The organism is Achromobacter sp. F4_2707 (assembly GCF_047501535.1).
GTDB lineage: Bacteria > Pseudomonadota > Gammaproteobacteria > Burkholderiales > Burkholderiaceae_B > Yanghanlia.
On sequence record NZ_JAZDRJ010000002.1, the window covers coordinates 56,024 to 112,272 of the forward strand.

Consider the following 56,249-nt stretch of genomic DNA (forward strand, 5'->3'; position numbering starts at 1 on the left):
TGTCGTGAGCCAGGCCCAGCCGTTGCAAGTTTTCACCCACACGCGCCAAGCGCTTGGGGTCGGAATCCAGGGCCGTTAACTGCAGATCGGCGCGTTCCAGCAGGTGCGCCGTTTTGCCGCCCGGCGCCGCGCAGGCATCCAACACCCGCATGCCGTCCGCCACCGGCAGCAACTGCCCCGCCTGCTGGGCAGAAAGGTCTTGTACCGACCACCAGCCTTGCTCAAAGCCGGGCAACGCCTGCACGGGCCGGGGCTCGGCCAACACAATGGCGTTCGGCCGGGGAGAACCGGCCTGAATCCCAGCGGCTCGAAAGGCGTCCAGAACGTGATCGACTGTGGCGCGACGCGCATTGACCCGCAGCGCCATCGGCCCGGGGCGGTTGGCTGCGGCCAGCAACGCTTCCCACTGAAGCGGGTAAGCCTGTTGCAAGCGCCCCACCCACCAGCGCGGATGATTGTATTGCGCTACCGGATCTTCCATGGCCTGCGCTAAAATAGTAGGCCTTTCGCGCAGGTAGCGACGCAACACACCATTAACCAGCCCCTTGAAAGGCTGCAGTTTCTTGTGGCGCCCGGTAGCCCGCACCGCTTGGTCTACAACCGTATGCGGCGCATAAATGGGCACTTCGCGGCCCAGGAGCGGCACGGCCTTGGGGTCGGCAGCTTCGGCAGCGGTATCCAGCAGGGCCAGCGCCACTTTAAGCAGGGCGTCCAGCAAAGCGTTGGGCGGCTTGCGCGGCACCAGGATTTCCCGCAAGGCGGTGGCGGTGCCCAGCCGGCGCATCACATGAAACGAAACGGCCTGCACTGAAGCCCGCAAGGGCGCGTCGGTGGCGGCCAAAGTGTCAGACAGCGAACGCCCCGCCAGCACCGCCTGCACATTCTGTGCAGTGGCCAGCAAAGTGTCTGAAAGCGAAATCCGGCCTGGCCGGGAAGGCGTATCCTGCACGTGCACGTAACCCACAAAGGGAAAATCGTATCATCTTTCACAACGAGCGCATTGCTCAACGAGGTCATCCATGAATTCCCCCAAAGTCGGCTTCGTCAGCCTGGGCTGTCCGAAAGCGCTAGTCGATTCCGAACGCATCCTTACTCAGTTGCGTACAGACGGCTATGCCATCACGCCCGAATACAACAATGCCGATGTGGTGGTCGTGAACACGTGCGGCTTCATTGACAGCGCCAAAGCTGAATCCCTGGAAGCCATTGGTGAGGCAATTGCAGAGAACGGCAAGGTTATTGTTACTGGCTGCATGGGCGTGGAAGAAGGCTTGATCCGCGAAGTCCACCCTGCTGTGCTAGCCGTGACCGGCCCCCAGCAATACGAACAAGTGGTGCGCGCCGTACACGAAGCCGCGCCGCCAAACCGCGAGCACGACCCTTACATTGACCTCGTTCCCCCGCAAGGTGTAAAGCTCACCCCGCGCCATTATGCCTACCTGAAGATTTCAGAAGGCTGTAACCACCGTTGCAGCTTCTGTATTATTCCCTCGATGCGTGGCGACCTTGTCAGCCGCCCCATCGGCGATGTCATGAGCGAAGCCGAACGCTTGGTGAACGCGGGCGTTAAGGAATTGCTCGTGATCTCGCAAGACACCAGCGCTTACGGTATTGATGTGAAGTTTCGCAGCGGCTTCTGGAATGGCCGCCCCATCAAAACCCGCTTCACCCAGCTGGCCGAAGCCCTGACCGATCTCGGCGCCTGGGTACGTCTGCACTATGTATATCCATATCCCCATGTCGATGAGGTGATTCCGCTCATGGCTGAAGGCAAGCTGCTGCCTTACCTGGACATTCCCTTCCAGCATGCCAGCCCACGCATTCTGCGCGCCATGAAGCGCCCCGCGTTTGAAGACCGCACGCTGGCTCGCATCCATAAATGGCGCGAAGCCTGTCCGGATCTCACCCTGCGCTCCACCTTCATCGTCGGCTTCCCCGGAGAAACCGAGGAAGATTTCCAATATCTGCTGGACTGGATGTCGGAAGCCCAGCTCGACCGGGTTGGCTGCTTCCAGTATTCACCGGTGGAAGGCGCCCGCGCTAACGAGCTGCCGGACCAAGTGCCTGACGAAGTAAAACAGGAGCGCTGGGAACGCTTTATGGAACACCAGCAGGCGATTTCCACCGCCCGCCTGGCGCAGAAAGTAGGCCGAGAGATCGACGTTCTGATCGACGAAATTGATGAAGACGGCCCCATTGGCCGCTCCAGCGCCGATGCGCCGGAGATCGACGGCAACGTCTTTGTTAACACGGAGCGGAATCTGCAACCCGGCGACATGATTCGCGTTCGGGTAACAGATTCCGACGAGTACGACCTGTACGCAGACGACCTGAACGCCTAAAACACCCAGCGCAAATCGGCCCAGGCGGCGTGATCGCGATAGCCGCCGCCATACAGCCCGGCATAACGCAAAGCCAGCCGGGCGTTGCGCTGGGGCGCCCACCCGCCCTCCAGGCCCAATGCGAACGCATTGCGAACCAGAGGCTGGCCGGCCGACCTGAAAACCACCGGCCGGTAGCCTGACGCTTCCCCAGCAGAAAAATGCTGCCGGCTGTTAACCCGGCCGCTGCCCCACAGTTGACGCCAGCCACCATCGGCTTCCAGCCAGACAGGCTGACCCGCCGCGAAGCCGTCGCGGCGCGCGCGCACGCCCAGAGTCGTTGCATGCATGGAAGTGGTAGACGCTGCAACCGCATGCGCACTCAGCCCTCCGGTTTCCCCATGCTGCGGCACATCCAGCCGCGCCCACTCATGCCGCAGGTAAGGCCCCATGCGCCAGTGGTCGGTCAGCCCGCCGGCGGGCTGCACGCCTGGGCGTACGCGTTGAACCGTCGAGTCAAGACGGCTGCGCAGCCACTGACGCCATTCGTTTGCGCTACGCAAATGAGGCAGAAACTCCACGACAGCCTGCCAACTGCGGCCCAAATAGGCGGAGCGCAACAGCTCCTGCAAAGGCCCTGCCGACACACGCCGGCGGCTATCAATGCGGTGCCAGGTGCGCAATAGGGCCGCCGTCACACGCATGCCATCCCAGTTGCCATACGCGGTCAAGCCACTGGACAAGCTGTCCACCTGAGCCGAAGCCCAGCGCCCGCGCTGCACGAGGTCGGAACGTTGAGCGCCCACAGTCAGCCCCAAACGCCAATGCTGGCTGGCGGGGGCATCCAGGCCCAGAATCAGCCCATGACTGCTATGGCGGTCCGCCATTACACGCTGGATGGGCTGCCGCCGGCCAAAGGCGGAATACGGCTGAGCCCAGGCCCGCACTCCCGTCCCCGCGTGCGCCCGCGCCACCGTGTTTAGCGCTTGGGCACTCGCCTGCGCCTGCACGGAGCCCGTTTCAGGGCGGGTATCCAATGCGCTGCGCCCACTGGCTAGTACCGCCTGCCTGAGATAGCGGCCTTCTTCCATCACAAAGCTGCGTACCGAAGCATGCCAGCCGCCTGAAGATTGCCGCAGTAACGCACGGACCTGTTCAACACTCATGCCCCGTATGGCATCTTCCAAAGGCGTGGCGGGGCGGGAACCGCCGGGCGGCGCAATGGCGTCACCCACCTCTTTGTCCTCCGGCGTTTCGGCCACATCGCCCGGCCCCGTGCCGTTATGGCTTAACAACAGATAAACATTGTGGTCGTCATATTCCAGCGAGGGCTGTAGAAAAGCCAGATTGGTATCTACCCCGGCAAATGTTGTGTGATTCAGACCGCCATCCGCCGCCAGAATGCGATAACGGTTTTCCTGTGCCCAGGAACCCGTTCCCGCCTCGGCCCAGACCCGACCTGCCAGCGCCGCCACCCCGCTGATATTCAGCAGATCGGCCCTACCATCGGGATAGGCATTCACGTGATAGGTGCTGCCCGGCTCAAACACAGCGCCCTCCCAAACCGATAAAACACCCGGTTGGTCGCGCCCGCCGGGCGCCAGCATCCCGCCGGTGCGTATATAAGCAGACGCCAGTTCGCCGTAGCCTTCCAGCCGTGCGCCAGCCCCCACCTCCACATGGGCTGCGGCCATGTCGTCCACGGCCAGCGCGCCCGCTTCCACAAATAAAGGAAAATGCCCTTGCGCCACGCTACCCAGACGCAGGGTTCCGTGGCCTGTTTTGCGCACCGGCATTAAGGCGTTGACGTTGTGCACCAGCGTTGCAACGCCCTCATCCACCCGCCATTGCGCCTCGCCCTCCAAGCCAGGCAAAGGCGTATCCCCCGGCCGGGTCTTTGACACTTGCAAGATATTCCACAACTGGGTTCCCGGCTCCAGGTGCAGCACCGTGCCGCCATGTTGTTCCAAGCTATACGAGGCGTGGCCGACAGCGGCGTCGCCACTGAGCTGCAACACCCCTTCGCGCAACACCGTATTGCTGGTGTAGCTGTTGTCGCCCGACAAATGCAAGGTACCCAGGCCACGCTTTTCCAGCGGCGCGCCCAGCGGCGCGCCCGTTGAACTCACCTTGCCACGGATTTCAAAGTGAACGCCTGAGCCCACAACCACCTGCGCCCGTCGCTCCAGCTGGAAATCACGATCGGTAGAGAAACTGCTTTGCACGCTCAGGGTCTGGCCTGAAAAAACAAAAGGAGTTGAGTTGGAGAACTCCCGCGCCTCCTCGGCAGAGGTAATCACCGTATCGGGCGGCAGCGCCGCTTGCGCCGCCCCCGCCAACGATGCCGCGCCAAAAACACAACCATCCAACCACAAACTCCATGCAGCAAGCTTCTTCATGCTGTCTCCATAAGATTGAGTTGTCAGGATTTTCCACGGTGGGCAAGATTGCCCGCCGGGCAGGAGTATGCAGGAAAGATACGTAGTTGTACGTAGCGAATGGGCTGCAAAGCCCTGTCAGTTTTGACAAGGACAAAAGCAGCATTGGCCACACACCGAAGCGCAAGCCGTGGCCGACACGGCCGGCACCACAAGGCTGGCGCCACATGCCCGGCACGGCATGACCGACGCTCTTTGTGCGCATGCGGCGCTTCACCCCCCAACGGCATCACGGAGAGTTTCTACACGAAGATGGAAAGAATCTCGCGTAGAGCGTATGAATTGGAGAACTTTGAAATGACCGGCTCAGGGCCTGAGCCCAGTGCGGTTGGAGCGGTGTGATTAACCGTATCTAGCGGCTGCACGCCCCCGCTTATGGGGTCGCGCCTAGAGCCTGTGCGGCACAAACGCGCGAATGGCGTTAGAGAAATGTGGTGCCCATGGCGCGGATCGAACGCGCGACCTCTCCCTTACCAAGGGAGTGCTCTACCACTGAGCCACATGGGCAAGGCGCAAGATTATGGCCTGCTGCAAGAGAACCGTCAAGCCAACGCCGGCGCCGCCCAGTGGCGAACTGTATTATTTATCGGACTTAAGGCCGCAGCTGTTCACGCCCAGCAGCGAGTAAGCCGGGCACCTTTGGAACAAACCGGTCAGCAACGGAACCACGCCTATCCAGCCCCACCAACCTACGGTGCCGGTCGCCGCCAGGGCAATGAGCACTACACCCACCAGAATGCGAAGTAGCCTGTCAATGGTTCCGATATTGCGATTCATGTCGACTCCTTAAGCCGTGTTTTCAAGGGCAATAAATAGACTTCAACATGGCGATAATTTTCTCGACATCCGGATTAGCAATACGGTAGTACAGTGTCTGGGATTCGCGCCGGTAGGTCACTAACCCTTCTTCCCGCATGCGGCCCAGGTGCTGAGAAAGCGCCGATTGGCTTAATGGGAGATGTTGCAGGATGGAACCCACGGACATTTCCCCTACCTGTATCAACAGGCATAAAACCAATAAACGGTGTTCGTTGCCCAGCGCCTTCAACATGGAAGCCGCCTGCCCGGCGCCTTCTTGAAGGAAAATGCGGTCTTTCTCGCTGAACGCTAATTCCGCCATGAATTTATCCCTAATATTTTAGTACAATCTAATATAAAGAGGCAACTGAAGGAGTCGTAATGAATCACTCACCAACGATACAGGCTTATTTCGACGAACCCACTCATACCGTTACTTACCTTGTGGTTGATCCTTCAACAAACGCCGCTGCCATTATCGACCCGGTTCTTGACTACGATGCCGCTACGGGTGCCATCGCGAACCAATCGGCCCGCCGCATTCTAGCCGCAGCACGGGATCAGGGGTTGACGCTGCAATGGATTCTGGAAACCCATGCCCACGCCGATCACTTAAGCGCCGCACCCTTTTTTCAGCAAGAAACGGGCGCGCAGCTTGTTATAGGCAGGCACATCGCCGATGTCCAGCACATTTTCAGCAAAACCTTCAATTTGAACGATATTTCCTGCACAGGACAAGAGTTCGATAAATTGGTGGATGATGGCGACACGTTTTTGCTTGGCAACTTAGAAGTCGCGGTGATGCACACCCCCGGCCATACTCCGGCCTGCGTCAGCTACCAGATCGGCAACGCCGTATTTGTGGGCGACACCTTGTTCATGCCCGACTACGGCACCGCCCGCGCCGATTTCCCGGGCGGTGATGCGCGGCAACTCTATCGTTCCATCCGGCGCCTGCTAAGCCTGCCGGGCCACACGCGCCTGTTTCTGTGCCACGACTATAAAGCGCCGGGGCGCGACCACTTCGCCTGGGAAACCACCGTGGCCGAACAGCGTGCTCATAATATTCATGTGCACGACGGTATCTCTGAAGAAGAGTTTGTCGCCATGCGCGAAGCCCGTGACGCCTCGCTCGCCGCTCCGCGCCTGTTGCTGCCTTCCATACAGGTGAATATCCGCGCCGGGCGGCTGCCCGCCCCTGAGAGCAACGGCGTGTCATACCTGAAAATTCCTCTGCGCCATGAAATTGGGGAACGCGGCTAAGCATTAAAAGGGTTTACCGGCCCAGCACGGCTCCGTACAACACCACGTCGCGCGCACTGCAACGCCAAGCAGGCTAAAACATCTTTTATATTATTATTCACTAATTTAGTATTATCAAATACAATAGCCAATATGGGCAGCAAAGAATCAACTTTTCTTAGTGCAGCAACTGTCAGCGCCGCTTCCCCCTCCGGTACTGTCCTGCTGTACGCTGCCCTACCCTCCATTTGCGCCGCAAAGCGGCACAGCTTGGCCGCAACATACGCGAGTCTCCCTCTTGAAAGCCATATATCTAACTTAACAACTAATTTATTAGTTATTTCTAATACAATAAGCGTGTAACACCCTTATAACCATCCTCGATGGATACAAAAAAGGACACCAAGGTGGATACACTCTCTTCCCGAAAAGCAGTGGTAACTGACACCGACCGCCGTCGCTTCCTTAGCCTGGTTGCGGCAGGCGCGGCCAGCACCGCCCTGCCCACGCAGGCGCTCGCCAAGGACAAACTCAAAACATCGGCCCGCATCGTGATTGCGGGGGCGGGGGCCGCGGGGCTGGCCGCCGCGTCACGGTTGTCCGCTTCGCTTGACGGCGCCCGCATTACCCTGATCGACGCGCGCATGCCGCATTACTACCAGCCCGGATTCACGCTTGTGGGTGCGGGCATCAAGCCCGCGAATTACGTCGTTTCCAACACATTGGATTACGTACCTTCCAATGTGGACTGGCTGCAGGAGACCGTCACCGAAATCGACCCTGAGGCCAACAAGGTCGTCACGGATCGGGGCAAGTCCATCCCCTACGACTACTTGGTGGTGGCCACCGGGCTGTCACTGCATTACGACGAGATCGAAGGCATGGAACCCGGCCTGATAGGCAAAAACGGCATTGCCAGCATTTACAACGGGCCGGATGCCGCCCGCTCCAGCTGGCAGGCGCTGTCAGAATTCATTGATCGCGGCGGTCGCGGCGTTTTCACGCGCCCCGGCACCGAGATGAAATGCGCCGGCGCCCCGCTGAAGTACACCTTTCTGGCGGAAGACCACGCCATGCGGCGCGGGCAGCGCGGCACCGACGGCCGGGGCGGAAATATTGAAATTGAATATTTCTCCAATAACAAGAGCCTGTTCAGCGTTCCCATCGTTGCAGAAAAAGTACGCATGCTGTTCCGCGAGCGCAATATTCCGGTGACCTACGAACGCGTACTCACTGCCATCGACCCGGGCCGCCGCATCGCCACCTTCCGCACTCCGGAAGGCAGCGAAGAACAGCCTTACGACTTCATCCACGTCATCCCACCCATGCGGGCACCCGCCGCCGTGCGCAATAGCCCTCTGCCCTGGCAAACCGGCAACTGGGCAGCGGAAGGCTGGATGGAGGTCGACCGCTCCACCCTGCGCCATGTCCGCTACCCCAATGTGTTTGGCGTGGGCGACATCGCTGGCGTGCCCAAGGGTAAAACGGCGGCCAGCGTAAAGTGGCAAGTGCCCGTGGCAATCGACCACCTGCTGGCGGATATCAACGGTACGCAGAGTAGCGAACGCTATGACGGCTATACGTCGTGCCCGTTAATCACCGCCCTGGGCCGGGCCATGTTGATTGAGTTCGATTACGAAAATAATCTAGTACAGTCCTTCCCCGGTTTCATTGCGCCGCTGGAAGAACTTTGGGTCAGTTGGGTCATGAAAACCATGGCGCTCAAGCCCACCTACATCAGCATGTTGCGCGGCCGCGCCTGACGGCAAAAAAAGGAGTCCACATGAAAGAACTTGACCCTCTCATTCTGCTCGCCGTCTTCCAGGAAATGCTCGGCCCCCTGCTCTGGGTGCTGCTGGCAGTCATCATCCTGGGCACGCTGGCTTTCTTGGCCCTGCTGATACGCGAGCGCAAAATGCTGGCTCGCCGACTCGTATGGTCGCAGGCGGTCGGCCTGATTGGCGGCGCTCTGTCGCTGGTTATCATGGCCAAAGTCTCGGCCTCCGGCTATACGGATGCGGCCGGCCCCGCCGACTGGATACTCATTGCTGCGGTTTTCGTCGCAGGCGCCATAGGCACGACCGTCATTGTTTATGCCCTGCTAGGCTGGATCGGTTCCGCTGTACGCCAATCCGCCGCCTGACTCCCGCCTCGCCCTGAAACGCCCCGGTCACCATGACCGGGGCTGCAACGACCGCTTCAACATCAGAGCCGTTGCACTGCATTCCAGGCTCACCTCGCCGGGCCTCACCCTTAGGGGCCCAGCCGCCAGGTTGGCGCATATCCCCCTTGCACCTTTATCATGGAAGGCACAGGCTCAACTTGCCTCGCTGTTATTGCAGTGCAACAATTACATTGTTTAATAAAGAGCAATTACGATACAGTCAGTTTCAATCGTATGCTCACGCGGGCCAGAAAGCCTGTGCTCGCATTGCAGGAGAAAGTCATGCAAAAGCCCGACGACACCAAGCGCCCTACTACTGATCTCGACATGCAGGCGCAAGCCATGCTGGCCCGCCTTTCGGGTTCTTTGTCGCCACAATCTGTAGCGCTGGCCTGGATGGATTGGGCCTCTCACCTGGCCACCTCGCCCGGCAAGCTCACCGAACTCACCCAGCTTGCCATGGAGCAGGCCAATACGTTGAGCAACTACACGCGAGAAAGCCTGGTTGCTGCCAACCAGCAGTTGCTGACATCTGAAACCCCTTCCCCCGTTCCGCCCATACAAGACCGCCGCTTCAAAGACCCGCTCTGGCAAACGTTCCCGTACAACGTCATGCAACAGGCGTTCTTGATGAACCAGCGCTGGTGGGATACCGCCACCCGCGATGTGCGCGGCGTGGATCCGCACCATGCGGATGTCGTGAACTTCATTTCCCGCCAGCTCACCGACACCCTGTCACCCGCCAACCAGCTGCTCACCAACCCCATCACCACCAAGCTCACCATCGAAGAACGCGGTGCCAACCTGATACGCGGCTTGCAGAACTTCATGGAAGATGTTCGCTTGCAGCGCGGTGGCCAGCCGCAGCCCGGCACCGAGAACTTCCAGGTAGGCCGCGATGTCGCCGTCACCCCAGGCAAGGTCGTACTGCGCACGCCGGTCATGGAGCTGATCCAGTACACGCCGCAAACCGAAAAGGTCCACCCGGAACCCATTCTGATGGTGCCCGCCTGGATCATGAAGTACTACATTCTCGATTTGTCGCCACACAATTCCCTGGTGCGCTATCTGGTTGAAAACGGCTACACGGTCTTTTGCATCTCATGGAAAAACCCAGGGCCGCAAGAACGTGACCTGGGCATGGACGATTACCTGGAACAGGGCTTCACCGCGGCACTGGACGCCGTCCAGACCATTGTGCCGTCACGACCCGTGCACGCCACAGGCTATTGCCTGGGCGGCACGCTGCTGGCTATCGCCGCTGCGGCCTTGGCGCGCGACGACCAAGCCGACCGCCTGGCCTCTCTCACCTTGCTGGCCGCCCAGACCGACTTCACCGAGCCCGGCGAAATCAGCCTGTTCATTGACGAAAGCCAGGTCAGCATGCTGGAAGCCGAAATGGCCCAAACCGGTTATCTGCGTGCCGATCAGATGGCGGGCGCCTTCCAGATGCTGCGCTCCTATGATTTGCTGTGGTCGAGAATGGTGCAGGATTACCTGATTGGCGAGCGCCGCGACATGATCGACCTCATGGCCTGGAACGCCGACGCCACACGCATGCCAGCGCGTATGCACGCGCAATATCTGCGGCGCCTCTTCCTCAATAACGAACTGGCCTCCAGCCGCTACGTGGTGCACGGCAGCCCCGTCACCCTGCTCAACCTCACCACACCCACCTTCTGCGTCGGCACCATTACCGACCACGTCGCCCCTTGGCGCTCCGTCTACAAAATACACAGCCTGAGCCCCGCTGAAATCACTTTTGTACTGACCAGCGGCGGTCACAACGCAGGCATCGTGAACCCGGTAGAAAACTCCCGTCGCCGCTACCAGGTGGCCACGCGCCCCGCCAACGGCAGTGTGCCGCTGGCCGAAGAATGGCAGGCCGGCGCCGAACTGCATGATGGTTCCTGGTGGCCGGAATGGCTGTCGTGGCTGAACGCGCGTTCCGGCACACCAATCAAGCCCCCCGCCATGGGCGCTGCACGCAAGGGCTACAAACCGCTGGAAGCAGCCCCCGGGCTCTACGTACACGAGCGCTGAAACGCGTTCATATCCCAACCCTTAACCCACTACATGTAACAAGGTAGAAACTCCATGACTCAACGTTGCGCACTGATTACCGGCGGCACGACAGGCCTGGGCGAAGCAACCGCCCGCAAACTGCATGACGCAGGCCATACGGTACTGGTCACTCACATGGTCGGCACAGGCGGCGCCGACGAATGGCAGCAAGCCCAGGCGGCCCAAGGCTACAACTTCAAGGTCTACGAAGTTGATGTGTCGGATTACGACTCCTGCCAAGAAATGGCCCGCCAGATCGAAGCCGACGGCCATCAAGTCGATATTCTGGTGAATAACGCCGGCATCACTCGCGACGGCACTTTCCGCAAAATGGGCAAGGACAAATGGGATGCCGTGCTGCGCACCAATCTCGATTCCATGTACAACGTGAGCAAGCCTTTTGTTGACGGCATGACCACCCGCGGCTGGGGCCGTATTGTGAATATTTCATCGGTCAACGGCACCAAAGGGCAGTTCGGCCAGACCAACTATTCCGCCGCCAAAGCGGGCATTCAAGGGTTCACCAAAGCCCTGGCTCTGGAAGTTGCCCGTAAAGGCGTCACCGTCAACTCGGTATCGCCGGGCTACGCCGCCACCTCCATGGTTGCCGCTGTCGATGCGGAAATCCTCGAAACGCAGATCGTTTCGCAAATCCCCATGGGCCGCCTGGGCAAGCCCGAGGAAGTCGCCGCCACCATTGCCTTCCTGTGCTGCGAAGATGCCGGCTACATTACCGGCGCCAACATTGCCGTCAACGGCGGCATGCATATGTGCTAAAGCGGCAAGCCCGGCGCCCCTGTTCCTGCCCTGGGTTCTGCACTATGCTTTCCTGATAGGCAGTAAACACACGGGAGTGCAGCATGCAGTCAACAAAAACCTACGACTTTGCCGTGATCGGGGCGGGCATGGCGGGGGCGTCAGCCGCCTATCGCCTGGGCCTTTCAGGCGCCTCGGTCATCGTTCTTGAACAGGAATCTCAGCCGGGCTACCACTCTACCGGGCGCTCAGCGGCCATGTTCATGGAAACCTATGGCACGCCGCACACCCGGGCTCTTACCCGGGCCAGCCGCGACTTCTTCCTCAACCCGCCGCCCGGTTTTACCGAACACGCCATTCTTACACCCCGCAGCGTGCTGTATATCGCTCAGGCCGGGCAGGAAAAACTGCTGGAAGACGCCTATCAGGCCTACCTGAATGAAGGGCTGGAAGTGCAACGGCTCAGCCCCGCCCAAGCCATTGAACGGGTGCCCTGCTTGACGCCTGACACGCTCGTTGGCGCCATACTCGACACCATTGCCAGCGATATGGATGTGCACGGCCTGCACCAGGGCTTTCTGCGCGGCATGCGCGAGCACGGCGTTCAGCTCCTGCCGGACACCCGCCTGGAAGGCGCTCAATACAATCAGGGCGTGTGGACCCTCCATACTTCCACCCAACAAACACTGCACGCACGCACCGTGGTTAACGCGGCGGGCGCCTGGGCCGACATCATTGCTGAACGTTGTGGCGCCGCCCCGCTAGGCATACAGCCCAAGCGCCGCTCCGCCTTTTTATTCGCACCGCCCGAAAACACAGACATCAGCCACTGGCCCACCGTTCTAGCCGTAGACGAAAGCTTTTACTTCAAACCCGACGCAGGCATGTTGCTGGGCTCGCCCGCCAACGCCGACCCGGTGCAGCCTCACGACGTTGCCCCTGAAGAGCTCGACATCGCCACCGGGATTTATCGCATCGAATCGGCCACCTCCTTGCGCATCTGGCGGCCCAGCCATGTCTGGGCCGGGCTGCGCTCCTTCGCTCCCGACGATGAGTTCGTCATTGGCTGGGACGCCCACACACCCCAGTTCTTCTGGCTAGCCGGCCAAGGCGGTTACGGCATACAAACCGCAGCGGGTGCATCCGAACTCGCCGCCACCTTGCTACAACGGCAGCCCCTGCCCGACACCCTGACCCGCCACGGCGTCTCTGCCGCCGCGGTGGACCCCGCCCGGTTCGATATTGCGAGATAATGACCCTCCCAAGGCGCCGGCCCTGATGTCTGATCCGGCACCGCCCTATTAACAAGGCCCCCCAAGATGAGCAGTTTCAAGGAAGTTTCCCGGATTGCAGGCGCATTCGTCGGCGTCGTTGTCGGTGCTGGTTTTGCATCCGGCCAGGAAGTCATGCAGTTTTTCACCAGCTTCGGCGTAGCCGGGCTGCTTGGCGCTCTTATCAGCAGCGCCCTATTCATCTTCTTGGGTATGGCCTTGGCCTCCTTGGGGCAGCATCAGGGAGCGACCTCCCACAAAACGGTGGTGCACGCGATCTGCGGGCGTGTGCTGGGCACGTTCGTCGACGCCATGATCACCTTTTTCATGTTTGCCATCACGGTGGTCATGCTGGCCGGTGCGGGCGCACTGCTTGAACAACTGGCAGGGGTGTCTCATGTGTGGGGCAGTGCCGCCGTCACAGTGCTCGCCGTTGCCATCGTCTGCCTGGACATCAGAAAAGTCATCGGCTTCATTGGTTCGATCACGCCGCTGCTTATTCTCTTGGTGATTATTGTTGCCACCGCCGCCGTCATCGGGCGCGATGCGGACCTCGAAACGCTTGAAGCCGCCGCAGCCGCCCAACCGCGCGGTGCGGCCAACTGGCTGATGGCGGCGCTGCTTTACGTGTCCTACAACATTGTGGCGGGCGCGCCGTTTCTCGTCATCATGGGCGGCCAGGCCATGAACAGAAAAACCGCCCTGTGGGGCGGGGTGGTCGGCGGCGTGTTGCTCGGTGCCCTGATGCTGCTGATTGCAGGCGGCATGCTGGCTCAGGTCGAAAAGCTCAGCGGCGTGCCCATGCCCATGCTGCTGATGGCCACGCAACTTTCACCCTTCTTGGGGGTCGTCATGGGGGTGGCGATTTTCGGCATGATTCTCAACACCGCCGTGGGCGTGCTGTATTCATTCTCGGCCCGCATTCTCGAACCCGGCACGGCCCGCTTTCGTTCAGGCACCATCATCGCCGGCTTTCTGGCCTTCCTGGGCAGCATGGCCGGCTTCACCCAATTGGTCGGCACGGTGTACCCGTTCTTCGGCTACCTGGGCTTTATATTGATGGTTTGCACCGTGTTGGGGTGGTTTAGAAGCCTGCGCCGCTAGTGCGGTGAGGCGCTCAGCGCTGGTTTAACGCACCGATATCTTAATTAGCGAGCCAAGTCCAGAGCGCCCATCATTTATCCACCAACAAAACTGTCTTCAGATCAAGGCAATCAGCCTACGTGTTTTCCCCAATAAAAATAATTTTCATAAATGGTGGAAAATGTATTGATATTTTCATAGCCTAAGAAACGAGAAGAACAATATGTCTTCTGCACCGTATCTGGATGCTGATGTCATCAAACGGATAGCGAACATCACCCCGAGCCTCCCAGGCGCACAGCGGAGGCTGGCTCTATATGTATTGGATAACGCTTTCGAAGTTGCATCGAGCTCAATAGAAAGCCTGGCAGAGGCTACAGGTGTTTCCATTGCCACCGCCAACCGGTTCGCAGTCGCACTAGGTTATTCAGGCTACGCTGAGTTTCGTCAGGCTCTCTTCCAGATTTTCAAACCCTCCCTGGAACCCATTGAGAAGCTTCGTCAAAAACTCGACAGGGGCTCGAACCCGGCTGAAGTGGTTCACGAATCAGTCAGCAGCGCAGCCCACGCATTAGAGCAAACCAGCAACCAGATTACGCCGTTGGATGTCGAGCGCGCCATCAGCATCCTGGCCTCCGCCCGCAACGTGTTCTGCTTGGGTCTGGGAACTAGCGGGTATCTAGCCGACATTGCCGCCTTTCGATTCGCGCCGTATTGCCAACATATTCATGCACTAGCCAGTCATGGCGGAGCCGAAATGGCGTTGTATCACCTGCAGAAAATCGACACACAAGATGTTCTTCTGACTATCTCATTCCCCAGATATTCGGCAGATATTTTGCGCATCATGCGCTTCGCGAAAGAGCGCGGCGCAACGAACCTATCAATAACCGATAGACCCAGCTCCCCGTTGATGTCGTTGGCCGACCACACACTGTTCGTCCCTGCGGAACACCAAATCCTGTCGGGCTCTCTAGTGCCTGCACTCGCACTCATCGAAGGAATGACGGCCGCCATGGCCCACCGCAACCCTGAAACGCTAGAAATGGCAGAAGAGCTGACCCGACAACTAGTGCCCTATTTTTATGTGGACAAAGAGACGGCGAGCCGAGATTCGATTGGTCGAACGCCTGTAACGTCCACCCGAAAGTCCAAAAAAAAGGAATAGAAACGGTATGAGTGTGATCCCAGTGTTAGCGATCCATGGCGGAGCCGGAGCGGTCAATCGCGATCGAAGCACGCCCGAGAAAGAGCGTGAGTACGAACAAGCGCTGCAAGACGTTCTGTTAACTGGTCAGAAGGCACTCACCCAAGGTGCCAGCGCCCTGGATGTGGTTGAGCAGGCGGTACGAGACTTGGAAGACTGCCCCTTGTTCAATGCAGGAAAAGGGTCCGTCTACACGAGCGAAGGCACGCACGAGTTGGATGCTTCCATCATGGATGGCAGCACGCTCAAAGCTGGCGCGGTAGCTCAGTTGCGTCATGTACGTAACCCCATCCGTGCGGCCCGCGCCGTCATGGACGCAGGTCAATACGTATTTCTCGCCGGCGCCAGTGCAGACGAGTTCGCGCGTGCATGCGGCTTGGACATGGTAGACCAAGAGTATTTCGGCACGCCCGAGCGCCTTGCTCAACTCCATGAGGTTCAACGGGTAGGCGGCATGCATTTGGTTCTGGACCACGATGCGGCTGACATGATGAGAGACGACCCCATTGTGTCCAGCAACAAGTTCGGTACGGTCGGAGCCGTTGCATGCGATGTCCACGGCAATCTAGCCGCCGCCAACTCCACTGGTGGCATGACCAATAAACGCCCGGGCCGGGTGGGTGACAGCGCTGTAATCGGAGCCGGTTGCTATGCCGACAACGCGACAGCTGCCGTGGCCACCACCGGCACAGGTGAAACCTTTATCCGAGGTGCTGTTGCGTATGACGTCTGCGCCTTAATGCGTTACAGGGGTTTAAGTCTAGAAGACGCCGCGCGGCTTGTCATTATGGACAAACAGCCCACCCTTGGCGGCCTGGGAGGGCTGGTGGCGGTAGATGCCCAAGGCAATGTGACGATGCCCTTCAATACGGCAGGCATGTACCGCGGCAGTATTCATGCAGACGGGCGGCTGCACGTCGCTATTTACCGTTAAAGGAGTTCAGATGAGGATCCGGGATTGCCACTGGCAGCAAATAGAAGAATATCTCAAACAGGATGACAGAGTCGTTCTACCGATCGGAAGTACTGAGCAGCACGCCTATCTGAGTCTATGCGTGGACGCCATCCTGGCGGAGGAGGTTGCAGTGGAGGCTGCCGAACCCCTAGGCGTCCCCGTCTACCCGGCAGTGCCTTTTGGTCTGGCGCCCTATTTTATGGAGTACCCAGGCACGATCTCACTCCGGACCAGAACCTATCTAGACCTGATGACAGACCTGCTCGATAGCCTAGCGACTCACGGATTTCGGCGCATCATGATCGTCAATGGACATGGTGGCAACCAGCCAGCCGCTGCGCTGGCTCAGGAATGGGCCAGCCAGCGCACGGGGTTTCGCATTCAATTTCATAACTGGTGGAACGCTCCGGCCACATGGGCCAAGGTTAAGGAGATAGACCCTGTCGCCTCCCACGCGTCGTGGATGGAAAACTTCCCAATAACGCGCCTGGCCCATGCCCCCACGCCAGAGGGCGCCAAGCCCATGGTGGATCTAAATCGTTTGCGTCAATGGCACCCTCGGGAGCTACGCGAGAAGCTGGGTGATGGGAATTATGGGGGCGCGTACCAAAAGTCTGATACGCAGATGCAGCAACTGTGGGATGTAGCCGTGAATGAAACACGTGAACTCTTAGTAAAAGGCTGGGCATGAAGACTCCCAACAAGCCTTCCCCTTCAATATTAATTTGGGGCGCGGGCGCCATAGGAGGCTGCCTGGGCGCGGCCTTTGTCGCAGAGGGATACGATGTCACGTTTGTGGATCAGGCGCACGATCACGTCCAGGCCATGCAGAAAGAAGGCCTGCGCATTGAAGGCCCCATCGTCACCCGCCGCGTAGCGGTGCGCGCTTTTTCACCGGACGAGCTTTCGGGTCAGTACGACTTGGTTTTTCTTGCGGTCAAAGCTCACCATACCGAGGAGGCATGCCTACAGATTCGTCCGTTTCTTAAGGACGACGGCGCTGTGGTTTCAGCTCAGAATGGTTTGAATGAACTCGTGATTTCGAAACTCTTGGGCCATGAACGCACTATCGGATGCTTTGTCAATTTCGGCGCTGATTATCTTTCCCCCGGCCTCATCCACTATGGAGGTCGTGCAGCGGTCGTAACGGGCGAGCTCGATGGTCGCACAACCGAACGCATTCACCTCGTTCACAACTTGCTGCTGAAATTCGATGACAAAGCAATTCTGACAAACAACATCTGGGGTTATCTGTGGTCCAAGCAGATCTACGGAGCCATGCTTTACGCCACTGCGCTGACGGACGAAGCCATCTGGACATGCCTGGAGAATCCTGAATACCGAGATGTTTTCATTGCCTTGGCACGAGAAATTGCTGAGATCGCCAACCACGAAGGGGTCCGACTGGAAGCGTTCGATGGTTTTGATCCAGACGCATACGCACAATGCGCGGACATCACAGCCGCACACGCCAGCCTCGATGCGCTCGTGGCCCACAATAAACGGTCTGCGAAGACCCATAGCGGCATATGGCGTGATTTAGCAATACGTCACCGTAAGACCGAAGTCGATGCACAATTGGGTGTCATCGTAAAGATCGCTAAACAACATCACATCTCTGCACCTCTCACCTCCAAACTGATCTCATTGATCCATGAGTGCGAAGGCGGCATGCAACGCGATTGGAACAATCTAGCGACATTGCGTAGCGCGATACAGGAAGGCTAACGATGAAAATCAGTTTTGATCAGCGCAACGTCATGGTCACCGGAGCAGCCCAAGGCATTGGCCGTGAAATCGCCACACAAATGGCGAGCGCGGGAGCAACACTCTGGCTGTGCGACATTGATGAAGAAAGGCTTGAAGCCACGCGCCAGCGTTGCTTAGCAGAAGCACCTAATTCCAGCGTCACAACAGCGGTAGTTGACGTGACGAGCCGCGAGGCCGTGGGAGAATTCACCGCGGGTGCAGGTGATATCGACGTTCTTATCCATGTGGCTGGGGGCGTCTGCGGTCAACGAGGTCGCCCCCTGGAAGAAATTTCAGAGAAAGACTGGCGCCAAATTTTTGCAGTTAACAGCGACAGCATGTTTTGGTGTATCCAGGCTGTGACACCGGGCATGAAGCGCATCGGACGCGGACGCATTGTCACGATTAGCAGCATGGCTGGCCTAGGAGTCAGCCTAACCGGTATCCAAGCCTATGCTGCGAGTAAAGCAGCACAAATTTCTCTGACCCGTCAATTAGCGCACGAACTGGGACCGCACGGTATCACCGTCAATAGCGTCGCTCCCGGTTTTGTCCGTTCCAACCCCTCTACAGAAAAGCAATGGGAGGCCTATGGAAAGCCAGGGCAAGATGCTCTCGTGCAAGGCATTGCCTTACGTCGGACGGGGTTGGCAAGCGACATTGCGCCAGCCGTGTTGTTTCTGGCCTCCGATTTCAGTGCCTGGACGACAGGACAAACACTGGTCATCGATGGGGGGAAATAATGAAGCGCGCTTCCATTCCAAGCGGAAGACAAGGTGAGCCGTCATGCTAAGTTTTTTCTTGGTCAGGGCATGGCAAGCCGTGCTGGTCATGCTCCTCATGTCATTGCTAGTGTTCGTTGGTGTCTACGCGATCGGCAACCCTATCGACATACTCATTAACCCTCAGGCTGACCAAGCTTTACGCCAAGCCACCATTGAGCGTTATGGGTTAGACAAGCCATTATGGGAACAATATCTTTACTTTCTTGGTAACGCCGTTCAGGGCGATTTTGGGCTTTCCTTCATCTATAACGTTCCTGCCTTGGGCCTTATCCTGAGCTACCTACCAGCCACTCTGGAGTTGGCCATCGTCGCCATGCTGATGACCATCATCGTTGGTGTGCCGCTAGGGCTGTACGCAGGCTATCGGCCCGATTCAACGTTCACCAAACTCATCATGAGCGGCAGTGTCCTGGCTTTTTCCGTTCCAGGGTTTTGGATGGGTCTAATGCTCATCCTGGTGTTCTCCGTTGAACTAGGCTGGTTCTCCTCCGGCGGCCGCGGCGAAACAGTCACCATTTTGGGCACGCAATGGTCGGTCTTCACGCTGGATGGCTGGTATCACATCCTACTACCCGCATTGAATCTTGCGCTGTTTCGCCTTGCGTTAATCGTCCGTCTCACCCGAGCGGGGGTGCGCGAAGCGATCCTCTCGGACTACGTCAAATTCGCACGCGCCAAGGGAGTACCGCCGCTGCGCATCCTGACGCACCACGTGATGCGCAACATACTCATCCCGCTCACGACAGTACTCGGCATGGAGTTCGGTGCCATGGTGGCGTTCTCCGTAGTGACAGAAACCATTTTCTCATGGCCTGGCGCGGGAAAACTGGTCATAGACTCTATCCGGACGCTCGATCAACCCGTCGTGGTCTCCTACCTCCTCCTTGTCGCAGCCATGTTCGTAGTCATTAACTTCGTTGTCGATGTGATGTATTCCTTCCTTGATCCACGCATCCGTCTGGGGAGCCGCCGATGAACGTAACCACACATCGGGCGCCAGCCGCGAGGGACAGTTACTTGCGCCAGATATGGCAAAGCTATCGAAAGAACTGGGTCGCCTGTGTAGCGCTCGCCGTTCTCCTAACGGCAGTCTTTATGTCTGTTTTCGCCGCCTGGGTCACGCCGCAGAACCCGTTTGATCAGTCGATTCTCGACCTGATGGATTCTCGCCTCGAACCCGGCGAGGTCGGCTCTGGCGGGTATGTCCATATACTTGGCACGGACGCTGACGGCCGTGACCTCTACAGTGCCATCGTTTATGGCATGCGCCTGAGTCTTTTTATTGGCCTCACCAGCGGGCTGCTTGCCCTAGTCGTAGGCTCACTAATCGGCTTACTGGCTGGCTACTTCGGTGGGCGCACAGAAGCCACGTTGATGCGCGTCGTCGACCTGCAGCTCTCATTTCCACCTCTGATGCTCGCCTTGATACTGGTTGCAGTGCTTGGTCAAGGTCAATTTCAGGTTATTGCCGCGCTAGTGGCCGCTCAGTACGCGTATTTTGCCCGCACCGTTCATGGAGTCACGCTCGCTGAGCGGCAAAAAGAGTATATCGAAGCCGCTGCTGCCGTTCCGCTGCCTACGCGGAAGATCATGTTCGGCCATCTCTTGCCTAACGTGACGCCGCCTTTGATTGTGGTGGCCACTGTGCAGATCGCAAGCTCCATCGTCCTAGAGGCTACGCTCTCTTTCCTAGGCGTTGGCCTGCCAGTGACTGAGCCCTCTTTAGGGGGCTTGATCTACAACGGCTTTGAATACATGCAGAGTGGACGTTATTGGATGAGCATCTACCCCGGCATCACTCTTGTGATACTGATGCTAGCCATCAATCTTGTCGGCGACCAACTGCGCGATGTACTAAATCCGAGGTTGAACAAATGAATCCAATCCATCACCAACATGAGTCACAAGTCCTGCGAGTTGAGGGCCTACGAACACATTTCGATAGTGAGCACGGATGCATCAAAGCGGTAAATGGTGTGGACTTCACGCTACATCGTGGCGAGATTCTGGGTCTGGTGGGTGAGTCCGGCTCTGGTAAGAGCGTGACGGGCTTCTCAATTATGGGTCTGATCGACCCACCCGGGCGGATCGCAGAAGGCAGCATCCAGTTGTCTGGCGACGAACTAGTTGGGATGAAAGAGCCGGAACTGCGCAAATTACGCGGGGTGCGCATGGCCATGATCTTCCAAGATCCGATGATGACCTTGAATCCTGTGATGCGTGTCGCCGATCAAATGATTGAAGCTATCACAGTACATGAAAAAGTATCTCGCAAGGAAGCGCTGACCCGGGCGCGTGCGGCATTGGTCAAGGCTGGTATTCCAGCTCCAGACGAGAGGCTGCGTGCGTACCCCCATGAATTATCGGGAGGCATGCGACAACGCGTTGCCATCGCGACCGCAATCCTTCATCGACCTGACGTGATCATCGCCGATGAGCCCACCACCGCCCTAGACGTCACCATCCAAGGTCAGATATTGGCGGAAGTCCAGCGTCTTGCTCGCGAAGAAGGGGTAGCAATGATTTGGATTACACACGACCTGTCGGTGGTAGCAGGCCTGGCTGACAGGATTTGTGTCATGTATGCCGGGAAAATTGTTGAAACTGGCACAACCGACCAAGTGCTAGATCACCCGGCACACCCCTACACCGTTGGGCTGATCCGTTCCTTGCCGGGGCAAGGAGAGCGCGGTGAACCACTCGCCCAGATCCCCGGCATGACTCCGTCGCTTTTGAACCTAGACGATGGCTGTGCGTTCCGTGGCCGCTGCTTCAAGGCAACGCCAGAATGCGCGGACACGCCGCCGCTTTATCGGTGGCCAAACGGGCAGCAGGTGCTCTGTTTGCATCCAGAACGGCAGCCTGCTGAAACCATGGAGGTCGCATGAACCTTGTTTCCCTGGACTCCCTAACGAAGGTTTTCACTCTACCAATGGGAATGGAAGCGCGCCTGGCGCGTTTGATGGGCGCTAAAGTTCAGGCTCCCCAGGTACATGCCGTCAATGGCATCAGCCTAGATATTGCGCGAGGAGAAGTACTGGGTCTCGTCGGCGAATCTGGTTGTGGCAAGTCCACTCTGGCTCGCCTCACGGCAGGCATCCATGCCCCAACATCTGGCACCGTCAGGTACCGGGGAAAACCCGTTGCAGTGCAACGAGGTAATCGGGAAGTCAAGCAGATCACCGAAGTACAAATGATTTTCCAGGACCCCTATGCGTCACTGAACCCTCGCCACAGGATATCAAGAATCATCGGACAGGGGCCTTTGTTCCACGGCTTAGTTTCACGCGAAAACTTGGACGATTATGTGTGCGAAATGATGGAAAGTGCGGGTCTTGACCCGTCATATCGATTTCGTTACCCCCATCAGTTCTCTGGCGGACAACGACAGCGCATCGGTATCGCACGCGCCTTGGCAATGAAACCAGAATTCATTGTGTGTGACGAAGCCGTCGCTGCATTGGATGTATCCATACAGGCGCAGGTGCTCAACCTCTTTATGGAATTGCGGGAACGCTTGCAACTGACTTACCTGTTTGTTAGCCACGACCTAAGTGTCGTGAAGCACCTTAGCGACAGGGTCGCCATCATGTATCTGGGCAAGATCGTGGAAGTTGCCCCTGTCGACGCGATTTATTTAGAAGCCAATCATCCTTACACCCGGGCATTACTCGGCAATATGCTGACGCTGCAATCTCGGCGCAAGACCTTCGTTCCAATTAAAGGCGAAATCCCTTCGCCGCTTCAGCCGCCAAGCGGATGCAAGTTCCATCCGCGATGCCCCCATGCCATGACACGTTGTGCTGAGGAAGAGCCAACGTTGAAGGAGATCGCCCCCAGGCACTTCTCCGCTTGCCACTTGAACGGCTGACCCTGCACAGGCAGCTTATCTTTCCAAAGGAGTACGACAATGATACCCATCAAAACCAAAGCATTAATAGGCGCCGTCACCATGGCTTTATCCATGTTGTCAGGGGCGGCACAAGCCGAGGAACTCAGGATCGGCGTTCGGGCAGGCCCTGAAGCCATGGACCCGCATTACATGGCACTGGGCAACCAGATTGCGGCGGTAAAAAATATTTATGAAGCCTTGGTGGCCTTTGATGAAAATCTTCAGATCAAGCCTGGTCTGGCCGAAAGCTGGAAACCGGTTGACGATAACACCTGGGAGTTCCAGCTTCGTCAAGGCGTCAAGTTTCATGATGGCTCACCCTTGACCGCAGAAGACGTCAAGTTCTCCCTTGAGCGTGTACCAGGTGCTGCTGGCCCGGATGGCGGCTTAATCATCAACACCCGTAATATCAGCGAAGTCGAAGTCACTGGCCCGCACACCATCCACATCACAACCAGCGTGCCAAACCCTGCGTTACCACAGGATCTCGCTCGGGTGGGCATTGTTCCAAAATCCATCGGCAACGCATCGGTCGAAGACTTCAACAACGGTAAAGCAGCCATAGGCACCGGCCCCTTCAAACTGGTTTCTTTTACCGCCCGCGAAGGTTTCGAACTTCAGCGTAACGCCGACTACTGGGGCGGAGAAGTACCTTGGGAAAAAGTCAATTTCATTGAAATTTCCAATGATGCAGCCCGAGTCGCCGCACTGCAGTCTAATCGGGTAGACGTTGTCAACTACGTGCCCTTCGGAGATGTCGAGCGCCTGCGTAACAGCAAGGATACTCAAGAAATCCAAGGGGAATCCATCTACGTTTTCTTGCTGTACCCTGATCATCGCCCCCAAAGCGACTTGGTCACCGATAAAAATGGCAATCCGCTGCCTAGCAACCCCCTGGCAGACCGTCGCGTGCGCGAGGCCCTTTCCTTGGCCATCAATCGCAAAGCGATCGTAGAGCGTGCCCTCGAAGGGTTTGCCAAGCCTGCCAATCAGTTGATCGATGACAAGTTCTTCGGTGCCATCCCCAACCCCAAGGAACTGGCCTACGACCCGGACCGCGCACGAGAACTTCTGGCCGAAGCGGGTTACCCAGATGGCTTCAAGCTGCCCTTGCATTGCACCAATGATCGTTTACCAGGCGACGGCGCCACATGCCGCGCGCTGGGCCAAATGTTCTCCCGCATCGGCATTGACACCAGCGTAAACGCCATATCACGGACAGTATTCGTTCCTGCCCGCACTCGCGGTGACTACGTACTCACCATGGCAGGATGGGGATCAGTCAGTGGCGAAGCGGGATACACCATGTCTTCGATTGCCCACACGAACGATAGTAGTAAAGGGTTGGGAGCCTTTAACGTATCCCATGTCTCTAACCCGAAAAGCGACGAACTGATCGCCAAGGCAATGCGCACCCTGGATGACGCAGAGCGCCGCAAATTGTTCGAGGAATCCATGGCTACAGTTCTGGAGGACTTTGCAATCATCCCTGTCCTTCAACTCTCATCAGTCTGGGGCGTTAAAGCTGACAAGGTCACATTCACGCCTCGCGTCGACGAAGAAACGTTGCCTTATTTCATGCAACCTGTGAAATAAGCCAAATTGATCGCCTTGCTGCCCCCTAAGTGGCAAGGCGATTCTCGGAATTCCTTTCTTGTAGCGGCTAAACACCCGCCAGCGCTTCCCGCCGCTTGATTGTGCGCACAATGGCGTTCAACGCCACCCCATACATGGGCACAAAGAACAGCAGGCTCACCCCCAGTTTGATGACGTAATCCACCAGGGCGATTTCCCCCCAGTTAGCGGCCATGAAGGGGTTGCTGCTGCGCCAGAACGCAATGCTGAAAAAGGCCAAGGTGTCCAGCGCCTGCCCGAATATCGATGCAACCGCAGGCGCAATCCACCACTGCGCATAATTGCGACGCATGCGGTCAAACACCTGCACATCCAATAATTGCCCCAATACATACGCAGCAAAACTGGCAAAAGCGATGCGAAACACAAAGGTATTGAATTCGCTCAGGGCGCCCAAGCCGTTGAAACTGCCTTCCTGGAACAGCACCGACACCACATAGGATGCCAGCAACGCGGGAATCATCGCACGAGTAATCACGCGCCGCGCCTCGGCCTTGCCGATCAAGCGCACGGTAAGGTCAGTCGCCAGAAAAATGAAGGGAAAACTAAACGCGCCCCAGGTGCTGTGAAAGCCAAACAGATCGATGGGAATCTGCACCAGGTAGTTGCTGGCAATGATGATGAAGATATGGAACGCAACCAGCAGCGCAAGATAAAACGGCACCCGCGACTGCGGGACAGAAACAGGAGTCATGACAACCTTTTTGATGGATGGGGTTAGGGAACCCATGGAAACCAGCGGGACATTATACGGTGGGAATGGGGTCTGTCCCGGTTTAAGGTTGTTGTAAGGAATGGGCACGAAAAAAAGGCCCAAACCGAAGCTTGAGCCTTTTTTGAAATTCTGGAGCGGGAAACCGGTCTCGAACCGGCGACCTCAACCTTGGCAAGGTTGCGCTCTACCAACTGAGCTATTCCCGCTTTGCTTGAACCGCCTAGTGCGTATCCAAGTCCATAACTATAACACAAAATTTTTATTGTGCAAGCAGATTGGTTGAAAACATAAGGGGTCTGTCCCGGTTTCAGGTACTTGTAAGCTTACAGCTCGCTGAAACCGGGACAGACCCCAATTTTCGCTGCTTTGCGAGGGCGGCCGGCTCTGAGTGGCTTGGCTCGGCGGCGGTGGGTGGCTTCGATGGCTTTCCTGAATTTCGCGCTGCCAACGACATAATTGCCGCCTGTTGCTTGCCGAATTTCACGCACGATGTCGGCATTCAATTCATCGCGGAAGAGGTCGCAATAAGCGCCCGTGCCTTGCATTCGGCGCGAGTGTGAACGCAAACGCATCAGAACCTCATGCGGCTCAACAAGCGTGCATTCCTTCATCTGCGCATTGGCGCGATAGCTCGACCAGAGATAATCGGCCGGATGCTTCACCATGCCCGCCCGCACCGGATTCAGTTCGATATAACGCATGCAAGCCAGCAGGTAATCTTCAGCATCGACCACGCAAGAACGGAATCGGCCTTCCCACAACGTACCCGTACGCTTGTAGACCCGGTTGAAATACTGTGAGTACCGCTGGCTCAACGCCTTCATCATTGCTGACGGCGCTGTCTTGGTATCCGCACTCACCAGTAGATGCACGTGGTTGGTCATCAACGCATAGGCATGAATGCGGCAGCCCGTTTGCTCCGCATATTCGCCCAACCACTTGAGATAACAGCGGTAGTCCATCAACGTGTGGAAACAAGCTTGCCGATTATTCCCCCGCTGCGTGATGTGCAGCGGCACATTCGGCAATACCAAACGCGTACCCCGAGGCATGTCCACCCTCCTTGAACGGCAGACAATCCAGCGTAGCAAATAATGCAGTTTTCGCTACCCCGGGTGGGACACTTCCCTCACACCTGACAAACACCTTAAACCGGGACAGACCCCTTTTCAGCATCCGCAAAGTGCAACACGGTGTGTGGGTAGGGGATTTCGATGCCGGCGGCGTCGAAGCGTTGTTTCACGAGGCGGTTGAAGGCGCGTTGGATCATCCACTGGTTGCCCGGGGTGGTTTTGATCAGCACGCGCACGCTGAAGCCGCGTTCGTTCAAGGCGGTGACGCCGGGGATGTCGATGTCGGACAGCACTTCCTTGGCCAGCGCGGAGTCTTGCATAAGGTCGTCGAAGGCCAAGCGCAGCTGGGCCATGGCCTGATCCACGTCTTCGCGGTGCGCGATGTTGTACTCGGCGTAGTGGTAGCCGAAGTCGCGGGTGTGGTTGCTGACGGTATCAATGGCGGAAAAGGGAATCAGGTGGTAGCCACCGTCCAGCGTGCGAATCACGACCGAACGCACAGTGATTTTTTCCACCGTGCCAAAACGCCCCGCCACTTCCACGGTGTCGTTCTGGTTCAGGCCGTTTTCAAGCTGGATGAAGACGCCGGTAATGACGTCCTGCACCAGTTTCTGGGCCCCAAAACCAATGGCCAGGCCCACGACACCAGCCCCTGCGATCAGCGGCCCGATGTCAATGCCGATCTGCGACAGCACCACCAGCACCGTCATAGTCACGATGACGATTGCCGCGGCATTACGGAACAGCATCAGCAGGGTTTTCTCGCGCTCGCTGGCCCGGCGCACATCGCTGGCGCCCACGCGATGTTCAATCATGCTGGCCAGCACTGTCCAGACCAGCGCTGCGGTCGCCAACACAATGCTCACCCGCACGACCAGGGCCACCGTGGCGCTGCCCTGCTCAGAGCCCAACCATCCGGCCATGTCGAAGACCCGCCAGGCATCCAGCACCAGTAGGGAAACCACGATGACCAGAATCAGGCGGATGCCTCGCAGAGCAGGCGTCTTGTAACTGTTGACTCGCCGCTCCAGAAAAGGGAAATTGCGATTCCAGTGTTCCGGCAGATTGATATGCCGCCACTCCAGGCGCAACAACGCCGCGGTCAGCAACAGGCCCGCCACAATCACGAGGACCGATTGCGCCGTCGCCGACATCATGAAGGCCAGCGCCGCGGCCTGTTCAGCCTGGCTGGCCACCAGCAGCACGGTGAGATACGCAAACGCCAGCCAGTGCCAGGTACGCGCCAAAGCCCGCAGCAAAGTGCCAAACAGCGAAACGTCAGTGGCTTCCGCCCGCCGCAGCAAACCCGTCCGTACCGTTGCCTTCTGGCTCCACACTACGCGCAGCGCGGTAATGTAGACGCCCAGCATGATGACCAGCCCGATCAACCGTCCCACAGAAGGCGCCAGCACAGCCTGTCCCAGCGGCACCACCACCAGCAGGCAGTACCCCGTGAGAGCGATGAGCAGGGAAATCCAGCGATTCCAGTAAGTGGCCGTTTCCGGCTGCAAATTCAGCAAGCGCAGGTGATCGTAACGCGTGGCAAAGACCGCTCTCGACAGGGCCTTCACCACTTCGATCAGCACAAAGGCGGTCAGGAACTGGAAAGCGAACGTGCCGCTGGCACGAGAATGATCCGCCAGCGCCGCCGTCACGACATAACCAGCCAGCACCGCCAATAACGTGGCACCGACATCCACCACCAAAGCCAGCATGACACCCAGCAACTTGCGACTGAGTGTCAGGCGTAATCGACGATGGTGGGGAAAGTGCGGTGGTGGCGGGGAAACCGAAGGCGAGGCATCGCCCGACAGCCCCCCATCGGCCTGCCGCGCGCGCTCCGCCTCGTGAACAGGCTGGCGTTCGATCCAGCGATTCAAGCGGCCGAACAACTGGCCCGCAATGGCCCGCAACACAGCGTAGGCAAGCAAGGTGGCCGCAATCACCAGGGCCAGCACGCGCAAAGCCGGCATCCAGGAAGCCAGCTTGCCTTCTGTCACCCCGCTGCTGGAACCGATGCGCGAGAATGCGTGCACGGTCTGATCAATATCGCTGCCCAACTGGGCCGTCAAATCCTGCAGCGCGCCGCCCACTCGCTGCGACAGCACGGCAATCCCCGAAGCGGGCGGCTCAACCGGCGCTGCGTCGGCCGCCTGCGTCTCGGCCTGGGCTTGCGCCAGAACCCGCAACTGCTCGACAAGCCTGTCGCGCGCAGCCGGGTCTTCCAGGGTGTCGGCCAGGGCAGAATAAGAAACGCCATCCGTTGCCGCTGAGGCTTCAGGGCCTGATGGCGCCACTGCCTCGCCGCTGACCGACTGCGCCACAGAAGGCGACGCCAGCACCAGCGCAAGCAGCATGGAAAAGAGAATCATTACCAGAACCCGGGACAATGCGCCCCGGCTAAGGTGTTTGCAAGCCGGCAAGGTCATCACGCGGCGCTCTCCCTTGGTTTTGTTCAATGGAATCGAAAAAGCACGTTCCAACAGGAAACGTGCTTTCATCCAAATAGGGTAACACGGGGCGAACGCACAATATTTACAAGCTAAGCAAAGATATCTTCCAGGTTCTGGGCATCAAGAACCCGCAGCGTCCAGCGTTTCAGATCGGCGTCGCTGGCGTGCGTCAGACGGGCGCTGGCCCAGTCTGGTAGCGGGCCGAACTTATGGGTGATCTGGGTCGCCACGCTGGCAACCGCGCCTTCATGCCGCGCATAATCCAACATATCTTCAGCATCCACCAGACCTTGCTCGCGGCGTTCAACCAACAGGCGGAACTCTTCGTCGGAATACATGTGCTTCAGGTGTTCCAACGCCTCTTTGACGGGGGGATGGGAAATTGTGCTCATGGCAACCTCGTCTCGATTGTGCAGCAGACAAGTAATCCAGGCGCGTAGTGGCTCGTGAACAGTGCGCAGCCGCTCGGCCTTCCGTAGCTCGATTATATGCAGTTGCAGGGCTTCGCCCAACTGTATGTCCGGGCGCGCGTCGTCCCGCAATGTGAAGCGCCTGCCTGCAATTGCCCCGCCAGGTTGCGGGCCAGCCCATACACACTTCGTTCTGGCCAATGCCGGAAACGCCCTAACTGCATTTCAATTCCCACGCGGCGACCTTCGGTGTCTTCGGCCAGAATGTCGAGCACGATCTCTTTGCCCGTCAGGTCCGAAGGCAGAATGCTGGGGTTCAGAATGCGCCGCACCACAAGAGGAGGAAAATCGTGCCGTACTGCATTGATCAGATCACTCAGCAAAGCCAGCTGCTTGCTGAACAGCGTCTTGAAAACCACATCATTGCATAGCGACAGCTGACCAGGCCGCGGATCGCACTTGATCGCCCCAACGGGTCGCGCGGGTGGTGCTGGATGATTCTGGTTCATGAAGGTACCCCGATATAGTCATACCGAGCTACCTAATGTATAAAAACCGCCGTTCTACAAGAACCACCCCAACCAACAATCATCCATGAGGGAAAACACCCGCCAGCCGCTACAATCCCTCCATCCCAACCCCATTCCCAGCACGTCATGATTCTCGTCACAGGCGGCACCGGTTTTATCGGCAGCCACACTACCGTTACCCTGCAACAAGCCGGGCACGATGTATTGATTCTGGATAACCTCTGCAACAGCCGCCCCGAAGTGGTGGACGCCATTGCGGCTATCACCGGCACCCGGCCAGGCTTCGTGGAAGGCGATATTCGCGATGCGGCGCTGCTGGATCGCCTGTTTGCAGAGCACCCCATCCAGGCCGTCATGCACTTTGCGGGTTTAAAAGCCGTAGGGGAATCCACACAAATTCCGCTGGCCTATTACGACAACAACATCCACGGCAGCGTCACTCTGCTGCAAGCCATGCAGAAGGCAGGGGTGCGCACCTTCATTTTCTCGTCTTCCGCCACCGTCTACGGCGACCCGCAAAAACTGCCCCTGACGGAAGACCACCCGCGCTCGGCCACCAACCCTTATGGGCATACCAAACTGGTGGTTGAAGACATTCTGGAGAACCTCTACCACAGCGAATCGGGCTGGCGCATCGCGCGCCTGCGCTACTTCAACCCGGCGGGCGCGCATCCCAGCGGGCTGATTGGCGAATCGCCCCAAGGCGTTCCCAACAACCTGATGCCGTTCGTCGCGCAAGTCGCCACCGGGCAACGCCCGCGGCTGAATGTCTTCGGCAACGATTACGACACCCCAGACGGCACAGGGGTGCGCGACTACATACATGTCATGGATCTGGCCGAAGGCCATAAAGCGGCCCTGGACTATTGCCAGTCGCTTCCGCAAGCACTGCTCACCACGAACCTGGGCACTGGAAAAGGCTATTCGGTGCTTGAAATGATTCAGGCTTACGCGCAGACCAGCGGCCAGGACATTCCGTATCAGATCACCGCCCGCCGCCCCGGCGACATCGCCGCCTGTTGGGCCGACGTCACCCACGCCACACAAACTCTGGGGTGGACGGCCAGGTTGGGGCTGGAAGACATGTGCAGAGATGCCTGGCGGTGGGATCAGCAGCCGTAAAGAACTCCGGCCCCTCGGCGCCGTGTTGATATTGCCTCGCTTGACGGAAAGCGCCGGGTGAAATCAACGCTAATGGCAGAAACTTGATCCGTAGTTAGTCATTGACTAAAATAAATTCATTGACTAACGGAGGCAGATCATGGCAACGACAATGACCATCCGGAACATAGACGAGCAGCTCAAAAAACGCTTGCGTGTGCAGGCTGCGATGCATGGCCGCTCGATGGAAGAAGAAGCACGGGACATCCTTCGTTCGGCGCTTTCCGCACAACCCGGGCAAGGCCAATCGCTCGTCGAAGCGATCCGGTCGCGTATCCGTCCGTTGGGCGGCGTTGAGCTTGAGCTGGCCCCCCGAGAAGCGATCCGTACTGCGCCGGATTTTGACGCATGATCATCCTGGACACCAACGTACTATCCGAGATTCTGCGCCCGGTGCCGGATGAGCATGTCATATCCTGGCTGGCAGCGCAGCCGCGCACCACACTGTTCACCACTACGGTGACACGGGCGGAATTACTCTACGGCGCACAATTGCTGCCTGAAGGGCCGCGCAAAACCGCTCTGCTTGCCGCAATCCGGCAGATTTTTACGCATGACCTTAGCGGACAAGTCTTGGGATTCGACAACGAAGCCGCTGATCACTATGCCGAACTTGCCGCAGAACGTAAAAACAGTGGTAAGCCTATCAGCCAGTTCGACGCCATGATCGCAGCCATCACCCAGTCTCGCGGCGCACGGCTTGCTACACGCAACGTCAAGGATTTTGTGGACTGCCGCCTTGAGATCATTGACCCCTGGAGCGTGACGCTTTAACCCCGGTATAAGCAAGTAGCGCTTGCAAGACGGGGATTACCGGGCCGTTACGGTGGCTCGAAGTTCAGGCAAACACTTCAGCGTCCGCCAGGCGGATGCCGGTTTTATCCTTTGCGGAAAGCACCGGCTCACCCCTCAACGGCCAATCAATGCCAATGTCCGCATCGTCCCAGGCAATAATGCGCTCGTGCTCGGGGGCGTAGTAATCGTTGACCTTGTATAAACATTCAGCTACGTCGCTCAACACCACAAAACCATGGGCAAAGCCTTCCGGCACCCAAAGCTGATGCCTGTTCTGAGCACTTAAACGCGTGCCCACCCATTGGCCAAATGTCGGGCTGCTTTTGCGGATATCCACCGCCACATCGAAGATCTCGCCCTGCACCACCCGCACCAGCTTGCCTTGCGATTGCCGAATTTGGTAGTGCAGCCCCCGAAGCACATTCTTCACCGAACGCGAATGGTTATCCTGAACAAAGGAAATGCGCCGGCCGATCAACGCATCGAACTGGCGCTGACTATAGCTTTCGAAGAAAAACCCGCGCTCATCGCCCACAATTTCCGGTTGAATCAGCAAAACGTCTGGAATGGCTAGCGGTGTAATTTTCATGGAGGTGACTTCAGAACAGGGGCTGCGGGCTGCCCGGTTACAGCAACGGGCTTTGCCGCGGACAGCCAGATAATAAAGCCCGTAGAAGAAATTTTCCGGTGGCTGCTGATACGGGCGATAGTCGCGCACAGGATGAGCTGACACATCCGCCAGCAAAGCCGCAGAAAACCTGGCTGTCATTGTAAAGTTCCACCTGGGGTAGCATCCTTACTATATTGACTGCTCTGTTTTGCAACACACTGCGGCTGCGGTCAACAAACCCATTTGCTAACATGTCTGAACAGCCATGACTCACCCCGCCACCGCCTGGTATGTCGTTCACACCAAGCCTCGCCAAGAAGCGATCGCGCTGGAGCACTTGCGGCGGCAAGATTTTGAAGCCTACCTGCCGCTTTTCAAAGTCTTCAAAAAGTCTCGCCGGGCCGGCCGGCCCGCACACACCGCGCACGAACCCATGTTCCCCCGCTACCTGTTCCTGCGCCCCACCCGGCCCCAACAATCGCTATCCACCGTGCGTTCCACCATCGGCGTCAGCCGCTTAGTCATGTTCGGCCTGCAACCCGCCACCCTGGCCGACGAAGCCGTACAGGCCATCCGGCAAGCAGAAGCCCAGCGCGAAAACGCCGAACTGGCCGACATCGCCCCCTTCAAACCCGGCATGACCGTCGAAATACAGGCGTCTCCGTTAGCGGGCATTCAAGCCCTGGTGCAGGCGGTATCAAAAGACCGCGTCACCCTGCTGCTGCACATGCTGGGCCGCCCGCAATCCGTGCAAGTGGATATTGGGCAGGTGCAGCCCCTGTAGCCGCAGAACGGTCTGCTCGATACCAGCAAACAACGCCCCAAAGTTGCTCTAACAGCCAGTCGTATATACAATAAAAAGCTCTAGCTTAGGTATATCGATAACAATGAAGCTCCGCATCAACGGTCGCATAAAAGCCAAGCTTTCCGAAAAGAACCCTCCGATTACTGAGGAGGATATCGCCCAGTGCTTTGCAAACAGAACAGGCAAATTCTTGGTTGACGATAGAGAAGAGAACCTTACAAATCCGCTTACACGCTGGTTCATCTCTGAAACCGACTATGGGTTGCGCCTGAAAATTTGCTTCGTCCCTTATGCCACAGGGTTAGATATTAAAACGGCTTATACGCCGAACGACGAAGAAATTCGTATATACAAGAAGTATGGAGAAAACAATGACGAGGCCTAAGATCAAGAGTACTGCTGAAAACTGGGAAAACCGCCTATTGGGCGCAGACGAAGCTCACGTGCGGGTCGATGATGAAGACTTGGAAAGCCTGATCAACGAGTCGCTCAGCTTGAAAGCAATTTCAATTCGCCTGGAAGAGTCGCTGATCAGTGACTTCAAGATGATCGCAAAACATCACGGGATGTCGTACCAACCCCTTATGCGGCAAGTGTTACGTCGCTTCGCAGACGCCGAAACACGACGCATTTTGCGAAAATACATCGCAGCAGAGAAAGAAAACACGTCGGAAAAAGTAGCGTAATCGCGCTGCCGTCCAACCTATTACACTAGGCAGGCGCTTCGGGACTGCATTTCAGGCGATATCGCAAACCCTTAACGAGTTCAGATTTGCTCAATATGCACCTCGACGGCGGTGTCCTTCAGTGCCAGTCTCTGACGGGCAATGGCTACTAAGTTCCGCTCTGCCAGCCCATTCACACCTTATTTGTTGTAATCTGCAATTACATCATTTATGATGTATCTCACGATTACAACATATTTGACGTAAACGAATCACACCCTATACCCAATACCCCGCCATTTGCGGTCCACTCATCCTAACTTGTTGCAGGGCATGGCCATGAAACCGGTCCCCTTATTGAAAGTCGAACAACTTTCACAGCTCATCCGCGCTCTTAGAGAAGAAAAAGGGTGGAGCCAGGCCATGCTCGCTCGTGAGCTGAACACGACTCAGCAAGCGGTTTCCCGCATGGAAAAGGACGCTTCCGGGCTCGCTTTCGCAAGAGTGTATGAAGTGCTGTCCGTCCTGGATACTCAGTTGGCTGTTGAACCTCGCCGCCCCTTCGAAGATTCCATTGAGGCCTGGTAATGAACGTCCTTGATATTTGGATGAACGGTATATTCGGCGACACTGACGACTTCCGCTTCTCGCTAGCCGGCGCACAAGAGAAAACCGCACTGCTATGGCATGAAGGCGCTTGGCACATACCTCTCGGAGCAACTCAGCTGCACATGCGAAACGTCAAAATGGCCATGGCTTTGCGCACTAAAAATGCTCATTACCGTATGCACGAAATTTACCGAAGGCATTGGTTCGCTGTGGGCAAACGAATATCGGGCAGGTGCAGCCGTTATAACCACTATGCATAGTGCTTCCACGTAAATCCGCACTATTGCCTCACCACCACAGACGTAGTAATGTACCTACAACGCGTACCACTACATGGAGTGAGATATGACCATCACTACCTTATCCAGTCGCGAACTGAACCAGGATGTGACGCGCGCAAAGAAGGCAACCAAAAATGGCCCGGTGTTCATCACAGATCGCGGCAAGCCCGCGCATGTGCTGCTAAGTTTCGAAGACTATCAACAACTGATAAAACAGCGGCGCAACATTGCCGATGCCTTGGCGATGCCGGAAGGCGTTGACATCGAATTTGAACCTCCTCGCCTGGACATTGACACCCAGCCCGCCGATCTCTCATGATGTACGTCCTCGATACCAACGTACTGTCTGAGTTGCGCAAAGTACGCTCGGGCAAAGCTCATGCTAATGTTGCCGCGTGGGCCGAAAGCGTTGACGCCTCCCACCTCTTCGTCTCGGTCATCACCATTCTTGAACTCGAACTTGGCGTGCTTTCAATCGAGCGCAAAGATCCCGCACAGGGGGCTGCGTTACGCGCATGGCTTGACCTGCAGGTGCTACCGGAATTTTCTGAGCGGACTCTGGTTATAGATACCTCAGTCGCACAACGCTGCGCCCGGCTGCATGTTCCCGACAAACGCGCCGAACGCGACGCGCTCATTGCCGCTACAGCGCTGGTACATGGAATGTCGGTGGTGACACGCAATGTGGCGGATTTTCAGGCGACCGGGGTTCCGCTCATCAATCCGTGGGAACCGCTCGCACAGCACCTTGCGTAACTGGCGGGCACCGCCACCCACTGCGACGGATACTCACCGCGATGCTCGGGAGTCGCCTTTTTCATGCTCGCTCACCGCTCCACGCAGCCTCACTTCAGTGGGGCTATTCTTTGGGCGTCAGGCGTGAGCAGCTTCCTGAATAGCCCCGGCAACCCACTGATTGAGGCTTTCTCCGCTGGCCGCAGCGGCGACCGCAGCGGCTTGGTGAATGTCGGGGCTGACGCGCAGCACAAACTTTCCGGAGAAGGTCTTGCGAGGCTCGATACCACGCTTAGCGCATTCGTCCATGAAAGCGGCGAGGGAGATTTCGCCTTCACGATGCAGCCCGGCCACATCGGATGCGTAGAAGTCCGCGCCACCGTTCAGGCCGATGAATTCGCCCCGGAACATTTCGATGTCCGGGTCATAGCTAATGACAGCTTTGTGGCCGCCGATCATCATCACATTCTTCATGGTTTCACTCCGTTTTCTTCAAGCCAGCGGCGCACTGAAGCGACGGCGCCCTTATCCATGTCGGGAGAAGGGTGCGGGCGGTGCATGACCTTGACCTGATCGAACAAAAACACAGCTACCCGGGAGCCTTCTCGCTCGGTAATCTCGGCACCCAGCTCCACAAATAGCGCAACCGCGTCATTCCATTTGACGCCCGCCGGCGTGGGCCGGGAGAAGATCAGTTCGAGCGTCTTGCGGTGCTTGGCTTTCATCATTCCAATGATACTGGAACGTAGTATCAAGAGCAAGCAAACCATTTCCTCATCTTCCGCTTCTGCGGGCCTTTTTTTCTGTCCGCCCTTGCTGCGCTGTGGCTCATAAGGAGCAACCCTATTGCCAATCTCACCCGCAAACGCTGGGGTGGACGGCCAAGCTAGGCCTAGAAGACATGTGCCAAGACGCCTGGCGGTGGGATCAGAAGCTGTCAGCCTAGTACAGCAAGCCGGGCCAGCAACCCGCCACCCTGGCCGACGAAGCCGTACAAGCCATCCGGCAAGCAGAGGCCCAGCGCGAAAACGCCGAACTGGCCGACATCGCCCCCTTCAAACCCGGCATGACCGTCGAAATACAGGCGTCTCCGTTAGCGGGCATTCAAGCCCTGGTGCAGGCGGTATCAAAAGACCGCGTCACCCTGCTGCTGCACATGCTGGGCCGCCCGCAATCCGTGCAAGTGGATATTGGGCAGGTGCAGCCGTTGTAGCCGCAGAACGGTCTGCTCGATACCAGCAAACAACGCCCCAAAGTTGCTCTAACAGCCAGTCGTATATACAATAAAAAGCTCTGGCTTAGGTATATCGATAACAATGAAGCTCCGCATCAACGGTCGCATAAAAGCCAAGCTTTCCGAAAAGAACCCTCCGATTACTGAGGAGGATATCGCCCAGTGCTTTGCAAACAGAACAGGCAAATTCTTGGTTGACGATAGAGAAGAGAACCTTACAAACCCGCTTACACGCTGGTTCATCTCTGAAACCGACTATGGGTTGCGCCTGAAAATTTGCTTCGTCCCTTATGCCACAGGGTTAGATATTAAAACGGCTTATACGCCGAACGACGAAGAAATTCGTATATACAAGAAGTATGGAGAAAACAATGACGAGGCCTAAGATCAAGAGTACTGCTGAAAACTGGGAAAACCGCCTATTGGGCGCAGACGAAGCCCACGTGCGGGTCGATGATGAAGACTTGGAAAGCCTGATCAACGAGTCGCTCAGCTTGAAAGCAATTTCAATTCGCCTGGAAGAGTCACTGATTAGCGACTTCAAGATGATCGCAAAACATCACGGGATGTCGTACCAACCCCTTATGCGGCAAGTGTTACGTCGCTTCGCAGACGCCGAAACACGACGCATTTTGCGAAAATACATCGCAGCAGAGAAAGAAAACACGTCGGAGAAAGTAGCGTAATTACGCTGCAGTCCAGCCTATTTCACTCAGCAAGCGCATACTCACAACAGCTGTTCCAGCACACCGTCGACACCCTCGCGCCAATCCGGCAGGCGTACACCAAACGCGTGCTGCAAGCGGATAGTAGACAAGCGGGAATTCAGCGGGCGCCGCGCCGGTGATGAGTATTCGTCGGTGCGAATCGGGTGAATGGCCTCTGCCGACACACGCAGCGCCTTGCCCGCGTGGCGGGCTTTTTCCACCACATAGCAGGCATATTCATGCCAGTTGGTTTCACCACCGGCAGCCAAGTGGTACAGGCCGTAAGGGAAGGCCTGCGGCTGCTGTTGGTAGTGGCGCAGCAGCTGAACCGTGACATCCGCCAACAAGGCAGCGGATGTCGGCGCGCCCCACTGGTCGGCCACCACACGAAGCTCGTCTTTTTCCGCTGCAAGGTGCAGCATGGTTTTCAGGAAATTATTGCCATGGCTGCCCACCACCCAACTGGTGCGCAAAATAAGGTGCTGCGGGTTGGCCCGAGCCACCGCCTGTTCGCCCGCCAATTTACTGGCGCCATACTGGTTAAGCGGGTTGGGGGCATCGGCTTCCGTATAGGCACTGCCCACTTTACTGCCGTCGAACACATAGTCGGTTGAATAATGCACAATTAGCGCCCCCAGACGCGCAGCTTCTTCAGCCAGGATGCCCGGGGCCACGGCATTGACTGCCTGTGCCTGTTCAGGTTCTCGCTCGGCTTGATCCACCGCCGTGTAGGCGGCGGCATTCACAATGACATCGGGCTGTGCCGCACGCACCCAGCGACGAATAGCTTCTGCGTCGGAAAGGTCGCATTCACTGGAAGCGGGCGCTACCACCTCGCCCAGCGCGGGCAGCACGCGGAACAGCTCATAACCCAACTGGCCATTTCTGCCGGTCAGCAAGATTTTCATGTCGAAGCACCCATAAAAAACGAAACCCTTTTGCTATATTTTCTTGAGGACAACGGCCAATAACAGGCCCAGGTTGCCCAGCAGTGTTTGCCGGTGCACACCACAACGCCTGACTTCCAGCAAACGCCGGGGCAATGCGCTCTGCCGGGCCCGGGCATAGTCGTACAGAATCTTCCTGTTTTCAGGCGTCAGGCATTCTATGTGCTGTTCCAAGGCCCGGATATTCGTTTCGTTCCAATCTTTCAGCCGCCCTTCAAACAGTTTTCTGACACGCACCATACGGGCAGACCAGCCCACATTCGAGCCGATGAGGTTTTGCCCATGCTGCCGGTACCGCAAGCAAGGGTTGGCGTCGTAAAACACCCGCCCGCCGGCGCCCATAATAATGATGTAGGCCCACCAGTCGTGGGCCACCACTTCGGTACCCACAAACGTTTTTGCAAGCAGGCGGCAAGCCGCTTCGTTAAACACCATGGTGTTGCCGCCGCCAATGTTTTGCATCAAGGCATTGGCAAAGGTCGGCTTCCTGCTGAACAACACCGATAAACCCAGCTCGTTGTTCTCTTCGCTCACCAACTGTGTGCGGCCACAATACAGCGCGGGCACATCGGCCGGCCCCCTACGCAGCCAGGCCACGGCGCGTTCAAGCTTGTCTTCATGCCTGATGTCATCCTGGTCAGACCAAGCGTAGCAATCGGCCCAGCCTTGCGCATAACGGGTTAGCGCCATGAAGTTACCCGCAAACCCCACCGCCGGCCCCTGAATAAGGGTGACCGGATTCACCCGACTACGCTTTTGAAAATCAGAAAGAATGCGAAGGGTGGAATCAGTAGAATGATCATCCGATGCAATCAGAACCAGAGGTTGTACATACAATCACAATCCACATATAGCGAACACATGGCTAGAATAGTTCAGGCCAGCCAAATAAAATAACTTTATTTCTTGCAATCGCAAACCAGCTCGATAGAATAAAACAACAATTTAACAATCAACCCATACCACTTCGAAAATGTCAAAAATCATAGAGAAAATAATTCAAACTATTACCTCTAAACAGAGTTATACATTTTTCTTAAAATTGGGGGGCATTATGGCTAGTGCTGCAGCAATAGCCATAACACAGCTTACTCCCTTCCTTTACGAAAAAGACCTGAGGGCACACGAACTGCAGTTCGCCGTCGAATCAATGATTGAAAAACCTCTTGATGACTCCGATTGCTTGTCGCTAAACCAAGCATACGTTGCAGACTGCAGGCTAGCAAAATACCAAAAAGAAACATTAAACTCGTCCCTGAAATCCTTTATGTCTGCCATAAATTCATTCACCGTTCTAGGATTTACCTTTATTTTTATTGGAATAATTATATATTTTATCTCGCCCTTTATACATGAACGCAAGGCTTGATAAGCACGCCGGGGTAAACCGTCATAACGTGCTTTGTTGCAATTTTCTGATCGCGTTAACCCATGGCGCTGGCGTACCTGAATAATCCTCCACTCCGATGAGGCAAGCCCCCATACGAAGAACACCGTTTAAAAGTGGTGCGCCTGCTCCAAACCGATCCCAGCCAGAACCGGTGCAAACTCGTTAAGCGCCGGTCGCACATATCAACGCTTGTAATGTACCCGCGCTTACAAAATCCGCACCAAAAGACCGGCATTCGCTAACTACTGCGTAGCAGGGCCACCCCCAAGTCGGGTTGATTAATTTAGGGCAGATTTTGCCGCTTTAAACAACAAAATCCTACCTGATTCCTACGCAAGCCTCTCCCTTACTATCGGCCATATAGCCTATTGAGGTATGATCGCGTTCAACCCATGAACACCACTGGCGCTTGCTGACCGTGTCACAGCACGGCGGTAGCGTGCCTGAATGGTACCTCCCCTCCCTATGCAGCAAGACTCCCCTTACGAAGAACACCACCTGAAAGTGCTGCGTCTGCTGGAAGCCGACCCCGGCATGAACCAGCGCGAACTGGCACAAGCCTTGGGCATCAGCCTGGGAAAAACCAACTACTGCATGCGCGCTTTGCTTGGTAAAGGACTGATCAAAATGCAGAACTTCAGGAATAGTGAGAACAAGCTGGCATATGCCTACCTGTTGACACCAGCGGGCATTACAGCCAAGGCTGAACTGACGCGCAACTTCCTGAAGAAAAAAATACACGAATACGAAATACTGAAGCAGGAAATTGAAGAGCTGAAGACCGAAGCCAGCCAGCACCCTCAGGAAGAGCAGCCCAAATGATCAAACAACTCTTCCAGCTTCTCACCCCCGAGCAGCGCAAGCGTTTTTATGGCCTGCAAGTGCTGGTAATACTGATGGCAGTAATGGAGCTCTTTGGAATCGCATCAATCGGCCCCTTTATGGCACTGGTAGCCGAACCCAAGCTGATAGAAACTAACCATACTATTGCCACCATCTACCAATTCAGCGGCTTGCAAAGCACCAACCAGTTCTTATTTGCAACAGGGCTAGGCGTGCTGGTTGCCCTGGGAATGGCTTCGGCAATCTCCATCATCACTACCTGGCGACTATCACTTTTCGCCATGCAAACAGGTACGGAAATTTCCGATCGCCTCTACACCCACTACCTGAACCAAGACTGGCTGTTCCACGCCAGCGGCAGCAGTGCCCAGCTCACCAAGCAGGTGACCACTGAGAGCAGCCGGGTGACGCACAGCATCTTGCAACCTTTGATGCAACTTAATGCCCGCCTAGTGCTGGCTATCCTGATTGGCACCAGCATCTTGCTCTATAGCCCTGTAATCGCGATTACCGGGCTGGCAATATTTATAAGTGGTTATGTGATTATTTACCGCTTGGTTAAAAACCGCCTGCTGATTAACGGAGAGCGCCTTTCAGAGACCAGCACGCTGCGCTTCCGGCTGATGAACGAAGGGTTTGGCGGGATTAGAGATATTCTGCTGCTTAATCGCACCCAAGATTTTATTGACCAGTTCAACGAAAGCGGAAAAACCCAGGCAAGAGCGCAAGCAGTTAACAACACCCTTAGCCAAACCCCGCGCTATTTCATGGAACTTATCGCCTTCGGCGCCATGATAGGCTTGGTACTGGTGCTACTGAAAATGCACGATGGCGTACTGAGCCAAGTCCTTCCTGTACTTGCCGTCTATGCCTTGGCAGGTTTCAAACTCTTGCCTGCCCTGCAACAAATCTACGGCAGCATTACCACCATAAAAGGCAATGCATCAGCCTTCGAAGCGATCAAACCCGACCTTATCGCCAGCCAGAACCAAACCCACCCGCAGCCCAAGCAGGCGCATGAAAATTCAAAACTAAACACCCACGATTACACAGCCATCTGCTTGCAAGGCATAAGCTTTACCTACCCAAATGCAAGCAAACCGGCGTTAGACGACATAAACCTGACCATCCCCCTGAATACCACGGTCGGTTTCGTCGGCGAATCCGGGTCAGGCAAATCTACCGCCATCGATCTGATCCTAGGCCTGATCAAACCGGGCAAAGGTGAACTAAAGCTAGATAACACCCCAATAACAGAAGAAAACAAACAGGCCTGGCAAGCCAATATTGGCTTCGTTCCACAAAGCATTTTTTTAAGCGAAGGCAGCATTGCAGAAAACATCGCATTCGGCATAAAAAAATCAGAAATCAACCTGGAACAGGTGAAACAAGCATTAAAGCTTGCTCACCTAGAAGAACTCGTTAATAGCCTGGCCGATGGCCTTAACACCAAGGTAGGCGAACGCGGAGTCAAGCTTTCTGGAGGCCAGCGTCAGCGCATCGGAATCGCCCGCGCCTTGTACAACAATGCCAGCGTACTTGTCTTCGATGAAGCCACCAGTGCCCTTGACGGGATCACCGAAAAAATTATTATGGATGCCATTCATGAGCTCAGCGGCCAGCGCACCATTATTCTAATTGCACACCGCCTGAAAACTGTAAAACCCTGCAGCCACATTTTCTTAATGGAAAAAGGCAAGCTCGTTGATCAGGGCAGCTACCCAGAGTTAGTCGAAAAAAACTCGAAATTCCAAAAAATGGCTCAATTTGCCTGATTACATAAAGCAACACACAAGAGACGCTTGATGCTAAAAAACTCCACTATCCTCATCACCGGCGGCACCGGCTCATTCGGCAACACCTTTGTTCCCATGACCCTGGCCAAATACAATCCCAAAAAAATAATCATCTTCTCCCGTGATGAGATGAAGCAATGGGACATGGCGAAAAATTACGGAAACGATGATCGCGTGCGTTTCTTCATTGGTGATGTCCGCGACAAAGACCGCCTGTACCGTGCTTTGGATGGTGTGGATTACGTTGTTCACGCGGCGGCAACCAAAATCGTTCCCACCGCAGAGTACAACCCCTTTGAGTGCGTAAAAACCAATGTGATAGGTGCCATGAACTTGATCGATGCCAGCATCGACAAAAAGGTCAAGGGCGTAGTTGCACTCTCGACCGACAAAGCCAGCAGCCCGATCAACCTGTATGGTGCCACCAAACTTACTTCAGACAAACTTTTTGTTGCAGGAAATTCCTATTCAGGCGAGCATGGCACGCGCTTTTCCGTGGTGCGCTACGGCAATGTCATGGGATCCCGCGGTTCGGTAATTCCATTCTTTATGTCGATCAAAGACAACGGCGTACTACCGATTACTGACGAGCGTATGACCCGCTTCATGATCTCTCTGGAGCAAGGTGTTGAACTGGTTTGGCATGCATTTGAAGACATGATTGGCGGAGAAATCTACGTGAAGAAAATCCCGTCGATGAAGGTGACAGACCTTGCCCGGATAATTGCGCCTGAATGCAAACAGGAAATCATCGGCATCCGCCCCGGCGAAAAATTGCATGAACAGATGATCAGTGCCGAAGACTCTTACTACACCTACGAATACCCTGAACATTACAAAATCCTGCCGACTATCAACCACTGGGCCACAGACCCCAAACGAATCAAAGATGGCAAAAAAGTGCCCGAAGACTTTGTCTACGCAAGCGACAACAATAGCGATTGGATGAGCGATGGCGACTTGCAAGCCTGGCTTGAAGAGAACAAAGAGAAGATCGGGAGTATCTAGGCCATGATTCCATACGGCAGACAGGACATTACCCAAGCTGACATTGACGCCGTGGTAAGTGTTCTGCAATCCGACTTCCTTACGCAAGGGCCACAAGTTCCCGCTTTTGAGCAAACGGTTGCTAATCATGTGGGCGCAAAATACGCAGTTGCAGTCAATAGTGCGACTTCGGCCTTGCATATTGCCTGCCTCGCGCTCGGCTTGGAGCAAGGAGACTGGCTCTGGACCTCGCCTATCACCTTTGTCGCATCAGCCAACTGCGGCTTGTATTGTGGTGCGGAGGTGGATTTTGTTGATATTGACCCTCACACTTACAACCTGTGCCCAAAAGCACTGCAAGATAAGTTGGAAATAGCCGAGCGTCAAGGCAAGCTGCCCAAAGTTGTCGTGGCGGTACACCTGTGTGGCCAGCCGTGTGACATGCAGGCCATCCATGCCCTGGCGCAGCGCTATGGCATCAAGGTCATAGAGGACGCCTCCCACGCCATCGGCGGCAAGTACCGGAATGAGTTCATCGGCAACTGCCGCTACAGCGACATCACCGTTTTCAGTTTCCACCCCGTCAAGATCATCACCACCGCCGAAGGCGGCATGGCGCTGACCAACGACGCAGAGTTGGCGAACAGGATGGCGCTGCTGCGCAGCCACGGCATTACTCGTGAACCAGCGCAGATGACCCATGAGGCCGATGGTCCCTGGTACTACCAGCAGATCGATCTGGGCTTCAACTACCGGATGACCGAGCTACAGGCCGCCCTCGGCAACAGTCAGATGGAGCGCCTGGATCAGTTCGTGGCGCGTCGTCACCAGTTGGCCAACCGCTACGACGACTTGCTCGCCGGCCTGCCCGTCACCACCCCCTGGCAGCATCCGGACAGCTACTCCGGTCTGCACCTCTATGTCATCCGCCTGCAGCTGGACAAGATCACCAGGACCCATCGCCAGGTGTTCGAAGCGCTGCGCGAACAGGGCATTGGCGTGAACCTGCATTACATCCCGGTGCATCTTCAGCCGTACTACCAGCGCATGGGCTTCCAGGCCGGAGACTTCCCCGAGGCGGAAAGCTACTACGCCAAAGCCATCAGCTTGCCGATGTTCCAAACCATGACCGAGGCGCAGCAGGATGAGGTCGTCGCAGCCGTGCGCAAGGCAGTAGCAGCATGAAGCTGGCGATCATCCCGGCCCGAGGCGGCAGCAAGCGGATACTCCGCAAGAACATCAAACCGTTCTGCGGCAAGCCGATGATCGCCTGGTCCATCGAAGCCGCCCTGGAAAGTGGCTGTTTCGACCACATCATCGTATCAACGGACGACGACGAGATTGCCGAGGTGGCTCGCCAGTACGGTGCCGAGGTTCCTTTCATGCGGCCGCTGGAGCTGTCCGATGACCATACTGGAACCATTCCGGTGATTCGGCACGCCATCGAGATGATCAACAGCCAGGGGCGAACTGTGGAACAGGCCTGCTGCCTGTACGCCACAGCGCCCTTCATTCGCGCCGAAGATCTGCGACGGGGGCTGGAGATCCTGCAGGGTAGCGGGAGCGATTACGCGTTCTCGGTAACCAGCTATGCCTTCCCCATCCAGCGCGCCCTTCGTCTCACTCGCGAAGGGAGAGTCGAAATGTTCAATCCTGAACACTTCACCACTCGCTCGCAGGACCTGGAGGAGGCCTATCACGATGCTGGTCAGTTCTATTGGGGCCGTGCCGATGCCTGGCTGCAGGGCAAGATGATCTTCAATCCGGCTTCGCTGCCAGTGATGCTGCCCCGTCATCGGGTCCAGGACATCGACACGCCGGAAGACTGGCTGCGAGCCGAATGGTTGTTCAAAGCCATGAAGGCGCAGGGCTGATGAACGTTGTCTTTCGCGCCGACGCATCTATCGAGATAGGCACCGGCCATGTGATGCGCTGCCTGACATTGGCTGATGCGCTTGCTGCACGAGGAGCCAACTGCCAGTTCATAAGCCGTGCACACCTAGGTAACCTGATCGAGTTCGTCCGCAGCCGAGGCTACACCGTACATGCCTTGTCGGAACCGCAAGCATCCGATAAGGCGCTCCTCCTAAACAACGAGACGCAACAGCCCACACATAGCCACTGGCTCGGTGCCACCCAGGCTCAGGATGCCGAAGCCTGCGCGCCCATCCTTGCCGATCTCCAGCCGGATTGGTTGATCCTGGACCATTACGCACTTGATGCCCGCTGGGAGCGTGCGCTCAAGCCCCATTACCGACGGCTGATGGTCATCGATGACCTGGCCGACCGACCGCACGAGTGCAACCTGCTGCTGGATCAGACCTATTCCCGCAAGGCCGAGGACTACCGTGCATGGGTGCCAGCCAGCTGCGCCCTTCTGTGCGGCTCGCAATACGCCCTGCTGCGCCCGGAATTTGCCGCACTGCGCCCCTACAGCCTGCAACGCCGCGCCGAAACGCAATTACGCCAGTTGCTGATCACCATGGGCGGCGTCGACAAGGACAACGCCACTGGCCAGGTACTTGAGGCACTGCGTTCCTGCCCACTCCCGGCAGACTGCCGAATCACCGTAGTCATGGGCGCAACCGCGCCCTGGCTGGCCGAAGTAGAACGGGTGGCACACGACATGCCGTGGTCGACGCAAGTAGAGGTTGGGGTAAAAGACATGGCGCAACTTATGGCTGATAGTGACCTGGCGATAGGGGCGGCGGGGGCGACTTCCTGGGAGCGTTGCTGTCTTGGACTCCCAACCATAATGTTGGTGCTGGCAGACAATCAACGCGCTATCGCGCAAGCCCTGTATTACAGCGGAGCGGCACAGCTGGTTGATGGCAAAGAATTAGAGAGGCAACCGTTAATCTCTCCTCAACTTATCGAGTCTCGAAAACTTTCCTCAATGACTACGGCAGCACTAGCTGTTACCGATGGACTAGGGGCAGTGCGAGTCATCGAAAACCTTACCAACAAGGCTAAATATGAGAATTAGTCTGCTGTGTAGCGACGAGCAGCACCCCGTGAACGAGTATCTGCATAGCTGGATTGCGAAACAGAAAAACGCTCATGAGATCGAGATCGTTCGGAAAAAAAGCGACCTTTCTGGCGGCGATATTCTGTTTCTGATTTCCTGCTCCGAGATTGTAAGCGCCGCTGATCGCTCGGCCTACCGCGCCAGCCTCGTGCTGCATGCAAGTGACCTTCCCAAAGGCCGAGGCTGGAGCCCGTACATTTGGGAGATCATCGGGGGCGCGGAGGAAATCACCCTCAGTCTTCTGGAGGCCGAAGACAAGGTCGACAGTGGCCGCATCTGGCAGAAGGTCCGATTTGCAATTCCCAAGGACGCGCTTTGGGATGAGATAAATAAGTGTCTGTTCGGCGCCGAAATTGAGCTCATCGATTTTGCAGTGCGGGAGTTCAGCAGCATCATGCCTGTGGAGCAAGACATTAGTATCGAGCCTACGTATTACCCGCGTCGCTCACCCTCCGACAGTCAAATCGACCCGTCAAAAAGTATCGCTAGTCAATTCGACAGGATTCGGGTCTGTGATCCGCAGCGCTTTCCCGCGTTCTTCGAGCTGCACGGCAAGAAATACAAAATTGTACTGGAGAAGTTCAATGGTTAACCGCATCAACATCGATGGCCGTGATATTGGTGACGGCTGCGCTCCTTACATCATCGCCGAAATGTCCGCCAACCATAACGGTGATCTCAAGGCAGCTCTGCGCATCATTGAGGAAGCCAAGCGTGCAGGGGCTGATGCGATAAAGATCCAGACCTATCGCCCCGATACCATTACATTGAAATCTGACTTGCCTGATTTCCAAATTACTGACGGTTTGTGGGCTGGTAGAACGCTCTATGACCTGTACGAGTGGGCGCATACCCCCTGGGAATGGCACAAGCCGCTGTTCGAGCATGCGCGTAAGAACGAAATCACGATCTTCAGCTCGCCCTTCGACAACACTGCCGTCGACCTGCTTGAAGACCTCAACGCCCCTGCCTACAAGATTGCCTCCTTCGAGGCTGTTGACTTGCCATTGATCAAATACGTGGCCAGCACTGGCAAGCCGATGATTATTTCCACCGGCATGGCTGATGCTGAAGAAATCCAAGAAGCCGTCGAAGCTGCACGCGAAGGCGGTTGTAAAGAGTTGGCGATTCTTCATTGCGTTAGCGGTTACCCAGCGCCGGCGGAGGATTACAACCTGCGAACCATACCGGACATGATTCAGCGCTTTGGACTGGTTACTGGGCTTTCCGACCATACATTGGACAACACCACCGCTATCGCCAGCGTGGTGCTCGGCGCTTCAATCATCGAAAAGCATTTCACGCTCGACCGTAGTGGCGGTGGGCCGGACGACAGTTTCTCGCTGGAGCCGGCAGAGCTTGCGGCCCTGTGTCGCGACAGCAAAACTGCTTGGGCCGCACTAGGTGAGATAAGTTACGCTCGTAAATCGAGCGAGCAGAGCAACGCCCAATTCCGCCGCTCTTTGTACTTTGTGAAAGATATGAAGGCTGGAGATGTGATTACCGAGGATTGCGTTCGGAGTGTTCGGCCAGGATATGGGTTGGCACCGAAGTATTTGGATGAAGTGATTGGAAAAGTGGTTGGATGTGAGGTTAGCGCCAACACGCCCGTTACTAGAGAGGCGTTGAACATCTCCCCGACCGACTGAAACATTTGCATTAGACACTTAAGCTGAAAAGTACTGCTGGCTCATTAGGTCATGTAGGATTTATTAAGAAAAACGAGCCTTGACCACTTAACATAGAAATGTTTAAAATAAAATCAAAAATAAAAAAGCTACGCCATATAAACATAAAAGACACTAGCAAAAAAATAAAAAAATGTGATGTTTTATTATTTTGCCATGACGCAGACAGGGGAGTTGATTTAAATGGGAAAGCCTACTCACCCTTAATAGATTCATTTAGAGAAGAGCTAGAGAAGTTAGGTTACGTGTGCCAGACGATAGCACACCCCTGGTCGAAATTAGGTGCTGCCGAAGCCTTTGGAAGCCCCATATTATGCAATTTCAGTTTCTTATTATCACTAATATATAAAAAAATAGGAATAAGCAAAAATTCTACTATTAATTTTTATAAAAAGATTTTTGAAAAATCCAGCCCTAATATCATTATCACCATCGGATGCAACGACATTTTATGTGAAGCAGCATGGGATTTAGGTATTTTTCATGTTGAATTACTTCATGGAATAGGATACAACCCTATACCTTGGAACTGGGACAAAAAAAATAAAAAAAACTTACCTCGAGCAATACTATCACTAGACACAGTATCAACAAAGACTTTTAGCGCGCTCGAGAAAAAAGGCGTAAAAATAATTGAAATAGAACACCCATTTCTTAAAAGATTCAATAAAGAAAACGCAAAATCTTTACCAGAAGAATGGAAGCCCCCGCTATCAAATAAAAATTACGAAAAAGAAATACTTATTTCTTTGCAATGGGGTTACGCATCCGGCATAGACGCTAAAGATGGTTTTGATAGTAAACTAGAAAACGGCTTATTTCACAAAGAAATTGAAGATGTAATATCCTTATCTCATGAAACAGTATATTGGCGTTTTAGATTTCATCCCGTTCAATACAGACAACCAGAAAAATATAAAAAACTATTCAATTTCATGGATAATTTCATTAAAAAGCACCCAAACTGTGACTGGGAAGAATCAACCCACAAACCTTTACCATCCATTCTCTCTCAGTGCACTGGGCATATCACAATGTGCTCTATGGTTAGCTATGAGGCTGCATACATGGGAATTCAAACATTGGCGCTCTCCTCTATATTAAAAAAAGGAAGGAAATATGAAAACTATTTCACCGATCTCGAACAATCAGGTTACTTAGAAAAAAAAGAAGCCACTTTCGAAGACATAAGAAATTGGGTAAATTCAGTTCAAAAAAAAGAACCCTTCTTACAATCCTCAAACACCAAAACTATAGAGCAGGCCATAAAAATTATGTTTGAAAAATCACAACACAAACCACTCAACAAAAAATTATGAAACTTTCGCATTATGTCGCACTATAAATAAAAAAATAGTCAACATCTACAATAGCGTTCAAAATAGAGCAGGAATGACCTGTCCGGGAATTTCCTACCAGTAAGAACCCCCCGCTGTCAGAATAGTTGGAACCTCTACAGATGTTAGAGTTTGAATCTCCAACCTGGGGCAGAGAGCACACTCCCATGAAGTATTCCCCTGAGCGCCGTGAAGCCATCCTGGCCAAACTGGAAGCGCCATACAACCGAACGGTCAATGATCTCGCTGCCGAAGAAGGTATTTCGGCGGCCACGATATACAACTGGCGTAAGCAAGCCCGTAATACAGGTCGTTTGCTGCCCAATGCGTCTTCCACGACCGAAGGCTGGAGCTCCCAGCAGAAGTTCAATGCGGTGCTGGAAACCGCTGCTCTGACTGAAGAGGAGTTAGCCGAATACTGCCGCCGCCGTGGTTTATATCCTGAGCAGATTCGACGCTGGCGCGCCAGTTGTGAACAGGCCAATGACCGGTCAGACCAAGTGGCTGCACGGCAATCGGAAACGACCAAGGCCGAACGCAAACGGATTCGGGAGCTAGAGCGAGAGCTGCGCCGCAAAGACGCTGCCTTGGCTGAAACAGCAGCCTTGCTGGCGCTACGAAAAAAAGTCCAGGCGATCTGGGGGGACGAGGAAAAATGACCAATGCCACAGATCGCCGTCGAATTGTGGAGTGGGTCAACGAAGCCAGAGCGGCCGGCGCACGCCTGCGTCGTGTCTGTGGTGAACTGGGGATCGGCCTGAACGTGAGCAATGCGGTCACCGACCGCTGGTCCTGCACGGCGATAACGGCTCGGCGATGAAGGGTTCGACCATCCATGCCAAGCTTGAAGAGCTGGGCGTCACGCCATCGCACAGTCGTGCCCGCGTCTCCAACGATAACGCTTACTCTGAATCCCTGTTCCGTACCTGTAAATACCACCCCGCATTCCCTGTCACCGGCTTTACCGACCTGACCGACACCCGCAAATGGGTGGGGCAATTCGTGCATTGGTACAACGAGCAGCATCGCCATAGCGAAATCCGTTACGTCACGCCCGCTCAGCGACACGCTGGCCAAGATCACGCCATTCTTGCCAGGCGCCATGCACTCTATCAGGTCGCTCGCGCTCAGCATCCTGCTCGCTGGTCGGGCAATACGCGAAACTGGCAGCCCGTAGGTAGCGTCTGGCTTAATCCTGAAAAAGAAACGACGGTTGTCCATGTTCACAGTGAGTTAGAGGCAGCATGACGCATGTTCCAACTACCTTGACAGACACCCCGCGTCATTGGCGACTAGATACGCTTTTATAACCACCGACGCCCACATCAGGCGTTGAATATGAAACTTCCAGCTGACGCCTTTCTATTAGCTGCTGGATCATTAGAAAATAATCTTTGTCAGGTTGACCATAGTGAACGACCTTATTTTTGCTGATATCAAATATATCGAAAAGGTGTGATTTGTGTCTATCCCGTATCAACAGTGCACCAGATGCATAATGGATAACAACTCAGATGAATTTATAGAGTTTGACGATAATGGATTCTGCAATTATTGCACTCAAGCAATAGAGTCAAGGGAGAGTGTTTACTTTCCTAACCAACAAGGCCAAAGCAAGTTAAATGAGTTACTACGACGACTGAAAGAACAAAACACAAAAAACCGATACGATTGTGTAATGGGTATTTCAGGAGGCCTGGATTCCTCCTACTTGGCGTATTTGGGGACGGTTAAGTGGGACTTAAGAGTCTTAGCAGTCCATGTTGATGATGGATTCAATACAGACATCTCCACAAGAAACATAGATAGAATATCGAACTTCCCAAACATAGACTTAAGAACAATCAAGCCCGATAGAAAACAATATAATGAATTAACCAAAGCATACATGAGAGCAGGTGTGCCTAACTTGGCCGTTCCGCAGGACAATGTGCTTTTTGCGTGCTTGTATAAATTCTTAAAGGAAAACAATTTAAGAACCTTTCTTTCCGGCGGCAACTTTGCATTAGAATGCATTCTTCAGAAAGGGAACACTTATGATGTTTTTGACTTAAGAAACTTAAAACACATTAACAAAATGTTTGGTTCTGCTGGTATTAACAAGCTAACATTGCTTTCAGCATTGCAAAGAGACATCGACTTGCATCTACTAAAAATAGAATCGTTGCGACCATTAAATTATATAGATTACAATCGAAACAGAGCAATGGCTGAGCTTAGTGAGTTTTGTGGTTTTGAGTATTATGGCGGAAAGCATCTAGAGAACGATCTCACAAGGTTCATTCAACAGTTTTGGTTCTACAATAAATTTGGCGTAGACAAAAGAACATCTCATTTATCCAGCATGATCGTATCCGGACAAATAACAAGGGAAGATGCTATTAAGGAGTACTCACATCCGTTGTATGAAACTGAAGATATGGAAAGAGTGATCGATCGCATACTATTTAGTTTAGAAATGACTTCGTCTGAATTTAATGAAATAAAAAACAACCCGACTAAGCAGCATACGGATTACCCGACCTCCTTTTATTTAAAGATCAAACCCTTTATCTCTAAAATAAAAAAATATTGGCATAAATTTTTTCTGCCTATTTAAAAATTATTTTGTGAATGGGTTTTTACCATCAATGGCGAGATAGTTATTAACATGCACTTGACTCTTACCGAGTTCAGGAATGAAAGTAGAATTATAAAACAAACTTCCAGCTTAGAAAAGGCACGTATATTCTCTAAGATTTACATCGTAGCATTAGGAGCGGAAGACCTGGAGGATTGCAAGAAACTCTCGGACGTTATTGAGTTGCACCGTTTAAAAATAATTAGTCGACCCTTACATGGACGTCTCCTGGAAAACAAGTTTTTAGCGTGTGAACGTTCAAAGAGGTTGCAGCCTTACATTCGGCCTGTTGATGCAGGCGTTTAACCTGCTGGCCCTGATGGCATTCGCGGATAAGGTTCCCCCCTGAAAATCGAGCTTGTTTACGCTCTGGACGACTATCGGATTTTCCTTACCCAGGTCTGACCTGTTTTCCCATCACGTTGCTTCTTGCTTGCTCTCCTTTGAAAACTCGGTATTTACGCTATCAGTTTTTATTACACAGTCACGCCAGCAACTTCCCATTGGGCCTGATCAAAGGCTTTGCCTCTGGTCAGGAGTGCCCAGACGGTGCGGGCCAGTTTATTAGCCAGCGCAGCAAACCCCCTCTGTCATAGATGGTCGCCCCCATTTTGCCAAGCCTTCGATCGGTGATAGTTGGTAGGTAATGATTGCTGCCATAGATCCGGACTTTTGTCTGAGGCCGTCGCCCCATGTCCCTGATGGAATATGCTGGTCGGCTCCTGATCACGATATCGTGCTCTGTGGCACTGGACTGAGGTGAGGTTTTCCGACCACGGTCTTACCTGTTACGCCATCACGTCATGAATTGCCTGTGCAATCGGTGGTAGGTCTCTATGCTCCTGTGAAATCGTCCCTGGAGATTCTTATAATCAGCCGGTGCGGCTACGCGGCGTTCTGCGCGTAGTCGCACCGGAACCTACGCTCGTGTGCAAGCAATGCCCACACGATGCGTGCGTTCTTGTTGGCAAGCGCTACCGCCGCGACGTTCTTGTGACGTCGTGCCAGAAGCCGTTCTGTCCACAGCTGTGAATCCGGCTGGGCTTGCCCAAAGCGCAACACAGCGCGAGCGCCATGAATGAGTAGTGTGCGCAGATATGTAATGACCCAGCAGTTTCTGCTCAGCTCAGGCGGCTAATGCAAAGGCTTCAGCTGGGGTTTTCATGTTCAACGCCTGATGTGGGCGTCGGTGGTTGTAAAAGCGTATCCAGTCGCCAATCACGCGGCTGGCATGTTGCAAGGTTTCAAAGCGATGCCTGTGGGCACATTGTTCTTTAAGCGTTCGGATCACCCGTTCAACCATGCCGTTTTGCTGCGGGCAGTGCGGCGTGATGAACTCTTGGCGTAGACCGTAACTACGAACCAGCGCTGTATAACTGCGACTCGTAAAAACGAGACCATTGTCCGAGCGAAGTAAGAACGACTCGGGGACGCGGCCCAACGTACCAAAGCGAGCAATTAACGCATGCTCCAAGGCGCTTCCAGCAGTTGTGGCTTTGCCGCTGCGTGATAGGTGCCAGCCCAGCAATTCACGGGTATGGCAGTCAATCACAAGCGCCAGAGTCGCCCAGCCGTCGCGACCTGCCCAGATACGGCACAGATCGGTCGACCAACGCTCATTCGGCGCACTCGCCACAGATGGCAAGGCCTGGATCCGCGGGCGGAACCCGATGGCACGCTTCTTCACCTGCCAGCCCTTGAGCTGGAAGATACGCTGCACCGTGTTCTTATTCATGCCCAGCAAATAGGCCACAGTCCGATACCCAAACGACGGCGATTCTTCGATCATTGCCTTGATGGGTTCTGCCAATTCAGGATTAACTTTCGGGGTCGCCTTCGTGGGCTTGTAGTAAACCGTGCGGCGAGGAATACCGAACCACTGGCACAGCTTAGAGATCGAGACGGTATAGCCATCTTCCTTTAGTCCCTGGCGGATCGTCTCGATCATTTCTCGTCCTCGCCCAACAGGGACTGCAATTTTTTTGGCTGACGCCGAAGCTTCGCTTTCTGGCGCGTAACTCCAACATCGCTTCGCCGTACGCCTCTTGTAAGTCCTTGATCTGGCGTTCGTACTGCTCTTTGACATCCAGCGGGTTGGCCCTCAGCGCGTTTTCCATACCGCGCTTGGCGTCTTCCACCCACTTCTCAACCTCGGAAGGAGAAAGGTCGTAGGCTCGACTGGCCTCGGCAACTGTCGTCTTGCCTTGAATGATGTCAACGACCAGAGCACTTTTGCGCTTGGCCGTCCAGCGTTTGATGTCTTCGTCCATCTTCAAACTCATGGTGATTTCCTCAATTATCACCTGAGCAGGATTTCACTGGGTCATTACACACATGTCAATAATGTCAGAATGGCTGATAGGAATCGTCATTCTAGGACTGACTGCAATCATATTTTATTTTTTACCGTTATATTTGGTTATAAGTGGCAAAAGCATCATTCACATAAGTGTTTTACTATTTTCTTTGCCATACTCATTAATATCAGGTGATACGGTATTCTCACTACCCATTTATCTCGGCTGCATGCTAGTCGCACTCAGCCCCTTACCAAGAAGAAAAGTTTAAAAATAGAAAATGAAGCCCATATTACACTTAACTCATACCGACATAGAGTCAGATTCCAGAATACTCAAGGAGATAAATGCTCTAACAAGTTCTGGACATTCGATCTCTGGTATTGGTGTAAAACTTGATGAGGGAGCAAAAAAATCAACCACCTTATGCAAGCAGAACATTCACGCCATTCGTCTAAAATCTAGAAATCTTACTTTTCTCCCGAGAACGATAAGACATACACTTTCTCTCTTTGAATTGACCTTTAAAATGTTGCCTCGTGCAATTCGGATTAAACCAAAGGTTATTCATTGCCATGATACTCTAGTTCTCCCCTTAGGAGTTATAATTAAAATATTCTCGCGAGCAAAGCTCATATATGATGCTCATGAGCTGGAGTCGGATCGAAATGGAATAACAAAAACCCAAAGCAAGCTGACCTTATTCGTTGAGAAGTTATTATGGCGTTTCATCGATGCCTTAATAGTAGTAAGCCCCTCGATCGAGCATTGGTACAAGCAGAATTTGGGAGATAAACCTTCGGCTGTAATTTTGAACTCTCCTGTTTTCACAGAAACCAAGAGCCCGAGTCAAGATTACATTCGAGAAAAATTCGATATACCAAAAGATCAATTGGTATTTATTTATGTTGGCATTTTAGGTCAAGGACGTGGTATCGATCTAATTACAGAAGTTTTCCAGAAATCGGATATAACATCACATGTTGTTTTCTTAGGTTACGGTGAGCTTACTCCCGAATTACAACTACTAGCCGCAAAACACAGCAATATCCACGTGCATGCTGCAGTTCCTCACGCGGAGGTCGTTCCCGTTATACGCTCAGCAGATTTTGGGTTTTGTTTGGTGCAGGATGTTTCGTTGAGCGATTACTATTGCCTGCCGAATAAACTATTCGAATACTGCTTCGCAGGCGTTCCGGTATTGGCATCCGACTTTCCTGATATTAGAAAGCTTGTTGAAGAGCATAAGATTGGCGAGTGCTGCGACTTAAATGTTAGCGCTGTGCACAAAGCGATTCGCGATCTAGAGAAAAACAAAAAGCTCTTTTCATTCTCGAATATTGAAGCCTTGAGCTGGCAGGCCCAATCGGACAAGTTATTGAGTCTATATAAAGAAATTCTTTCTAATCCAGATTGAATTAACCATACAAGAATAAAATTTTGTTTTCTTAGCTAATTCACAACTCTTTAAGGCGTGCCAAATTTTACAGATGGCATATGTAGAAAAACCCATTACGTGCTGTCAACTACAGTTATTTCGCATTTATAAGGTATTTTTATGAGCGGGTTTTTTTCGGGTTATATTCGTACTGGCCTAGCTAACCCTGATTTCTATTCTAAGACTTTTTCAATGATGATCTCACGCGGAAAGAATTCATCAAGTCTCATTCAGGAAACAGCAGAAGGTCAATATTCTCTACTTAAATCCCAAAACCCTCTAACTGTGTTTGCAAATGAACTTTCTGCTACCAGTCGTTTTACTATTGGGTTTTGCGGCATTAATGCTAGCTCCCAGCCTCAAATTTCTCCATTAGTCTCTGACGATTTTATTCTGTATCACGACGGCTTGCTGCTTAACCGCCCCGTCAATACAAATGTATTTTCAGTCAGTACCCCGTCCAACTCTGACTTGCTGTTGGAATGGATCGAAATCGAGCTAAAGGAAGGAGCTTTTCTAACTGAAGCAGTCACGACTGCCATGTCGAAAGCACAAGGCACGGTCAACGGGCTTCTGTTTGAACGAAAGCATAGAAAATTAATTGCATTCAGTAATCATGGCAGTTTATTTTTAGTAAATGATGAAGATAAACTGTTAATTGCGTCCGAAAGGCGGTGGCTGCAGGAGTATGCAGCGCAAGCGATTCAGATAAGAGGTGTTATTGAATTTGAGCTT

General features: G+C 54.8%; 57 protein-coding genes, 2 tRNA genes and 3 pseudogenes (2 of these 62 running past the window's edge). 43 read left to right on the forward strand and 19 right to left on the reverse strand.

The window, feature by feature from the left end; all coding sequences use genetic code 11:
* Positions 1 to 955, reverse strand: partial view of a 16S rRNA (cytosine(967)-C(5))-methyltransferase RsmB gene (rsmB, locus tag VRY85_RS02225; RefSeq protein WP_414597243.1) — the 5' portion only. The gene continues 437 nt to the left of window position 1, outside the view; the window shows 955 of its 1,392 coding nt (coding positions 1-955); its start codon is at positions 953 to 955; the stop codon falls past the left edge of the window.
* 64 nt (positions 956 to 1,019) lie between these two features.
* Between rsmB and rimO the strand changes: the two genes are divergently transcribed.
* Entirely contained in the window at positions 1,020 to 2,342 is a 1,323-nt protein-coding gene (gene rimO / locus VRY85_RS02230; protein WP_414596975.1) for a 30S ribosomal protein S12 methylthiotransferase RimO, read from the forward strand.
* On the opposite strand, the gene VRY85_RS02235 is transcribed toward rimO, so the two are convergent.
* From VRY85_RS02235 to VRY85_RS02250, 4 genes are all read right to left on the reverse strand, one after another.
* Complete coding sequence (locus VRY85_RS02235; RefSeq protein ID WP_414596976.1) at positions 2,339 to 4,720, reverse strand: autotransporter domain-containing protein; 2,382 nt, start codon at positions 4,718 to 4,720, stop codon at positions 2,339 to 2,341. The two genes, rimO and VRY85_RS02235, sit on opposite strands and share 4 nt — an antisense overlap.
* 471 nt (positions 4,721 to 5,191) lie before the next feature.
* Positions 5,192 to 5,266, reverse strand: a tRNA-Thr gene (locus VRY85_RS02240).
* A 72-nt stretch (positions 5,267 to 5,338) separates the two neighbouring features.
* Complete coding sequence (locus tag VRY85_RS02245) at positions 5,339 to 5,536, reverse strand: DUF2892 domain-containing protein (RefSeq protein ID WP_414596977.1); 198 nt, start codon at positions 5,534 to 5,536, stop codon at positions 5,339 to 5,341.
* 22 nt (positions 5,537 to 5,558) lie between these two features.
* Entirely contained in the window at positions 5,559 to 5,879 is a 321-nt protein-coding gene (locus tag VRY85_RS02250) for an ArsR/SmtB family transcription factor (RefSeq protein ID WP_414596978.1), read from the reverse strand.
* Between the two features lie 59 nt (positions 5,880 to 5,938).
* Between VRY85_RS02250 and VRY85_RS02255 the strand changes: the two genes are divergently transcribed.
* The 17 genes from VRY85_RS02255 (at position 5,939) to VRY85_RS02335 (ending at position 24,321) form a co-directional block, all read left to right on the forward strand.
* Positions 5,939 to 6,820 carry an MBL fold metallo-hydrolase gene (locus VRY85_RS02255; RefSeq protein ID WP_414596979.1) on the forward strand — a complete coding sequence of 294 codons (882 nt, stop codon included), beginning with the start codon at positions 5,939 to 5,941 and terminating at the stop codon, positions 6,818 to 6,820.
* A 386-nt stretch (positions 6,821 to 7,206) separates the two neighbouring features.
* Positions 7,207 to 8,562 (forward strand): NAD(P)/FAD-dependent oxidoreductase, encoded by a 1,356-nt coding sequence (locus VRY85_RS02260; RefSeq protein WP_414596980.1) that lies wholly within the window; start codon positions 7,207 to 7,209, stop codon positions 8,560 to 8,562.
* Positions 8,563 to 8,582: 20 nt separating this feature from the next.
* A complete protein-coding gene (locus VRY85_RS02265; RefSeq protein WP_414596981.1) occupies positions 8,583 to 8,942 on the forward strand; it encodes a DUF5368 domain-containing protein in 360 nt (119 codons plus the stop codon).
* A 303-nt stretch (positions 8,943 to 9,245) separates the two neighbouring features.
* Positions 9,246 to 11,006 (forward strand): PHA/PHB synthase family protein, encoded by a 1,761-nt coding sequence (locus VRY85_RS02270; protein WP_414596982.1) that lies wholly within the window; start codon positions 9,246 to 9,248, stop codon positions 11,004 to 11,006.
* A 54-nt stretch (positions 11,007 to 11,060) separates the two neighbouring features.
* Positions 11,061 to 11,804: an acetoacetyl-CoA reductase gene (phbB, locus tag VRY85_RS02275; protein WP_414596983.1), complete on the forward strand. Its 744-nt coding sequence runs from the start codon at positions 11,061 to 11,063 to the stop codon at positions 11,802 to 11,804.
* Between the two features lie 83 nt (positions 11,805 to 11,887).
* Positions 11,888 to 13,036 carry an NAD(P)/FAD-dependent oxidoreductase gene (locus VRY85_RS02280; RefSeq protein ID WP_414596984.1) on the forward strand — a complete coding sequence of 383 codons (1,149 nt, stop codon included), beginning with the start codon at positions 11,888 to 11,890 and terminating at the stop codon, positions 13,034 to 13,036.
* Positions 13,037 to 13,102: 66 nt separating this feature from the next.
* Positions 13,103 to 14,158 (forward strand): hypothetical protein, encoded by a 1,056-nt coding sequence (locus VRY85_RS02285; RefSeq protein ID WP_414596985.1) that lies wholly within the window; start codon positions 13,103 to 13,105, stop codon positions 14,156 to 14,158.
* A 202-nt stretch (positions 14,159 to 14,360) separates the two neighbouring features.
* Positions 14,361 to 15,305, forward strand: coding sequence for a MurR/RpiR family transcriptional regulator (locus VRY85_RS02290; protein ID WP_414596986.1), 945 nt, complete (start codon positions 14,361 to 14,363; stop codon positions 15,303 to 15,305).
* Between the two features lie 7 nt (positions 15,306 to 15,312).
* A complete protein-coding gene (locus VRY85_RS02295) occupies positions 15,313 to 16,278 on the forward strand; it encodes an isoaspartyl peptidase/L-asparaginase family protein (protein ID WP_414596987.1) in 966 nt (321 codons plus the stop codon).
* 10 nt (positions 16,279 to 16,288) lie between these two features.
* On the forward strand, positions 16,289 to 16,990 hold the full coding sequence (locus VRY85_RS02300) for a creatininase family protein (RefSeq protein ID WP_414596988.1): 702 nt from the start codon (positions 16,289 to 16,291) through the stop codon (positions 16,988 to 16,990).
* Positions 16,987 to 18,027: a ketopantoate reductase family protein gene (locus VRY85_RS02305; RefSeq protein ID WP_414596989.1), complete on the forward strand. Its 1,041-nt coding sequence runs from the start codon at positions 16,987 to 16,989 to the stop codon at positions 18,025 to 18,027. Before VRY85_RS02300 ends, VRY85_RS02305 begins: the two co-directional genes overlap by 4 nt.
* A 2-nt stretch (positions 18,028 to 18,029) precedes the next feature.
* Positions 18,030 to 18,791, forward strand: coding sequence for an SDR family NAD(P)-dependent oxidoreductase (locus VRY85_RS02310; protein ID WP_414596990.1), 762 nt, complete (start codon positions 18,030 to 18,032; stop codon positions 18,789 to 18,791).
* Between the two features lie 43 nt (positions 18,792 to 18,834).
* Positions 18,835 to 19,809, forward strand: coding sequence for an ABC transporter permease (locus VRY85_RS02315; protein ID WP_414596991.1), 975 nt, complete (start codon positions 18,835 to 18,837; stop codon positions 19,807 to 19,809).
* Positions 19,806 to 20,711 (forward strand): ABC transporter permease, encoded by a 906-nt coding sequence (locus VRY85_RS02320; RefSeq protein ID WP_414596992.1) that lies wholly within the window; start codon positions 19,806 to 19,808, stop codon positions 20,709 to 20,711. Before VRY85_RS02315 ends, VRY85_RS02320 begins: the two co-directional genes overlap by 4 nt.
* Positions 20,708 to 21,721, forward strand: a complete 1,014-nt coding sequence (locus tag VRY85_RS02325) for an ABC transporter ATP-binding protein (protein WP_414596993.1) — start codon at positions 20,708 to 20,710, stop codon at positions 21,719 to 21,721. Before VRY85_RS02320 ends, VRY85_RS02325 begins: the two co-directional genes overlap by 4 nt.
* Positions 21,718 to 22,704, forward strand: coding sequence for an ABC transporter ATP-binding protein (locus VRY85_RS02330; RefSeq protein ID WP_414596994.1), 987 nt, complete (start codon positions 21,718 to 21,720; stop codon positions 22,702 to 22,704). Before VRY85_RS02325 ends, VRY85_RS02330 begins: the two co-directional genes overlap by 4 nt.
* A 39-nt stretch (positions 22,705 to 22,743) precedes the next feature.
* Complete coding sequence (locus VRY85_RS02335) at positions 22,744 to 24,321, forward strand: ABC transporter substrate-binding protein (RefSeq protein ID WP_414596995.1); 1,578 nt, start codon at positions 22,744 to 22,746, stop codon at positions 24,319 to 24,321.
* A 67-nt stretch (positions 24,322 to 24,388) separates the two neighbouring features.
* Here VRY85_RS02335 and VRY85_RS02340 read toward each other — a convergent pair whose 3' ends face one another.
* From VRY85_RS02340 to VRY85_RS02365, 6 genes are all read right to left on the reverse strand, one after another.
* Positions 24,389 to 25,054, reverse strand: coding sequence for a 7-cyano-7-deazaguanine/7-aminomethyl-7-deazaguanine transporter (locus tag VRY85_RS02340; RefSeq protein ID WP_414596996.1), 666 nt, complete (start codon positions 25,052 to 25,054; stop codon positions 24,389 to 24,391).
* Positions 25,055 to 25,205: 151 nt separating this feature from the next.
* Positions 25,206 to 25,281, reverse strand: a tRNA-Gly gene (locus VRY85_RS02345).
* Between the two features lie 117 nt (positions 25,282 to 25,398).
* Positions 25,399 to 26,127, reverse strand: a complete 729-nt coding sequence (locus tag VRY85_RS02350; RefSeq protein ID WP_414596997.1) for a transposase — start codon at positions 26,125 to 26,127, stop codon at positions 25,399 to 25,401.
* Positions 26,128 to 26,222: 95 nt separating this feature from the next.
* Positions 26,223 to 28,649 (reverse strand): mechanosensitive ion channel domain-containing protein, encoded by a 2,427-nt coding sequence (locus VRY85_RS02355; RefSeq protein ID WP_414596998.1) that lies wholly within the window; start codon positions 28,647 to 28,649, stop codon positions 26,223 to 26,225.
* Between the two features lie 41 nt (positions 28,650 to 28,690).
* Positions 28,691 to 28,993, reverse strand: coding sequence for a hypothetical protein (locus VRY85_RS02360; protein ID WP_414596999.1), 303 nt, complete (start codon positions 28,991 to 28,993; stop codon positions 28,691 to 28,693).
* Positions 28,994 to 29,085: 92 nt separating this feature from the next.
* On the reverse strand, positions 29,086 to 29,520 hold the full coding sequence (locus VRY85_RS02365) for a PD-(D/E)XK nuclease family transposase (protein ID WP_414597000.1): 435 nt from the start codon (positions 29,518 to 29,520) through the stop codon (positions 29,086 to 29,088).
* 147 nt (positions 29,521 to 29,667) lie between these two features.
* On the opposite strand from VRY85_RS02365, the gene galE reads away from it, so the two are divergent.
* The 3 genes from galE to VRY85_RS02380 all read left to right on the forward strand — a co-directional run bounded on the left by galE (position 29,668) and on the right by VRY85_RS02380 (position 31,476).
* A complete protein-coding gene (gene galE, locus VRY85_RS02370) occupies positions 29,668 to 30,663 on the forward strand; it encodes a UDP-glucose 4-epimerase GalE (RefSeq protein ID WP_414597001.1) in 996 nt (331 codons plus the stop codon).
* Positions 30,664 to 30,802: 139 nt separating this feature from the next.
* The gene (locus VRY85_RS02375; RefSeq protein ID WP_414597002.1) at positions 30,803 to 31,054 is read left to right on the forward strand and encodes a FitA-like ribbon-helix-helix domain-containing protein; all 252 of its coding nucleotides are present in this window, start codon (positions 30,803 to 30,805) and stop codon (positions 31,052 to 31,054) included.
* Positions 31,051 to 31,476, forward strand: coding sequence for a type II toxin-antitoxin system VapC family toxin (locus tag VRY85_RS02380; RefSeq protein ID WP_414597003.1), 426 nt, complete (start codon positions 31,051 to 31,053; stop codon positions 31,474 to 31,476). Before VRY85_RS02375 ends, VRY85_RS02380 begins: the two co-directional genes overlap by 4 nt.
* Positions 31,477 to 31,540: 64 nt before the next feature.
* Here VRY85_RS02380 and rfbC read toward each other — a convergent pair whose 3' ends face one another.
* The gene (gene rfbC / locus VRY85_RS02385; protein WP_414597244.1) at positions 31,541 to 32,086 is read right to left on the reverse strand and encodes a dTDP-4-dehydrorhamnose 3,5-epimerase; all 546 of its coding nucleotides are present in this window, start codon (positions 32,084 to 32,086) and stop codon (positions 31,541 to 31,543) included.
* A gap of 286 nt (positions 32,087 to 32,372) precedes the next feature.
* Between rfbC and nusG (VRY85_RS02390) the strand changes: the two genes are divergently transcribed.
* From nusG (VRY85_RS02390) to VRY85_RS02415, 6 genes are all read left to right on the forward strand, one after another.
* Entirely contained in the window at positions 32,373 to 32,891 is a 519-nt protein-coding gene (nusG, locus tag VRY85_RS02390) for a transcription termination/antitermination protein NusG (RefSeq protein ID WP_414597004.1), read from the forward strand.
* A 103-nt stretch (positions 32,892 to 32,994) separates the two neighbouring features.
* Positions 32,995 to 33,297: an ADP-ribosyl-(dinitrogen reductase) hydrolase gene (locus tag VRY85_RS02395; protein ID WP_414597005.1), complete on the forward strand. Its 303-nt coding sequence runs from the start codon at positions 32,995 to 32,997 to the stop codon at positions 33,295 to 33,297.
* Positions 33,284 to 33,598, forward strand: coding sequence for a CopG family antitoxin (locus tag VRY85_RS02400; protein ID WP_414597006.1), 315 nt, complete (start codon positions 33,284 to 33,286; stop codon positions 33,596 to 33,598). Before VRY85_RS02395 ends, VRY85_RS02400 begins: the two co-directional genes overlap by 14 nt.
* Before the next feature lie 318 nt (positions 33,599 to 33,916).
* Positions 33,917 to 34,165 (forward strand): helix-turn-helix domain-containing protein, encoded by a 249-nt coding sequence (locus VRY85_RS02405; RefSeq protein ID WP_414597007.1) that lies wholly within the window; start codon positions 33,917 to 33,919, stop codon positions 34,163 to 34,165.
* 366 nt (positions 34,166 to 34,531) lie between these two features.
* A complete protein-coding gene (locus VRY85_RS02410) occupies positions 34,532 to 34,786 on the forward strand; it encodes a type II toxin-antitoxin system Phd/YefM family antitoxin (RefSeq protein WP_414597008.1) in 255 nt (84 codons plus the stop codon).
* On the forward strand, positions 34,783 to 35,223 hold the full coding sequence (locus VRY85_RS02415) for a type II toxin-antitoxin system VapC family toxin (RefSeq protein ID WP_414597009.1): 441 nt from the start codon (positions 34,783 to 34,785) through the stop codon (positions 35,221 to 35,223). Before VRY85_RS02410 ends, VRY85_RS02415 begins: the two co-directional genes overlap by 4 nt.
* 117 nt (positions 35,224 to 35,340) lie before the next feature.
* Here VRY85_RS02415 and VRY85_RS02420 read toward each other — a convergent pair whose 3' ends face one another.
* Both VRY85_RS02420 and VRY85_RS02425 read right to left on the reverse strand, forming a co-directional pair.
* On the reverse strand, positions 35,341 to 35,676 hold the full coding sequence (locus tag VRY85_RS02420; RefSeq protein ID WP_414597010.1) for a type II toxin-antitoxin system HicB family antitoxin: 336 nt from the start codon (positions 35,674 to 35,676) through the stop codon (positions 35,341 to 35,343).
* Positions 35,673 to 35,930 (reverse strand): type II toxin-antitoxin system HicA family toxin, encoded by a 258-nt coding sequence (locus tag VRY85_RS02425; protein WP_414597011.1) that lies wholly within the window; start codon positions 35,928 to 35,930, stop codon positions 35,673 to 35,675. Before VRY85_RS02425 ends, VRY85_RS02420 begins: the two co-directional genes overlap by 4 nt.
* Positions 35,931 to 36,268: 338 nt before the next feature.
* Between VRY85_RS02425 and nusG (VRY85_RS02430) the strand changes: the two genes are divergently transcribed.
* The 3 genes from nusG (VRY85_RS02430) to VRY85_RS02440 all read left to right on the forward strand — a co-directional run bounded on the left by nusG (VRY85_RS02430) (position 36,269) and on the right by VRY85_RS02440 (position 37,122).
* Positions 36,269 to 36,415, forward strand: a complete 147-nt coding sequence (gene nusG, locus VRY85_RS02430) for a transcription termination/antitermination protein NusG (protein ID WP_414597012.1) — start codon at positions 36,269 to 36,271, stop codon at positions 36,413 to 36,415.
* 103 nt (positions 36,416 to 36,518) lie between these two features.
* A complete protein-coding gene (locus VRY85_RS02435) occupies positions 36,519 to 36,821 on the forward strand; it encodes an ADP-ribosyl-(dinitrogen reductase) hydrolase (RefSeq protein WP_414597005.1) in 303 nt (100 codons plus the stop codon).
* Positions 36,808 to 37,122: a CopG family antitoxin gene (locus tag VRY85_RS02440; RefSeq protein WP_414597006.1), complete on the forward strand. Its 315-nt coding sequence runs from the start codon at positions 36,808 to 36,810 to the stop codon at positions 37,120 to 37,122. Before VRY85_RS02435 ends, VRY85_RS02440 begins: the two co-directional genes overlap by 14 nt.
* 41 nt (positions 37,123 to 37,163) lie before the next feature.
* Here VRY85_RS02440 and rfbD read toward each other — a convergent pair whose 3' ends face one another.
* Positions 37,164 to 38,051, reverse strand: coding sequence for a dTDP-4-dehydrorhamnose reductase (rfbD, locus tag VRY85_RS02445; RefSeq protein WP_414597013.1), 888 nt, complete (start codon positions 38,049 to 38,051; stop codon positions 37,164 to 37,166).
* Positions 38,052 to 38,084: 33 nt separating this feature from the next.
* Positions 38,085 to 38,927, reverse strand: coding sequence for a glycosyltransferase (locus tag VRY85_RS02450; RefSeq protein WP_414597014.1), 843 nt, complete (start codon positions 38,925 to 38,927; stop codon positions 38,085 to 38,087).
* Positions 38,928 to 39,927: 1,000 nt separating this feature from the next.
* On the opposite strand from VRY85_RS02450, the gene VRY85_RS02455 reads away from it, so the two are divergent.
* From VRY85_RS02455 to VRY85_RS02505, 11 genes and pseudogenes are all read left to right on the forward strand, one after another.
* Positions 39,928 to 40,302, forward strand: a complete 375-nt coding sequence (locus tag VRY85_RS02455; RefSeq protein WP_414597015.1) for a MarR family EPS-associated transcriptional regulator — start codon at positions 39,928 to 39,930, stop codon at positions 40,300 to 40,302.
* Positions 40,299 to 42,098, forward strand: a complete 1,800-nt coding sequence (locus VRY85_RS02460) for an ABC transporter ATP-binding protein (protein WP_414597016.1) — start codon at positions 40,299 to 40,301, stop codon at positions 42,096 to 42,098. Before VRY85_RS02455 ends, VRY85_RS02460 begins: the two co-directional genes overlap by 4 nt.
* A gap of 30 nt (positions 42,099 to 42,128) precedes the next feature.
* Complete coding sequence (pseB, locus tag VRY85_RS02465) at positions 42,129 to 43,127, forward strand: UDP-N-acetylglucosamine 4,6-dehydratase (inverting) (protein ID WP_414597017.1); 999 nt, start codon at positions 42,129 to 42,131, stop codon at positions 43,125 to 43,127.
* A gap of 3 nt (positions 43,128 to 43,130) precedes the next feature.
* Positions 43,131 to 44,291, forward strand: coding sequence for a UDP-4-amino-4,6-dideoxy-N-acetyl-beta-L-altrosamine transaminase (pseC, locus tag VRY85_RS02470; RefSeq protein ID WP_414597018.1), 1,161 nt, complete (start codon positions 43,131 to 43,133; stop codon positions 44,289 to 44,291).
* Positions 44,288 to 44,980 carry a pseudaminic acid cytidylyltransferase gene (pseF, locus tag VRY85_RS02475; RefSeq protein ID WP_414597019.1) on the forward strand — a complete coding sequence of 231 codons (693 nt, stop codon included), beginning with the start codon at positions 44,288 to 44,290 and terminating at the stop codon, positions 44,978 to 44,980. The genes pseC and pseF overlap by 4 nt, the downstream gene beginning before the upstream one ends.
* Entirely contained in the window at positions 44,980 to 46,092 is a 1,113-nt protein-coding gene (gene pseG, locus VRY85_RS02480; RefSeq protein ID WP_414597020.1) for a UDP-2,4-diacetamido-2,4,6-trideoxy-beta-L-altropyranose hydrolase, read from the forward strand. The genes pseF and pseG overlap by 1 nt, the downstream gene beginning before the upstream one ends.
* A gap of 28 nt (positions 46,093 to 46,120) precedes the next feature.
* The gene (locus VRY85_RS02485) at positions 46,121 to 46,726 is read left to right on the forward strand and encodes a hypothetical protein (protein ID WP_414597021.1); all 606 of its coding nucleotides are present in this window, start codon (positions 46,121 to 46,123) and stop codon (positions 46,724 to 46,726) included.
* Positions 46,719 to 47,783, forward strand: a complete 1,065-nt coding sequence (gene pseI, locus VRY85_RS02490; protein ID WP_414597022.1) for a pseudaminic acid synthase — start codon at positions 46,719 to 46,721, stop codon at positions 47,781 to 47,783. Before VRY85_RS02485 ends, pseI begins: the two co-directional genes overlap by 8 nt.
* A gap of 98 nt (positions 47,784 to 47,881) precedes the next feature.
* Entirely contained in the window at positions 47,882 to 49,141 is a 1,260-nt protein-coding gene (locus VRY85_RS02495) for a hypothetical protein (protein WP_414597023.1), read from the forward strand.
* A 185-nt stretch (positions 49,142 to 49,326) separates the two neighbouring features.
* Positions 49,327 to 50,407, forward strand: a pseudogene (locus tag VRY85_RS02500) (transposase).
* 214 nt (positions 50,408 to 50,621) lie between these two features.
* The gene (locus VRY85_RS02505; RefSeq protein ID WP_414597024.1) at positions 50,622 to 51,758 is read left to right on the forward strand and encodes an N-acetyl sugar amidotransferase; all 1,137 of its coding nucleotides are present in this window, start codon (positions 50,622 to 50,624) and stop codon (positions 51,756 to 51,758) included.
* A 906-nt stretch (positions 51,759 to 52,664) separates the two neighbouring features.
* On the opposite strand, the pseudogene VRY85_RS02510 reads toward VRY85_RS02505, so the two are convergent.
* From VRY85_RS02510 to VRY85_RS02520, 3 genes and pseudogenes are all read right to left on the reverse strand, one after another.
* Positions 52,665 to 52,880, reverse strand: a pseudogene (locus tag VRY85_RS02510) (IS110 family transposase); the annotation flags it as partial.
* A 25-nt stretch (positions 52,881 to 52,905) separates the two neighbouring features.
* Positions 52,906 to 53,727, reverse strand: a complete 822-nt coding sequence (locus tag VRY85_RS02515) for an IS3 family transposase (protein WP_414597025.1) — start codon at positions 53,725 to 53,727, stop codon at positions 52,906 to 52,908.
* A pseudogene (locus VRY85_RS02520) lies at positions 53,724 to 54,061 on the reverse strand (DUF1153 domain-containing protein). Before VRY85_RS02520 ends, VRY85_RS02515 begins: the two are co-directional and overlap by 4 nt.
* A 295-nt stretch (positions 54,062 to 54,356) precedes the next feature.
* Here VRY85_RS02520 and VRY85_RS02525 point away from each other — a divergent pair.
* Both VRY85_RS02525 and VRY85_RS02530 read left to right on the forward strand, forming a co-directional pair.
* A complete protein-coding gene (locus tag VRY85_RS02525; protein WP_414597026.1) occupies positions 54,357 to 55,493 on the forward strand; it encodes a glycosyltransferase family 4 protein in 1,137 nt (378 codons plus the stop codon).
* A 141-nt stretch (positions 55,494 to 55,634) separates the two neighbouring features.
* Positions 55,635 to 56,249 carry the 5' end (the start) of a glucosamine 6-phosphate synthetase gene (locus VRY85_RS02530; RefSeq protein ID WP_414597027.1) on the forward strand. The gene runs 1,200 nt beyond the window's last position, so 615 of the gene's 1,815 nt are visible here — the first part of the coding sequence; its start codon is at positions 55,635 to 55,637; its stop codon lies off the right edge, out of view.

Bases quoted from the DNA above. Each gene is read 5' to 3' on its own strand.
- VRY85_RS02455 (WP_414597015.1), top strand. From the start codon at position 39,928: ATGGTACCTCCCCTCCCTATGCAGCAAGACTCCCCTTACGAAGAACAC.
- VRY85_RS02310 (WP_414596990.1), top strand. From the start codon at position 18,030: ATGAAAATCAGTTTTGATCAGCGCAACGTCATGGTCACCGGAGCAGCC.
- pseI (WP_414597022.1), top strand. From the start codon at position 46,719: ATGGTTAACCGCATCAACATCGATGGCCGTGATATTGGTGACGGCTGC.
- VRY85_RS02290 (WP_414596986.1), top strand. From the start codon at position 14,361: ATGTCTTCTGCACCGTATCTGGATGCTGATGTCATCAAACGGATAGCG.
- rfbC (WP_414597244.1), bottom strand. From the start codon at position 32,086: ATGAAAATTACACCGCTAGCCATTCCAGACGTTTTGCTGATTCAACCG.
- VRY85_RS02495 (WP_414597023.1), top strand. From the start codon at position 47,882: ATGTTTAAAATAAAATCAAAAATAAAAAAGCTACGCCATATAAACATA.
- phbB (WP_414596983.1), top strand. From the start codon at position 11,061: ATGACTCAACGTTGCGCACTGATTACCGGCGGCACGACAGGCCTGGGC.
- VRY85_RS02425 (WP_414597011.1), bottom strand. From the start codon at position 35,930: ATGATGAAAGCCAAGCACCGCAAGACGCTCGAACTGATCTTCTCCCGG.
- VRY85_RS02515 (WP_414597025.1), bottom strand. From the start codon at position 53,727: ATGATCGAGACGATCCGCCAGGGACTAAAGGAAGATGGCTATACCGTC.
- VRY85_RS02320 (WP_414596992.1), top strand. From the start codon at position 19,806: ATGAACGTAACCACACATCGGGCGCCAGCCGCGAGGGACAGTTACTTG.
- VRY85_RS02360 (WP_414596999.1), bottom strand. From the start codon at position 28,993: ATGAGCACAATTTCCCATCCCCCCGTCAAAGAGGCGTTGGAACACCTG.
- rimO (WP_414596975.1), top strand. From the start codon at position 1,020: ATGAATTCCCCCAAAGTCGGCTTCGTCAGCCTGGGCTGTCCGAAAGCG.
- VRY85_RS02380 (WP_414597003.1), top strand. From the start codon at position 31,051: ATGATCATCCTGGACACCAACGTACTATCCGAGATTCTGCGCCCGGTG.
- VRY85_RS02255 (WP_414596979.1), top strand. From the start codon at position 5,939: ATGAATCACTCACCAACGATACAGGCTTATTTCGACGAACCCACTCAT.
- pseF (WP_414597019.1), top strand. From the start codon at position 44,288: ATGAAGCTGGCGATCATCCCGGCCCGAGGCGGCAGCAAGCGGATACTC.
- VRY85_RS02265 (WP_414596981.1), top strand. From the start codon at position 8,583: ATGAAAGAACTTGACCCTCTCATTCTGCTCGCCGTCTTCCAGGAAATG.
- VRY85_RS02305 (WP_414596989.1), top strand. From the start codon at position 16,987: ATGAAGACTCCCAACAAGCCTTCCCCTTCAATATTAATTTGGGGCGCG.
- VRY85_RS02435 (WP_414597005.1), top strand. From the start codon at position 36,519: ATGAAGCTCCGCATCAACGGTCGCATAAAAGCCAAGCTTTCCGAAAAG.
- VRY85_RS02340 (WP_414596996.1), bottom strand. From the start codon at position 25,054: ATGACTCCTGTTTCTGTCCCGCAGTCGCGGGTGCCGTTTTATCTTGCG.
- pseC (WP_414597018.1), top strand. From the start codon at position 43,131: ATGATTCCATACGGCAGACAGGACATTACCCAAGCTGACATTGACGCC.
- VRY85_RS02365 (WP_414597000.1), bottom strand. From the start codon at position 29,520: ATGAACCAGAATCATCCAGCACCACCCGCGCGACCCGTTGGGGCGATC.
- nusG (WP_414597012.1), top strand. From the start codon at position 36,269: ATGACCGTCGAAATACAGGCGTCTCCGTTAGCGGGCATTCAAGCCCTG.
- VRY85_RS02355 (WP_414596998.1), bottom strand. From the start codon at position 28,649: ATGAAAGCACGTTTCCTGTTGGAACGTGCTTTTTCGATTCCATTGAAC.
- VRY85_RS02350 (WP_414596997.1), bottom strand. From the start codon at position 26,127: ATGCCTCGGGGTACGCGTTTGGTATTGCCGAATGTGCCGCTGCACATC.
- VRY85_RS02525 (WP_414597026.1), top strand. From the start codon at position 54,357: ATGAAGCCCATATTACACTTAACTCATACCGACATAGAGTCAGATTCC.
- VRY85_RS02235 (WP_414596976.1), bottom strand. From the start codon at position 4,720: ATGAAGAAGCTTGCTGCATGGAGTTTGTGGTTGGATGGTTGTGTTTTT.
- VRY85_RS02400 (WP_414597006.1), top strand. From the start codon at position 33,284: ATGACGAGGCCTAAGATCAAGAGTACTGCTGAAAACTGGGAAAACCGC.
- VRY85_RS02415 (WP_414597009.1), top strand. From the start codon at position 34,783: ATGATGTACGTCCTCGATACCAACGTACTGTCTGAGTTGCGCAAAGTA.
- VRY85_RS02270 (WP_414596982.1), top strand. From the start codon at position 9,246: ATGCAAAAGCCCGACGACACCAAGCGCCCTACTACTGATCTCGACATG.
- nusG (WP_414597004.1), top strand. From the start codon at position 32,373: ATGACTCACCCCGCCACCGCCTGGTATGTCGTTCACACCAAGCCTCGC.
- VRY85_RS02330 (WP_414596994.1), top strand. From the start codon at position 21,718: ATGAACCTTGTTTCCCTGGACTCCCTAACGAAGGTTTTCACTCTACCA.
- VRY85_RS02325 (WP_414596993.1), top strand. From the start codon at position 20,708: ATGAATCCAATCCATCACCAACATGAGTCACAAGTCCTGCGAGTTGAG.
- VRY85_RS02280 (WP_414596984.1), top strand. From the start codon at position 11,888: ATGCAGTCAACAAAAACCTACGACTTTGCCGTGATCGGGGCGGGCATG.
- VRY85_RS02250 (WP_414596978.1), bottom strand. From the start codon at position 5,879: ATGGCGGAATTAGCGTTCAGCGAGAAAGACCGCATTTTCCTTCAAGAA.
- VRY85_RS02300 (WP_414596988.1), top strand. From the start codon at position 16,289: ATGAGGATCCGGGATTGCCACTGGCAGCAAATAGAAGAATATCTCAAA.
- VRY85_RS02285 (WP_414596985.1), top strand. From the start codon at position 13,103: ATGAGCAGTTTCAAGGAAGTTTCCCGGATTGCAGGCGCATTCGTCGGC.
- pseG (WP_414597020.1), top strand. From the start codon at position 44,980: ATGAACGTTGTCTTTCGCGCCGACGCATCTATCGAGATAGGCACCGGC.
- VRY85_RS02405 (WP_414597007.1), top strand. From the start codon at position 33,917: ATGAAACCGGTCCCCTTATTGAAAGTCGAACAACTTTCACAGCTCATC.
- VRY85_RS02375 (WP_414597002.1), top strand. From the start codon at position 30,803: ATGGCAACGACAATGACCATCCGGAACATAGACGAGCAGCTCAAAAAA.
- VRY85_RS02420 (WP_414597010.1), bottom strand. From the start codon at position 35,676: ATGAAGAATGTGATGATGATCGGCGGCCACAAAGCTGTCATTAGCTAT.
- VRY85_RS02460 (WP_414597016.1), top strand. From the start codon at position 40,299: ATGATCAAACAACTCTTCCAGCTTCTCACCCCCGAGCAGCGCAAGCGT.
- pseB (WP_414597017.1), top strand. From the start codon at position 42,129: ATGCTAAAAAACTCCACTATCCTCATCACCGGCGGCACCGGCTCATTC.
- VRY85_RS02440 (WP_414597006.1), top strand. From the start codon at position 36,808: ATGACGAGGCCTAAGATCAAGAGTACTGCTGAAAACTGGGAAAACCGC.
- VRY85_RS02245 (WP_414596977.1), bottom strand. From the start codon at position 5,536: ATGAATCGCAATATCGGAACCATTGACAGGCTACTTCGCATTCTGGTG.
- rfbD (WP_414597013.1), bottom strand. From the start codon at position 38,051: ATGAAAATCTTGCTGACCGGCAGAAATGGCCAGTTGGGTTATGAGCTG.
- VRY85_RS02410 (WP_414597008.1), top strand. From the start codon at position 34,532: ATGACCATCACTACCTTATCCAGTCGCGAACTGAACCAGGATGTGACG.
- galE (WP_414597001.1), top strand. From the start codon at position 29,668: ATGATTCTCGTCACAGGCGGCACCGGTTTTATCGGCAGCCACACTACC.
- VRY85_RS02335 (WP_414596995.1), top strand. From the start codon at position 22,744: ATGATACCCATCAAAACCAAAGCATTAATAGGCGCCGTCACCATGGCT.
- VRY85_RS02295 (WP_414596987.1), top strand. From the start codon at position 15,313: ATGAGTGTGATCCCAGTGTTAGCGATCCATGGCGGAGCCGGAGCGGTC.
- VRY85_RS02395 (WP_414597005.1), top strand. From the start codon at position 32,995: ATGAAGCTCCGCATCAACGGTCGCATAAAAGCCAAGCTTTCCGAAAAG.
- VRY85_RS02315 (WP_414596991.1), top strand. From the start codon at position 18,835: ATGCTAAGTTTTTTCTTGGTCAGGGCATGGCAAGCCGTGCTGGTCATG.